Genomic DNA, 55,438 nt, shown 5'->3' with positions numbered 1-55,438 from the left:
CGCCGGGCGCCCCAACGAGGCGTGGGTCAGCGACGTGACCGAGTTCCGCCTGCCCGACGACGGCCGCAAGGTGTACCTGTCGCCCGTCGTCGACCTGTTCGACGGCAAGCCCGTCGGCTGGGCCGTCGGCACCAGCCCCGACGCGCGCCTCACCGAGTCGTCCCTCGAGATGGCGTGCGCGACGCTCGGGGAGGGGGAGGCGCCCGTCGCGCACACCGACCGCGGCTGCCACTACCGCTGGCCCGGGTGGAAGGCCATATGCGGGCGCCACGGGCTGGCCAGGTCGATGTCGCGCAAGGGCACCAGCCCCGACAACGCCGCCTGCGAGGGGTTCTTCGGCAACCTGAAGAACGAGTTCTTCCACGGGCGGGACTGGTCGGGATGGACGGCGGAGGCCTTCATGGAGCTGCTGGACGGGTGGATGGCCGCCTACTCGACCGTCCGTCTAAAGGCCTTCCGGGAGGGCGGCAGGACCGTCTACGATACGATAGACAACCGCAGGAGGCGGTTGGGGCTGGCGGCGTAGGCCGCTGTCCAAGTAACTGTCCGCACCCCCTGAAGCGCTCCAAATCGCTCTTAATTCAACGGAATCTTGAACAAATGCCCGCACTGCACCGACTCAAGGGCATCTGAACTATGATTTTTGGCCAGGACAAGACTCATAACTCGATTTTTTGACCAAGTTTTTAGAAATCTTTGTCGAAAGGACCCATCATGCTGACCATTGGCTGCCATCTCTCGAAGCGCCGCGGCTATCTGGAGATGGCCAAAGAGGCGGCGTCCATCAACGCAAACACGTTCCAGTACTTCACGCGCAGCCCGCGCGGCAGCGAGCAGGCGGCCCTCGACGAGAAGGACGTCGCCGCCTATCTTGCCTTCGCGAAGGAGCATGGCATCCACGACGCGCTGGCCTACGCCCCCTACGATGCCGACCCGGCCACGGACAAGATGAACGAGCGTGACTTCGCCCTCATGGTGTACTCAGAGGATCTGGCGCGCCTGGCTGAGGTGGACGGCTCGCTGTACCTCATCCGCCCGGGCAGCCGTCTGAACATCAGCGTGGAAGAGGGGCTGGCCGACGTGGCCGACGCCCTGAACAAGATCATCACGCCATCCATGAAGACCTGCGTGCTGCTGGACACCATGGCCGGCGAGGGCACGCAAGTGGGTACGAGCTTCGAGCAGCTGGCCGCGATCATCGCCCAGGTGGAGCACCCAGAGCACGTGGGCGTGTGCTTCGATTGCGCCGGCGTGTGGGCCGAAGGCTACGACATCGTGGGCGACCTCGATGGCGTGCTGGAAGAGTTCGACCGTACCATCGGCCTGAACAAGCTGAAGGCCGTGCACCTGAACGACGCCACCCATGAGCGCGGCAGCCACGTCGATCGCCACGCGCGCATCGGCGAAGGCAAGATCGGCTTCGATGCTCTGGCGGCCCTCGTGAACCATCCCAAGCTGGCCGGCGTGCCGTTCTATCTGGAAGAGCCCGATTCAACGCTCGTCATCTACGAGCGCGACGTCGCTCGATTCCAGGAGGCCTACAAGGGGTAGAAGCCCAGCACGTCAGCTGCATCACGAAAAGGCCAGCGCCGAAAGCATCCTCGGCGCTGGCCTTTTGAGTTTGGGAAAGTGGCGCAGCGGGAAGACCGCTAGCGCGCGTGGCGGGCGCGAGCGCCGGAAGGCGCACCATAAGCCGGCTGCACCGGCGCGAAGCCCTGGGCCTGGGCGGGAACGCCCGCAGCAGGACGGCCGGCTGCGGCGGGGTGCGCAGAAGCTGCTGCCGCGCGGGCCGGGGTCGACCCGAAAGAGCGCTGGGCCGCGGCGGCCTCCTGGGCGCGACGGGCCTGGCGAGCCTCCAGTTCGGCAGCCGCGCGGGCCGCGAATGCGCGCTCCGCCTCGCGGCGGGCCTTGCGTGACATCTTGCGATCGGGCACCACAATGGGTTGCTGCACGGCCGGACCACCTTGCACCCAGGCGTCCACCTCCGACTGCGCCGGCATCGGGATGCTGCTGGGCGTCCAGCCGCTGCCGGCCGGGGCGGGCCGGGGCGCACGGCCTCGAGGCGCTGCGCCCGAAGGAACGGCCGCGGAGGCCGGAACGGCGTTTCGCGGAGGCACGGAGGCGCCAGCGGGGGTGCCCATTGGCATCGGAGCCGCCGCCCCTCGCGGCGGCATGGGCGCACCAGCCGAAGCGGCAGCGACGGCCGACGCCGGAGCCGGGGCCGGAGCAGGAGCCGGCGCTGCCGCCCTCCCCCGGTTACCGTAGCTGCGGGCCGCGTTGGCGCGGCGCCCGATGACCATCTGCAGCTCGGCCACCTTGCGGCGCTCGGTTTCCAAGCCATCGGCCATGCCACGCATGCGGCGGTCGAGGGTCGTGATCCACAGACAGAGGGCGAGCACGGCCACCGCCAACACACCGAGGCCTACAGCCACCAGGCCAAACGGCGAAGATAGAAACTCAAACACGGGCGCGCCCTTCCCCATAAAAGATAACAACCAATGAATGGGATGATATACGACTGCGTCCCTATTGTCGATACGAAAATAGGCGATTTACCTGCTGGGATCGGCCTTTATTCCGACACCTGGGCCACAAGCTCGGCCAGCTCGGCCACCGTGGCGTTGTTGCGCGCCGTCTTCTCCGCGCTTTGCGCCGCCCCCTCGGCCGCCGCGGGCGCCCCCGCCGACGCCGATGCCGCCGCGGACGTCGGCGCCTTGGCGCAGCCGGGGCAGCGCAGGGTTACCTGGGTGCCCTCCCCCAGCACGCTCGTGTACACCATCTGCGCATCGGGGCCGAAGAAGCCGATCATGCGGTCATGCACGTTCTTCACGGCAATGCCGAGGCCGGTGGACGACTCCACCTGGGTGATGTTCGCGCAGGTCTCCTCGGACATGCCCACGCCGTCGTCGCTCACCACGATGACCACGTCGTCGCCGTCGGCATCGGCCTTCACCGTGATGGTCAGTTTTCCTTCCGAGGGCATCGCGTGCTTGATGGCGTTCTCCACGAGCGGCTGCACCAGAAACGGCGGCACCATCATGTCCAGCAGCGCGGGGCTCGCGTCCACTTCGAAGGCGAGGCGCGCGTCGCCAAAACGGGCCAGCTCGAAGTTGAAGTAGCGCTGCACCTGGTCAAGCTCGCGGGCGAGCGAGATACGCTCGGTGGAGTCCTCCAAAGTGCGCCGGTAGAACACGGCGAACTCCCGCAGCAGAGTGCGAGCCTTCATGGGGTCGGTGCGGATAAACGAGGCAATGGTGTTGATGGTGTTGAACAAAAAATGGGGGTTGATCTGCGTCTGCAGCATCTTCAACTCCATGGAGGTGGCCAACTTGCGCTGGGTCTCCATTTCCACGGCGGCCATTTGGGTGGCGAGCAACTGGGCGAAGCCGTGGGCGATGGAGCGCTGGGTTTCGGTGATTTTGCGCGGATCGCGGTAGTAGAACTTGAGCGTTCCCTCCACTCGGCCGCCGACGAACAGCGGCTCCACGATGGCGGCCTTGATGCGGCTCTGCTCAACGGGAATAGGCAGGCCGATCTCCTCGGGCGCCAGCAGCACAAGTGTTTTCCCTTGGCGAATGCACTCGTGGGTGGCGCTCGTGCGGATGGCGATGCCCGCCGGGTTGTGGGCCTCCTGGTAGCCCGCGTAGCCGAGCACGTTCTCGCAGTTGGTGAGGGCGACCGCGATGGCCGAGGTGTTCGGCAGCAAAAGCTCGCACACCTCCTGGGACGCCTCCTCGGTGAGCCCGTCGCCCATGGCGTCGATCATGGAAGAGGCCAGCTGCAGCATGGCATCGGATTGCAGGGCGCGCACGGAATCCGGATCCATCATGAGCCGGATGACCATGACGATGGAAACCGTGAACACGGCGCCGGCCGCGATGAGCACGGGCACGGGGAACGCCGGCTGCGAGAACGTCCACACGAGCGTGATGCCCGCCAGGGCGGCAATGGTGGCCGCGAGCATTTCCTGGTTGAACTTGGGCACCCCGATGCCCCGCGTGGAAACCGTGCCCGATTCGCGCTTCGCCATAATCGTACCCCCTGATTGCATCAGCTATTGACGCCAGTATAACAAACTCGAGAATGCCGCGGAAACGACCTAGCCCCAAACCCCCAGCTGGTTGACGACGAGCAGAACGGCGGCCACCACGAGGAAGCCGGCGAACAGAAAGCGCAGCTGGCGCTCGGGCACCTTCGGGATGAGCTTGGCGCCCAAGGCCGCGCCGGGGATGGAACCGCAAGCCACAGCGATACCGGCAACCCAGTTGATGTTGCCGAGAACCGCCTGGGTGATGGTGCCGGGCACGGCGAGGATCATGACGGCGATAAGGGACGTGCCCGAGGTGAGCTTCATGGGAACATGCAGGACGGACATCATGAGCGGCACCATGATGAAGCCGCCGCCCACACCCACATACCCGGAAGCGAGCCCAGCGAACAGGCCGATGGCAGCACCGATGGCGGCCTCACGCCAGCCAATAGCGGGGGCCTCCAAGTGCGCCCGCTCGATGGCGGCGGCGCGATCCTCGACAGCGGCGAGATCCTTCGACTTCGCGCCTGCAGCGCTGCGCTCAGGATGACACGAGGAAAGGGCGCTCGCATCCGGCTGGGACGAAGAGGCGACGGGCTTGGTAGCCTTCGGGGCCTTCAACGCCTTGCGGAACATGGTGACGGAAGAGTAGGCGATGATGAGCGCGGCGGCTCCCATGACGGCCCAGTCCGGCGAGAGGGCGGCAAGCCACACCCCCAAAGGCGACATGCAGGCGCCCCCGAGGCCCGCGGCCACGCCGAGCTTTGGCAGGCAGGTCTTGTTCCGAATATGGGAAACCGCTCCTGAGATAGATGTCGGGATGATGGTGAACAGCGAGGTGGCGGTGCACATGAGGGAGTCCATGGCGTAGCCGAGCTTGAACGCCGGCACGAGCAGCATGCCGCCGCCGATGCCGAGCAGCCCCGCCAAAACGCCGACCACCAGGCCGACGACGAGCGACACGAGAAACAGCGGAATCATGGCTTCCACGACGCTAGTCCTCCATGTCCAAACGAATCTGGGTAGTCATGCCGGGATCGATGTCGGCATGGGGCAACGGAACGGGCGGGGCGGGGATATCCTTCGGCTCCGCGCCTGCGGCGCTGCGCTCAGGGTGACACATGGGGGTAGCGCCGCCTGCAGGGGCGCTCGAGGCGACGGTGGCGGGCGCAGCAGCGACTGGAGCCGGGACGCTCGCGGCAGCCACATCCTGGGCGCGCAGCATGGCCGAGCGCACCAGCGCCTCGGAAAGCAGCTGATCGCTTTCCAAACGATTCATGGCCTCGGGCCAGACGTACTGGAACTCGAAGTACTTCGCGCAGTTGGCCTCGGCGTAGGCGGAAGCGGCGCCCGTGGCGGCCTTGGCGGCCAGGCGGTAGGCCTTCTTGTCGGGGCGTCCGAAGCTGCGCATCCATGCCGTGAGTCGAATGCGGCGCAGAAGACCCGGCTCCAAAAACGGCCCCGGGTAGGGCTCGAGCGAGGCCGGCTTCACCTGCTGAAGGTCGATGAGCGCTCGGGAGTATTCCAGCTTGCGGTACTCGTAGAGCCACCGGAAGATGTCCTGGCGGAAACGCGTGCCCTCGCTTGCGGTGCGCGGGGGCAGGTGACGCAGCACCCACTGGTTGTCGAACCAGATATCCGAGCCGTACATGCGCAGGTCGAGCATGTAGTCCAAATCCTCGCCGCGGGTGATCCACGGGTCAAAGGCGAGGCGCCGGAACGCCTCCTTGTGGACGGCCAAGCAGCCGCCGCACACATGGTTCGAGCGCGACAAGCGCGGGCCGCGCATGGCCTTGGTGATCCACTCGTTGAAGGCGCGGCCCTGCTGCCAGAAGCGGTTGTACCACTTGTCCTCCCATTTCGAGAGGTAGGAGTCTTGGTCGTTCAAATAGTACCCCGTCTTCGCCACGATGGGCACGCCCTGGCGCGTGAGCTTCCCGAGGCCGTACATGGCCTTTTCCAGGAATTTCGGGTCGTCGACCACCTCGTCGTCGTCCAAGAACACCACGGCGTCGAAGCCGAGCACGTTGGCCACGAGCAGGCCCAAATTGCGGATGGCGCCGTAGCCTTGAAGGCCGATCTCTTTGGAGAGGCGCTCGATGTTCTGCTGGGCCATGCGCTGCTCGATAAGCGCCAGCTCTGCCGCGCCGATGACGAGCGTGGTCACATCCGGATGGCGGTTGGCGATGGCCTGCACCTTCTCGGCCGCCTGCACTTCCAAAGACACGTCGGCGGACACGAGGATGACCACGAGTCCCAGGCCCTCCACCTTCGCCAGCGACTCCAGGCAGCGGCCGAGCTCCCCTTCTTGGTTGGGGGCGGTGGGGTGGTCGTAGGTGCTCACCACATCGGCCCCTCCGCGGTGGCGGCGGGGGTAGATGAACGTGGGAATGACGATGACGGGGTTCATGGAGGTCCTTTCGAGTTCAGTCGAAGAGTGTTACATCATTTTAGCGCGTTCGCATCCAGCGGCAATCTCGGTAGGCAAAATGTCATGAACGGAACGAGCCGGCACGGCGAAGACCACCCCGCCCATACACGGGGTATTGTCGCAGTCGCGCCCTGTTATCGCCGGCGTCGTCCGCCCTTGGGCGCACCGGCGCGGCGGCGCTTGGTATCGCTCACTTTCTCCTTGTTCATGCGGCGCGCCTCCTCGCGACGATCGCGCATGGCGGCCATCTCCTGTTGAAGGGCCTGGTAGGACGCGTAGCGCTCCGGTGTCAGCTCACTGGATTCCACAGCCGCGCGCACGGCGCAGCCCGGCTCCTCGTGGTGGGTGCAGTCGCGGAAGCGGCACTGCGCGGCCAGCGCCTCCACATCGGGAAAAGCCGCGCCGATGCCCTCTTCGGCGTCCCACAGTCCCAAGCCCCGCACGCCCGGCATATCCACGATGCGGCCGGCGCCGGGCACCTCCACAATCTCGCGGCTCACCGTGGTGTGGCGGCCCTTGCCATCCCCCTCGCGAACTGCGCCGACGCTTAAGACCTCGGCGCCCACCAGCATGTTCACCAGGCTGGACTTCCCCACCCCCGAGCGCCCGATGAGCACCGTGGTGGTGCCCGGCGCCAGAAGCGCGCGCACGGCCTCCACCGATGCCGGGTCGTCCTCGGACACGACGAGCACATCGGCCGCGGGAGCAGCCAGAGCCTGCACGGCCTCCACGGTGGCCCGGGTGGCCGCGTCGTCGGCCAGATCGGCCTTGGTGAGCACGACGGTCACCTCGGCCCCCGTCTCGAAGGCCAGTACCAGCTCGCGCTCGAGGCGCCGCAGGTTCACCTCGCCCACGGGCTGGGCCACGATGACCCGCTCGAAGTTGGCGGCGAGCACCTGGGGCACGGCGCGCTCGGTGGGATCCTTGCGCACGAACTCGCGGGTGCGCGGCGCTATGGCCTCGATGACGCCCTTATCGTGCGCCGGGGGCACCGCCACTTCCACGACGTCCCCGATAACGGCCCGTCGGCGCTCCCCCTTCACCAGGGCCGTCGCGTGCTCGCAGCGCAGAAGCTCGCCGTCTTCCAAACGCACGAGCGGGTACCCCCGGTCCAGCTTCACCACTTCGCCGCGATAGCGCGCCTCGGCCATCAGCGCTGCCCCTCCCTCATCTGGTGGAACACGATGAGCATGATGAAACCGATGGCGACCAGCATAAGCCCCGGCAGAAACGCGCCGATGTCAAAAGGCTGCTCGGTGACCGACCCCTTTTCCACGAAGGTGACCGCGTCGGCGTGCAGGTCGGTTAGCCCCTCGTGCTCCGGGCAGATCAGATGGAAGGTGCCGCGCACCTGCAGCGTCGTGCCCTTGCGGCCGTAGGCTCCGTAGGTATCGATGACCTCGGTGGACTCCGTGTCCATGAACACGGGGATTTCGGAGTGAGCCCTATCGGAGCCCTGCAGGACGATCCAGCTGTACCCGGGATCGAACTCGGCGCGAATGCGGTCTCCAATGACCTCGCCCGTCACCTGCACCGTCTGGTTGTTCAGGTAGGAATCGGCCTCCTGCAAAGCGGAGATGGAGGTATCGTAGATGAAAGAGCTGTCGGGCTTTTGCTGGGGGTTCACGAGGTTATCCTCGCTCACGTCCTCGCCGAAGACTGGGTCGGGAAGCTTCGGACGCGCGGGCTGGACGACGGCCTGGCCGTCCTCGCCATCGGCCCCGTTTTCGCCCTCGGTCGCGCCGCCGCTCGCGCCTTCGCCCTCGGCGCCTCCGCCTTGCACCGCGCCGCCGTCCGCGCCTTCGCTTCCAGCGCCTTCGTTCCCAGCGCCTTCGCCGGCCTCTACGACGCCCGTGTCGTCCGTCGGCACATCCTTGTTGGTCACACCGGCATCAGAGGAAGCCGTCGTGGCGCCGTTGGCAGCCCCCGTCGCCCAAGCCACAGGGCCCGGCGCGGCCAGAACCGCCGCGAGCGCGATCGCCAGAAGCGCGATACCCCGCCGCCTCATGAGCGCTCCTTCGGTCGAGGCCGCGGCACCAGGGAGGCCACCACTTCCACAATAAGGGCGAACAGCGTCATGAACTCCAAGCGTCCGGCCCACATCTGGAAGATATAGAACAGCTCGAGAGTTCCCGCCATGCCGGGCCCCGCCACCGACGTGATGATGCCGCCGTTGGACGTCATGGCCACCGACTCGAAGATTGCGGGAATGGCCTCGAACCCGTGTGCAATGCCCACCAGCGCGCCGATAACGTAGGTGATCACGTACAGGATGAACACCGTCATGGCCTCTTTCACAATTTCCGGCGTCAAGGTGCGCCTGCCCACGTGATTGTAGGAAACGACGACGCGAGCCGAATCCGGTGCCAGCGTCTCCTTCACGTTCGACACGATGGACTTGAAGATGATGCCCATGCGCGAGAACTTGATGCCGCCGGCCGTGGAGCCGGAAGCACCGCCAACGGCCATGATGAACGCCAGGGTGAGGAAAGCGCCATTGCTGAAAGCGGTGGTGATCTGGTTGGTGGTGACCACCTGAAAGCCCGTCGTGGTGAACGCCGAGATGATCATGAACAGGCCGCGGCGCAAGAGGGCGAGCATGTCATCGAAGGGCGACAGGGCAAGGGTGGCCGTGAAGACGAAGGCCATGACCCCGATCCAAAGCACCATCGTCTTCGTCTCGATGTCTCGGAAAAACGGGAGCGGACGCCCCTTCCACACCTCGGCGTGAATGACGAAGCTGATGGAGCCCAAAATCATGAGCACCATGAGAATCGCCTCAAGGGGGAAGGAATGGTAGTACATGATGGAAAGCTGCATGGGCGTGAAACCGCCGGTCACGAACCCGGAGGTAGACACCCACAGCGCGTTCAGGAAGGCGCGAGTGGGCTCCATGCCCATGAACAGGCATAACGCCGTGATGATCACCGTGGCGACAGAAACGATGACCAGGGTAATACGAGCAATGAACTGGGTGGTCTGCACCACGTTGGGCACCACGTGCTCGCTGCGGCCTTCCGACGAAAACAGCGACGCGCCGCCGCCGCGGCCGAAAAGCCCGAAGGACAACGCCACCACGATAAGGCCGAGACCGCCCAGGGCATGCATAGCGAAGCGGAACATGTTGTCGGCGTAGGAGAGGTGATCCAAATCGACGATGAGCGAGGCGCCCGTGGTGGTCAGGCCGGAGACGCCATCGAAGACGGCATCGAGGTAGGTCATGTAATGCCCCGAGAAGTACAGAGGGAACGAGGCGAACAGCGCGAGAACAACCCAGGCGAAACCGGTCACCGCCAGCGCCTGACGGCGATCGAGGCGTCCGGGTTCGATGCGCAGAAAACGCAGACTGCAGCCCGCGACCATGGTGATGCCGATTGCCGCGAGGTAGCGCGCCGCCGGCTCCCATTCCTGAAAGACCAGCGCCGTCGCCAAGGGAAGGGCCATGAGCGCGGCGAAGAACAACAGGAGCGTTCCCAGGTAGTGCCCGATAACGCGCAAGTCGTAGGGGGTGAATCGCTGCCACATAGTCCTTGCCCCTAACCGAGCACGATGCGCGTGAGCGCCATAAGCACCCACAGGCCGATAATGAAGCAGACAATGAACAGCAGCACGAGCACGATGGCCGCCGCCGGCGAGGTGGGCTTGACCTCGGGAACCCTGCGCGCCATGGCCTAGCGCCCCACTTTCGTGCGTGCGGAAGCATCCGCAAGGGCGGCCACTGGGGCGGGTGCGGATGCGAGCCCAAAAGCGGATGCGGATGCGAGCCCGCAAGCGGGTGCGAAGCGCGAGCAACGATGGGCGGAAGCGCTTTGGCGATCGCGCGGATATGTCAGCGATTTCGTCATGGGCGTATTCTAGTACAATGAGCCATGCGGGTCACCAACGGTAACCCGCACGGCATGATAAACGGAGGATACCGGCCCAGAACACACGGGCTTGAAACTCTTTGCCGACCGGAGGTGCGGGACGCCCTGATTCGCTCAGACAGTCCTCGCTCTGCAGAACAGGACATTCAGTCCTGTTCTGTTCGCTGCGGAACTTGCTCGGTCAGGGCATCCCGCACCTCCTCTGCATCCGTAATCCAGCTGAGGAGGAGCAAGCCGTGAACGCCCAGGACTTCGAGAAGAGCCTTCGGGATATCGTCGGTTCGCAGAATGTGCGTCCTGACGAGCCCCTGGCCGAGCATACGACATTTCGCATTGGGGGGCCGGCGCAATGGCTCGTGACGCCGCGCTCCGAAGACGAGGTGGCGGCCGTCGTGTCGACTTGCGAGGCGGGCGGGGTTCCCTGGCGTGTGCTGGGACTCGGCTCCAACGTGCTCGCGCCCGACGAGGGACTTGACGGCGTGACGCTTCTGCTGGCGGATAATTTCGCGGACGTCGAGGTGCTGCCCGGCGGCCTCGTGCGGGCAGCGGCCGGGGCCACGAACGCCGCCGTGGCCGCCGTGGCGCGGGATACCGGGCTTGCAGGCTACGAGTTCGCCAGCGGCATTCCCGGCACCGTCGGAGGCGCGGCCATCATGAACGCCGGCGCCTACGAGGGCCAGTTCTCGGACGTAGCCGTGGAAGTACGCTGCCTGGTGCCCGACGGGAATTCGTGGAGCATCGTGAGCGTGCCGGCAGCGGAAGCCAACTGGGGCTATCGCACCAGCCGCATGATGCGCGAGGGCTGGGTGGTGCTCGGGGCCACGCTGCAGTTGCGCGCCGACTCCCCTGCCGCCATCGCCGCGCGCATGGAAGAGCTGCGCGAGCGCCGCGAGAGCAAGCAACCGCTGGAGATGCCGAGCGCCGGCAGCACCTTCAAGCGCCCCGAGGGCCACTTCGCGGGGGCGCTCATCCAAGAGGCCGGCTGCCAAGGCCTGCGCGTGGGCGGCGCGCAGGTGTCCGAGAAGCACGCCGGCTTCGTCGTGAACACCGGCGACGCCACCGCCGCCGACGTGCTAGCACTCATCGCCGAAGTGCAGCGCCGCGTTCGCCAGACCACCGGCGTGGAACTGGAGCCCGAAGTGAGGCTGTGGCAGTAGCCTGGCAGCAATTCGCAGGGGGCCCGAGAGTATCCACAGAACAACGCGCTCTTTTGCCGTTTTTCAAGCACAGCCCGTAGCCCGAGGTGCCTTTTCGCCACACACCCGAGTACAACTCGCAGCCCGAGGCGCTTTTTTTGTCAGGGCAACTGCGCGCCTTCGTCATTTTTGCGGGTCGGGCTACGGTGTTAGCTCATGTTGACAAATAGATGCTAAGCAATGACCTGCTTTTTTGCTCTATACTACAAAGTTTGCTGCATACAACACCGTAGCCCGGGGCGACTTTTTGCCAGGGGCGTCGTCACTCGTTGACATTTTCGAAGGTCTGGCTGCGGTCTTCGGCGGCGGCTTTGCGGCAGCGGCGGTGCAGAAGGTAGGCCCAGGCGAGAACCCTCAGCCTTCGCAGCCGCGCCACGCCTCCCTGCGGGTCTCGTCGAGCACGTCGGTCACCCACTGCACCACATAGAGCGGATCCACAGCGCACTCGACCCCGGGGCAGTGCCGCGCGACGACCTCGACGATCCATCTGGCGCCGTCGACAAGGAGACCACAACCACAGCCCTACCGCCCGATGAACCGGTATCCATCTTTCTCGGACAAGATCCGCGATATGGCACCTGCCCTCTTCCAGGATCGGAAGTTTGGTACCCCGAATTCGGCCAAAAACCGCAGTTTGGTACCTCGACTCCGAAGAAACACCAGGTCAGAAATTCGTACGTGCAAGTTTTCAGGTACCAAACTTCGCAATTTGACCAAGGCAGGGTACCAAACTGCCAAACTTGGCACCATTCGATGCCAAACTCCGCAAGTTGGCCGCAAAAAGGGCGACACCAGGTACCAAACTTCCGTTCCTGACGTCGCCCTTGTTGTTTTCGGGCATCAAACCCCCGGTCCCACCGACGGGCGGTCGCACGCCACCCTCCCGAGCAGCCACCTCATGCAGCGGCAACTACCTCGCGTGGCAGTAACTACTTCGTGCGGAAGTAGTCGACACCGCCTTCGAAGAGGGGCTGGTAGGTGTTGCCGAAGGTGTTCTTGTACAGGCCCGCGCCGGCGCGTTCCGTGTGACCCATCTTGCCGAGCACGTGGCCGTCGGGGCTCGTGATGCCCTCGATGGCGAGCACCGACCCGTTGGGGTTCACCGCCAAATCCATGGAAGGCTGCCCCGCGGCGTCCACGTACTGAGTGGCAACTTGTCCGTTCGCAATCATGGAATCCAGCAGAGGCTGCGGCGCCACGAAGCGCCCCTCGCCGTGGCTGATGGCCACCGTGTGCATCTCGCCCACTTCCATGCGGCTCATCCAGGGGGACATCGTGCTGGCCACGCGCGTTCGCACGAGCGTGCTCTGGTGACGGCCGATGTTGTTGAAGGTGAGGGTGGCGCAATCGGCGTCCATGGGACGGATGTCGCCGAAGGGCACCAGGCCCAGCTTCACGAGCGCCTGGAAACCGTTGCAGATGCCGAGCATGAGGCCGTCGCGCGCCTGCAGCAAATCGCGCACCGCCTCGGTGACCTCCGGGGCGCGGAAGAAGGCCGTGATGAACTTCGCGGAGCCGTCGGGCTCGTCGCCGCCGGAGAAACCTCCGGGAATCATGACAATCTGGGACGCCCGAATAAGACGCGCCAGCTCGGCGGTGGATTCGGCCACCGCCTTGGGCGTCAGGTTGTTCACCACGTACACGGTGGGCACGGCGCCGGCCCGCTCGAAGGCGGCAGCGGAGTCGTACTCGCAGTTGTTGCCGGGGAACACCGGAATGACCACGCGCGGAGCACCGGAGGCGTCGCCCAGCAGCGCCGGGCCGTGGTAGGCCGGGGCCGCCTCCCCTTCGAAGCTGATGGCGGGCACCGTCTCGGCCGCTGCGCGCTCTTCCGGCGAGGTGCGGTACGGGAACACGCTTTCAATCCCGCTGCCGCGTTCCCACGCCTCCTGAACCACGGCGAGATCGGCCACTTGGCCGTCGCACGCCAGCTCGTAAGCGCTGGTCACCTGACCGAGTGCCACCACATCCACGTTGGCGTCGAGCCCGGCATCTTCCAAACGCGTGACGACGGACTGGGCATCCTCGCCGGCGGCCAGCTCGATCACGAACGTGCCGTAGGCCGGCTCGAACAGCTGGCCCATGTCGATGTCCTCGTCCACGGTGATACCCAGGCCATTGCCCACGGCCGCCTTCACCAGCGTCTCGGCCAAGCCGCCGTAGGCGCCGCTCGCGCAGGCCCGCACGACACCCGCACCGATGAGGTACTCCACCGCGTCGAAGGCGGCGCAGACGCTCGACGCCAGCGCGTCCTCGAAGGAAACCCAGATGAGGTTGTCGCCCGCTTCCTTCAGCTCCGGCGAGGTGACGCGGTCGATGTCACCGATGGCCGTCGCGAAGGACACAAGCGTGGGCGGCACATCCAAGTCCTCGAAGGAGCCGGACATAGAGTCCTTGCCACCGATGGCGCCCACCCCGAAATCGATCTGGGCCATGAGCGCGCCGAGCACCGCCGCCATGGGCTTGCCCCAGCGCTCGGGATCCTGGCGCAGCTTCTCGAAGTACTCTTGGAAGGTGAGGTACATGTTCGCCCGCTCGAAGCCGGTGGCCACGAGCTTCGCCACGGAATCGAGCACGGCCATGTAGGCACCAGCATAGGGGTCGTAGGACGAAAGATACGGGTTGAAGCCCCAGGACAGGCCCGAGACCGTCGTGGTCTTGCCGCCGAGCACCGGCAGCTTCGCCACCATGGCGAGCGCCGGGGTGAGCTGGCGCGCGCCGCCGAAGGGCATGAGCACCGTGGCCGCGCCGATGGTGGAGTCGAAGCGCTCCACAAGGCCCTTGTTCGAGGCGCGGTTGATGTCGCCCATGAGCGCCGCGAGGGACACTTCCAGCGAGTCGGCGTCGCACACGGCGTCCACCACGGGGTCGGTCAGCTCGCTTGTCGCCTCGAAAGCGCGGTCGCAGGCGCTTTCGGCGAAGCTCTCGTCGGCCGGCGCGGGCACGGCCACCGCCGCATGCTTCGGCGCGCCGTTGCTCGCGAGAAACTCGCGGCTCACGTCCACGATGGTGTCGCCGCGCCAATGCATGCGCACGCGCGGTTCTTCCGTGACTACGGCCACCGGCGTGGCCTCCAGATTTTCCTCGTGGGCCAGCGCGATGAAGGCGTCCACGTCCTCAGGCGCCAGCGCCACGGCCATGCGCTCCTGCGACTCGGAAATGGCAAGCTCCGTGCCATCGAGCCCGTCGTACTTCTTGGGCACGGCGTCCAGATTGATGTCCAGACCGTCGGCCAACTCGCCAATAGCCACCGACACGCCGCCGGCGCCGAAGTCGTTGCAGCGCTTGATCATGCGGCAGGCATCCCCGCGGCGGAACAGGCGCTGGATCTTGCGCTCCACCGGCGCGTTGCCCTTCTGCACCTCGGCCCCGCAGCTTTCCAAAGATTCCACGGAATGGGCCTTGGAAGAGCCTGTGGCGCCGCCGATGCCGTCGCGGCCCGTGCGGCCGCCGAGAAGCACCACCACATCCCCCGGCGCCGGCGTCTCGCGACGCACGTGATCGGCCGGCGTAGCGCCCACCACCGCGCCGATTTCCATGCGCTTGGCGGCGTAGCCGGGGTGGTACAGCTCATGCACCTGGCCCGTAGCCAGGCCGATCTGGTTGCCGTAAGAGGAGTAACCGGCCGCCGCCGTGGTCACGAGCTTGCGCTGGGGCAGCTTGCCGGGAATGGTATCGGCCACGGGCACCGTGGGGTCGGCCGCGCCCGTGACGCGCATGGCCTGGTACACGTAGGAGCGGCCCGAGAGGGGGTCGCGGATGGCACCGCCCACGCAGGTGGCCGCGCCGCCGAAGGGCTCGATCTCGGTGGGGTGGTTGTGGGTCTCGTTCTTAAAGAGGTACAGCCAGTCCTGCTCCTCGCCATCGACATCCACCTTGCACTTGATGGTGCAAGCGTTGATCTCCTCGGACTCGTCGAGCCCGGTGAGAATGCCCTCTTTCTTCAGCCACTTCGCGCCGATGGTGCCCATGTCCATGAGGCAGACCGGCTTCTCATCGCGGCCGAGCTCGTGGCGCAGCTCCAGATAGCGGTCGAAGGCGGCCTGCACGTTGGCGTCGGCGATTTCCACGTCATCGAGCACGGTGCCGAAGGTGGTGTGGCGGCAGTGGTCCGACCAGTAGGTGTCGATCATCTTGATCTCAGTGATGGAAGGATCGCGGCCCTCTTCAGCGAAGTAGGCGCGGCAGAACTGGATGTCGGCCAGATCCATGGCCAGGCCGCGCTCGTCGATGAAGCGGGCCAGCTCGTCATCGGAAAAGGCGGTGAAGCCCTCGATGACCTCCACGTCGGCCGGGCGCTCGAAGGCCATGGCCAGGGTGTCGCGAGGCTCAAGCGACGCTTCGCGAGCCTCCACCGGATTGATAACGTAGCGCTTCACGGCTTCCACGTCAGCGTCGGTCAGGTTGCCTTCCAGGTAATACACCACTGCCGAGCGAACATCCGGGCGCTCGCCCTGGCTGATGAGCTGGATGCACTCGCTCGCCGAGTCGGCGCGCTGGTCGAACTGGCCGGGCAGGTACTCCACGGCGAACACGGCCGCGCCGGGGGCATCGGGCAGGTCGTAGGTGGCGGTGTCGGACTGCGGCTCGGAGAACACCGTGGGCACGCAGGCGGCGAACAGCTCCTCGCTCGCGCCTTCCACGTCGTAGCGGTTCACCAGGCGCACGCCGGTCAGCCCCGAAATGCCGACGATGTCGCGCAGCTCGGCTGCCAGGGCGCGAGCCTCGCCATCAAACCCGGGCTTCTTCTCAACATAGACGCGAGATACCATGGATGTGCCTCTCTCTTCAAGGAATGAGCGCTCGAACTTTTCCATAGGGGTGGACCTTAGTTCAACTGACCCCCCCGTACGGGGCGACCTCGGTCGCTCCTCACCAAGTGGAGTCACCTCACTTGAGAAGGGGCGACCGAGGTCGCCCCCTACGGTAGGTGCTACTCGGTTTTTTGAGCTTTTTCGGCCTCTTTGGCGGCCTTCTTCTCGGCTTGCATCTTCTCACGGTTCGACAGATGGAAGCCGCTGCCGAACAGGCCGCGGCGGGCCGGCTTCACCGGAGGCTCGTCGGACTCGCCGGCATCGGCGGCATCGGCATCCCCATCGGCCTCGCCAGCCTTCTTCTGGGCCGCATGGCGGTTCTGGTTCTTCCCCGACCCCTTCGCCTTCACCTGCTTGGCCTGCTGCACGCGGCGCGCCTGCTTCTCGGCCTTGGCGTTCTTCTCCTCAAGCGCCAGCATGCGCTCCTGGTAGGCCACGCGCTCCTTCTTGATCTTCCAAAAATCGAGCACGAAAGCGGCGATGATGAACACGTAGGCCAAGATGAGCGTCACAACCGCCACCTGAGGCGGCAGCGACTGCTGGCCGACGAAGCTCAAGGTCGTGCAGCCGATGGCCGCGATGAGCAGGATCCACCAGATGAGGCGCAGACGCTTGTAGCGCGGCGTGTCGGGCTTGTAGTACTTGCGCTCCACCTCGCGCTGCTTGGCGGCGGCGGCCTTGCGGGCGGCCTTCTCCTCGGCCTTGCGCTGCTCGGGCGTCTTCTTCGCCGATTTCACGGTGACCGAGGCGGCGGCCTTGGCCTTGGGCTTGGCCGAGGCGGCCGACTTGCGCGTTGTGCCGGTGCGCTCCTCGGAGGTGTAGCGTTCGTTCATGGGGTTGCGTTGGGACATCTCTCTCCTTCAGTTCACGTCATCTTGAGCGCAGGCCGAAAGGCCGAAGTCGAAAGATCTCGCGAGATTTTTCGACTCGCTCCGCTCGCTCAGAATGACGGCGGGTTTTGCGGGCGGGCGGCGCTAGAACGTCGCGGGGTCGAACTTCTTGCCGGTGATGGTCTCGTAAGCCTGAATGTACTTCGCGGACGTGGCGTCGATGATCTCCTGGGGAAGGCGCGGCGGGTTCCCGGTCTTGTCCCAATGGGCCGTCAGCCAATCGCGGACGAACTGCTTGTCGAAGCTGGGCTGGTCCTTGCCCTCCTCGTAGGTATCGCCGGGCCAGAAGCGCGAGGAGTCGGGGGTGAGTACCTCGTCGGCCAAGATGATGGTGTCACCGAGACGGCCGAACTCGAACTTCGTGTCGGCGATGATAACCCCGCGCTCGGCCGCGTGGTCGGCGGCGGTGGTGTACACCTTCAACGCCAAGTCGCGCAGGGCCGTGGCATCCTCTTCCCCGAGGATTTCCGTAAGGCGCTCGAAGGAGATGTTCTCGTCGTGGTCGCCAATCTCGGCCTTGGTGGAGGGGGTGAAGATGGGCTCGGGCAGCTTCGAGGAGTTCACGAGGCCTTGGGGCAGCTCTATGCCGCAGACGGTGCCCTCGCGGTTGTACTCCTTCAGGCCGCTGCCAGCCAGATACCCGCGCACGATGCACTCGGCGGGGAACATGTCGGCCTTCTTCACTAGCATGAAGCGACCGCGCAGATAGTCGGCGTAGGGCTGGAACTCCTCGGGCAGGTCGGCCACGTCGGTGGAGATGAGGTGGTTCTCCACGACGCCGTCGAGCAGATCGAACCAGAACTTGGAGAGCTGGGTGAGCACCTGGCCCTTGTAGGGGATCTCGTCTTCCAGAATGTAGTCGAAGGCCGAGATGCGGTCGGTGGCCACGAGCAGCAGCCTGTCGCCCAAATCGTACAGATCGCGCACCTTGCCCTGCGCGTCGGGAGTAATGTCGATTCCCGCCATGAGTGCCCTTTCTCCTTGATGGCCCGGCTGCCGCTCCGCTCGAACACCGCCCAACGGACGCCGTTCGAGCGCAGGTACCCAAGCGCTTTTCGCGTATCGGACATTATGGCACAAATACGGCCCTCGCACCGTCGCTTCACAGAGAACGGCACGATACCCCTTCTGTTCGAAATGGCCAAAAAGTACCCATTAACTGTCAGTCGGCGCACCATTTCTGGCCATTGATTGTCCGGCCAGCAAAAAGCCCTCCATCCGTTTCGCGTTTCGCCTGGTCAGAAGACGCGGCAATCGACGAGAACATGGACGCGCGCGCACCAAATGCAGCTAGCGGTCCTTTTTTGGCCAAAACGGGGCCAGCACAGGGGGCAACTCGCAGCTAGCTACCCGTTTTTGTCCAATACGTGTCCACCGCAGGGCTAGCTCGCAGTTAACGACCCCTTTTCGGCCAAAACGTTACCATCCCAGGGGCTAGCTCGCAGCTAGCTACCCGTTTTTGTCCATCTCGATCGTCAGGCGCCCAGCAATGCCGTAAATCGCGCCATCCGGATCGCCGCGACGTTGCTTCGAGGCCGCAAAACTTGCAGAACGCCGAAGGGCACCTTCTCCTATCGGCTTGCTTTCGCGGGCTTTTTGTGGCCGGTACGCTTCTTGGAGTTGCGGCGGTGCTTGGAGGCGTCTTCGTCGTACAACGGGATATGGATGGTGAAGCAGGCGCCCTTGCCCTTCTCACCTTCCACCTGCACCCAGCCGCCGTGGCGGTCGACGATCTCCTTCACCACGGCCAGGCCCACGCCAAGGCCGCCGCTCTCGCGGTTGCGACCGGCGTCGGCGCGCCAGAAGCGCGAGAACACCATGCGGGCCTCTTCCTTAGTAAGGCCGATGCCGGTGTCGCGCACGGCGATGGAGGCCATGATGTCGCCCTTCTGCACCGACACCGTGATGTGGCCGCCCTCCGGCGTGTAGCGCACGGCATTGGAGATGAGGTTGGCCGTGGCCTGGCGGATCATATCAGCGTCGCCCACTACCATAACGTCGGGCTCGGCGTCGTACTCCAAGGTGAGGCCGGAATCGGACACGAACATCTCGTGGGTGGCGACGATGCCAGAGATGAGCTCGCCGACGTTGACGACCTCCTCCTTCATGGGCTCGCCGCGGTTTTCCAGACGAGACAGCTTCAACAGCGCATTCACCAGCCGCGACAGGCGCTGGATCTCGGAATTCACGGTGACCAGGCGCTCCTCATCGGCCTCGTAGACGCCATCGATCATGGCCTCCACCGTGGCCTGGATGGCCATGAGCGGGGTGCGCAGCTCGTGGGCAACATCGGTGGTGAGGCGCCGCTCCAAATCGCGGTCCTTCTCCACCGACTCGGCCATGACGTCGAAGGTCTCGCCGAGGCGCGCCACCTCGTCCTCGCCGGTCAGCTTGGTGCGAGCCGACAGATCGCCGTCGCCGATGGCCCGGGCCGTCTTCATGATGCGGTTGATCGGTGACACCAGGTTGCGCGCGAAGAGGAAGCCGATGCAGGAAGCAAGCACGATGGCCACACCGCCGGCGATGAACATAGCCTGGTAGGAGTTATCGCGGAACTCCTGGTCGGGCTGGCGCATAAGGGCCTCAGAGCCGTAGACCCACAGGCGCACGGTGCCCACTTTCTCGCCATCGGGAAGCACGATGGAAGCCGTGGCCGCCTGCGAGCGGTCCTGAGGTGCGAAGGACGTGAACACGTCGCCCTGCTGCTCGTCGATGATGACGGAGGAGTCGAAAACGGTGCTCCCCTTCAAGTCGATCACCCGCACGCCCACACCGCTCGTGAGCTCGGTGGCCTGGGCGGCCGGGCGGGTGGTCTCGGGATTCCACAAATCGCCGGTCTCCTCGTAAATGGCCGCGATGCGGTTCGCCGTGGTCTCGCAGAGCGTCTGCATGTTGTCGGCCGTGTAGGTGCGGAAATGCTGCTCCCACACAAAGGAGACCACGCCGATGGCCACAAGGGCGGTCATGGCGGCGATGAGGGCGAAGGCCAAGGTCACGCGGGTCGTATAGGACAGGTTCGACCAACGCAGGTGCTTCTTTTCCTTCTTGCGTTCCGGAGAAGGCGAAGAGGCCGCCGGTGGGGCGACCTCTTCAGCGGTTTCCAGAATGCGCGGTTTTGCTTCCGTCTCGGTCATGGAACTCCTTCGAAGCAGACGGCGGACACCAAAGCCGAGCGGCTCCGGCGGCAAGTACGCGAAATGAACGGGCGATTACTGGCCGTTCTTGGTGGGATCCTCGAAGCGGTAGCCCACGCCGTGCACGGTGTGGAGCCACTTCGGGTTGCGCGGGTTGTCGCCGATCTTGGCGCGCAGGTTCTTCACATGGGAGTCGATGGTGCGCTCGTAGCCCTCGAAGTCGTAGCCGAGCACCTTCTCCACGAGCTCCATGCGGCTGTACACGCGACCGGGGTAGCGGGACAGCGTGGTGAGCAGCTTGAACTCGCTGGCTGTCAGGTCGATCTCCTCGCCGGAGACGAGCACCTTGTGACCGGAGACGTCGATGGTCAGCTCGCCGAACTCCAGCACCTCGCGCTGGGGCTCGGAATCGGCGTGCACGCGGCGCAGCAGGGCGCGGGCGCGGGCCACCAGCTCGCGGGGACTGAAGGGCTTCACGAGGTAGTCGTCGGCGCCCAGCTCCAGACCGATGATGCGGTCCTCCACCTCGCCCTTGGCCGTGAGCATGATGATGGGCACATCCGACGTGTCGCGGATGACGCGGCAGACGCGCTCGCCCGGCACGCGGGGCAGCATGAGGTCCAAAATGACCAGATCGAAATGGTGCTTCTGGAACTCCTCCAGGGCGTCCTGGCCGTCACCGACGGCGGTCACCCAGTAGTTCTCGCGCTCGAGGTAGGCGGTCACCGCATCGCGGATGGCCTTCTCATCTTCAACCAGAAGAATGCGTCGCGTTTCGTTGCTCATGGAATGTGCTCCTTGCATACTCGCTTGCAGTTTCTAGGATGCCCAAGCTTAAATCTGTGTTGACCTGCTATTTTATCTGCAGCTGGCACATATATCAGCCCGGTAGTCGTGTTTGCGTTTATTGTAGCGTTTGGCTCCATACGGTCGCCGAGGTGTATGCGAAATGACACAATAGCCCCATGCCACAGAGAAGATCCGCGCCCACGCGGCGCGTTGCTACAAAACAACCCACATCCCTCTCCCTGCCCGGGGGCCATGAGCTTCTGCTGACGCGCCGTCACTTTCTTTACGGCGTGGCCGGCGTGGCTGCATTGGCCGCCGTGGGCGGCGGGGCCGCTTGGGCTGCCGGTCGCTCCAACGATGACGATGCCCTGAAAACCTTGAAGGTGCCCGAAGGCGCCGTTACGGCCCAGAGCTCCCTGGAAAAGATGGAAAGCTACGAGGACGCCGTCACGCTTGCCGGCTCGGCGAAGCTGCCCTTCGGCACGCTCGTCTGGTGCAGCGACGACGCCGTCGCCGCCTGCTTGCTTCCCACGGAAACCGCCAAGCCCCTGGCCGAGGTGGGGCTGCTCGATCTGGTCTCCGCCGAGTGCACCACTATCCTCGAGCACGCCGTGGGCGAGGCCGAAGGCTTCGAGATTTACGACGTGCGCGCCAATGCCGCCGGCGTCATCTGGACCGAGGCCGACATTTTGGACAGCCTTTGGCGCGTGTACGCGGCGCCGCTTTCCGGCACGACGTTGGGCGAGCCGCAGCTGCTCGACGAGGGCGACGTGAACTGGGAGATGCCCACCTTGGCCGTGGCCGGCGCTTTCGCCTTCTGGCAGCGTCTTCCGCAACTGGACGGCAACGCGCGCGTAGAGGACTCCCTCCTTAAGCGTGCTGCCTTCGGCACGGCCAACGTCCAGATGGTATATGCCTCCCAAGGGCGCATGGCCTGCGCGCCCACCTCCTGCGGCGACAGCCTCACCTTGGCCCCCCGTGCCCGCACGAGCGGCACCTACTACCAGCTCACGCACTTGGACGCCGCCACCGGCGAGGTCACCGACGCCTGCGTTTTGCCCTCATCCATGCGACCCATGGAGTGCAGCTGGGGTAAGACCGGCTTCAGCTTCGCCTTCGACGGCATCTACAACTACGGAGAGGGCATCGCGAATTTGGGCACCTACCTGCCTATGGAAGCTCCCGAGGCGGTCTCGCTCACGGCGGCCAACGCGGAAGAGACGGCTGCGGAGACGGATGAGGCGGACGATGCCGCACCGTACCTTCCCGTCGCCTGCGCCAATCCCGGCACCGAGGCCTACAGCGCGGTACCTTGGTTCCATTTCGCGGCGAACCCGCTTTCCGCACCGTGCTGGTGCGGCGACTGGCTCATGGTGCGCGGCGGCAGCTTCGTGGTGGCCGTCGATTTGGCGGGACGGCGCTATGCGCAACTGCCCCTCGAGGAGGGGTCGGGCGACTACAACGATTTCCTCGCCTCGACGCACGTAGGCACGCGGGCCGTCACTTATTGCAACGTGGACTACACCCCCATCGGCGGCGAGCAGCAGAAGCACTGCCTCGTCCGCATTTGGGAACCGGCGGCGTAAGGGCGCTCTAGCTTGTCCGCGATCGGGACGGGAGGGCTCCCGTGAAGACCTCTGCGCGCCCTCCGAAGAACGCGGCCGTTAAGAAACAGCTTCCACTTCAGCAGCAACGATGCCGGGATAGTACCGGCCTATGTGCGTTCCTTCCGCTGTTTCTTTTGCCGCGTTCGCAGGAGGACAAAGCGCGCAGCGGGCTTCACGGGGGCCCTCCCGTCCCGATCGCTGTTACAACCCGAAGTACTCCTGTTTGGCGGTAAGGATGCGGGTGAGGGACTCGTCGAGGCGCTCTTCAGTCAGCTCGCCCACTTGCACCGCGCTCAACACCCCCTGGTAGGCCTCGTCGAGGCGCTCAGGCATGAGCGGGATGTCGCAGCCGGCCTTAAGTGCCGCGACCGCCGCTTCCGCCGGGGTGTAGTAGTCGGTGATGGCGCCCATGGAAAGCGAGTCGGTGACGATGATGCCCGTGTACCCGAGAGAATCGCGCAGCATGCCCTGAACGACGGCCGAGCTGAGCGGGGCCGGCGTGCTGTCGCCGACGATGTTCGGCAGACTCACGTGTCCCACCATGATCATGGGCACCCCCGCTTCGATGGCCGCGCGGAAGGGCACGAGGTCCACCGTTTCCAACTCCTCGTTGGTCGCCTCGATGGTGATAGCGCCCTCGTGGGAATCACCGGCCGCCGCGCCAATGCCCGGGAAGTGCTTGGCACAGCAGAGCATCTTCTTGTCGCGGAAGCCCTCCACCTCGGCCCGCACCATGTCGGCGGCCACGGCGGCGTCGCTCGAGAACGAACGCAGGCCCATGGTGTCACTGCGCAGGGGATCCACCACATCGGCCACGGGAGCGAAATCCAGGTTGAATCCAAGGGGCATCAGGTAGTCGGCGATCTGCTCGGCGGCGCGCTTGGCCGCCTCGGTGTCGCCGGCGCTGCCGAGGGCCGAGGCGTCGCCCACATCTTGAGCCCCGAAGGCCTCATTGTCGGCGACGCGCACGACGGTGCCGCCCTCTTCATCGACAGCAATGAAGGGTGCCACGTTTCCGGCGTCGGCGTAGAACTGCTTGACGTTCGCGAGCATGGTCGTCGTCTGCTCGGGGTCGAGCAAGTTCTGAGCGAAGTAGACGATGCCGCCCACGGGATGGGCCGTTACTCCCTCGCGAGTCATGTCGCCGGCCTGAGTGACTTGCGACACGCCTTCCACCAGCGCTTCCGGCGTCACGATAAACAGCTGGGCCACCTTCTGCTCGAGCGTCATGGCGCCGATGCGCTCGTCCACAGCAGCACGCGCGGCGACTGCGGCGGCTTCGGGGTTCTGACCGTCACCAGCGCCTTCGCCGCCCGAACCGTCCACCCCGGTCGGTCCGCCCGTCCCGTTCGATCCGTCGCCCGCGCAGCCGCTCAACGCTAGGCTTCCGCCGGCCAAAGCCGCCAGCCAGACAAAACGGCGGCGGGTGATGGAATCAACCAGAACAGTCACACTACTTCCCTTCGAACAACGCGATCCCCTCGAACGACGCAGTCCCTTCGAGCCAACCGCGCACGCACTCGCAATTTCACTTACGCCCACCAGCATAGCGCCAGGAACGCCTTGCGGCAACGGGCCACCGCACGATGCCGAAGCACGTAACGGTCACTTCACTTTCTGTGAAGACGGAGGCACGCCGCTCGCAAATAGGGAATAATGCGAGATATCGCAAAACGGCGATCGAAGCAGGAGGAGGATTTGTGACCTATCTCATCACCTTTCTGGAGGGCATCATCACCTTCGTGTCGCCGTGCCTGCTTCCCATGATTCCCATCTACGTCACCTACTTCGCCGCCGGCGAGGAGGTGCGCACTTCAGTGGTGCTGCGCAACGCCCTCGGCTTTGTGCTCGGCTTCACGTGCGTGTTCATCGCTATGGGAGCTTTGGCTTCGTCGGTGGGCGCGTTCTTCATCGAGTATCAAAGTGCCGTCAACGTGGTGTGCGGCCTGGTGGTCATCGCCTTCGGACTGTACTTTCTCGGCATCATCAAGATCAACCTCTTCCACGGCGCGAAGAACCCGCTGGCGGGACGACAGCTGGGATTCTTCTCCTCGGTGCTGTTCGGCGTCATCTTCTCCATCGGATGGACGCCGTGCGTGGGGGCGTTCCTCGGCTCGGCGCTCATGCTGGCCTCGCAGCAGGCATCGGTGGCGCAGGGCGTTATCCTGCTTCTGTGCTACTCGGCCGGCCTCGGTATTCCGTTCGTGGCGGCTGCCGTGCTCATCGACAAGCTGAAGGGCGCTTTTGCCGTCATCAAGCAACATTACGATATCATTAACAAGGTATGCGGCTGGTTTCTGGTCGCCGTGGGCGTGCTCATGGCGACGGGGCTGCTCGGCGGCTTCTTGCGCCTGCTGAGCTAGCCGGTGGAACCGGGCCCGAAGGAGAAAGGTTCGAACATGAGCGAGAACGAGAAGACGCCGACCGACGCCGGAACTCCGGTTGAGACGGAGATCGCGGCCGACGAGCAGACTCCCGATGCTGGCGGACAAGCAACGACGAAGGGCGCTCCGGCAACGGCAAGCGCGACCCCCGCGGCAACTGAATCTTCGGCAGCCGAGCAGCGAGGCGAGGTCATCGGCGAGCGCTTGGCGGCTTTGGAAGCAGAGGAGAAAGCCAACGCTGCCACCCCCGAAGGAGAGAAGGCCGACCGCAAGAAACACGTCGGCGTCATTGTGGCCGCCGTCGTCTTTGCCGTGCTGCTCATCGGCGCGGGCGTGGCCTACAGCGTCCTGGCGCCGACGGTCGATGACAAGCAGATAGAAGTTACCGGCACCGATGCCGTCCAAGAAACCGAGGTAGATGCCACCGCCGACGCCGACGTTTCCGACGATACCGGTGACGGCAACGGCGCCAACGCAGCCACCACCCCGGCCCCGGACTTCACCATGACCGACGCGGATGGAGCGACCCTCACTCTGGCCGACTTCAAAGGCAAGCCGGTGCTGCTGAACTTCTGGGCCAGCTGGTGCGGCCCCTGCGCCAGCGAGATGCCCGACATCCAGTCTGCCTGGGAAGAACACGGCAACGACGTCGAGTTCGTCATCGTGAACATGACCGACATGAACGGCGAGACCGAGCAGTCCGCCAAGGTCTTCCTCGCCGAGAACAACTACACGTTCCCGTGCTACTTCGACGCCAACAACTCGGCGGCCACGGCCTTCGGAGTGAGCTCTATCCCGCAGACCTACCTGATCAACGCCGAGGGCAACATCATCGGCGCCTACATGGGCGCCATGGATGCCTCAGTAATCGCCCAGGGCATCGACATGCTCGCCGGCGACACCGCTGCCCCCGCTGCGCAGTAGACGCCTCTTTCAGCATTTGTTCGTACAAAGAAGGCCCCTAGCACAATCAGCGCCAGGGGCCTTCCATATAGGTATGCCGATACCCGACTAGAACTCCAGCTCCTGCAGGCGGTCGAAGACCACGTCCTTGCGGGTGAGGAAGTCCCAGGGGTCGAAGACCTCGTCCAGCTTCTCCTGGCTAAGCAGGGCCATGGCCTCGTCGTCAGCTTCCAAGCGCTCGCGGTAGGTGGGGCCGTCCACGGCGTTCTGGATGTCCTCCCACACCTTCATGGCGTTGCGCTGCACGATAACGTAGGCGTCCTCGCGGGAGATGCCCGCGTCCACGAGCGCCAGCAGCACCTTGCTGGAGAAGATGAGGCCCTTCGTGCGCCACAGGTTGTGCTCCATCTTGGCCGGGTAGGTCTGCAGGCCGTCGAGCATCCACTGCATCTTCCCGAACATGTAATCGAGCGCCGTGAAACTGTCGGCCAGCACCACGCGCTCGGCGCCGGAGTGCGAGATGTCGCGCTCGAACCACAGGGCCACATTGTCGAAGGCCACCTGGGCGTTCGCCTTCACCACGCGGGCGAGGCCACAAACGCGCTCGGCCGTGATGGGATTGCGCTTGTGGGGCATGGCCGAGGAGCCCTTCTGCCCCTTGGCGAACGGCTCTTCCGCCTCGATGACGTCGGACTGTTGCAGCAGGCGCACCTGCATGGCGATGGACTCAAGCGTGGAGGCGGTCACGGCCAGCGCGGCCATCACCTGGGCGTGGCGGTCGCGAGCGAGCACCTGGGTGGACAGCGGATCGGGCGTGAGGCCCAGCTTCTCGCACACGTAGGTTTCCACAAAGGGATCGATGGAAGAGTAGGTGCCCACCGCGCCGGAAATAGCGCCGGTGGCGGCCACGGCGCGGGCCTCCTCCATGCGCGTGAGGGCGCGCTTCAAGGCCCAGGCCCAGCTGCCGAACTTCATGCCGAAGGTCATGGGCTCGGCGTGAATGCCGTGGGTGCGACCGACGCACAGGGTGTTCTGAAACTCGAAGGCGCGGCGCTTGCAGGTCTCGCCGAAACGCTTGATGTCGTCGATGATGATGTCGCAAGCCTGCGTGACCTGATAGGACAGGGCCGTGTCGCCCAGGTCGGAGGAGGTCATGCCGTAGTGCACCCAGCGGGAAGGCTTGTCTTCGCCCTCGGGGATGTCGGCGTCGATGTAGCCCGCCATACAGGTGGTGAACGCGATGACGTCGTGATTCGTCACTTTCTCAATCTCGTCGATCTCCTCAACGGTGAAGTCGGCGTGGTCGCGGATCCACTGGGCCTCCTCGCGCGTGATGCCCGCCTGGCCGAGCTCGGCCTGGGCCTCGCAGGCCAGAACCTCGATCTCCTTCCAAATGGCGAATTTGTTCTCAAGTTCCCAGATGCGACCCATTTCCGGACGAGTGTAGCGACCGATCATGCGCGTTTCCTTTCCCTGGCAATGTGCGCGGACGCCCCAGCGGCCTGCGCGTTTTCCTTATTGCGTAGATTACCAAAAACCGCCCGCGCGAACCCCCGACATCCCCAGTTAATCCGTGGGTGAGTTGTGGGTGAGTCGCCAAATTTCGGGGAATTCAATCTCGGTGGGCGATTCGCGAGGCCGTGGCGCCTCCTACCATCTTGCATCGTTCGAGGCAGCGCACGACAACGGCTGCCTACCACGCTAACTTTAGGAGGGTTCAGCATGCGTTCCATCAATCTTTCTCGCCGATCGTTTCTCTCGGGAGCTGCCGCAGCAAGCGCGCTGGGGGTCATGGCCCTGAGCGGATGCGCGCCCCAGGCAGAACCCGCAAAGGAGGTCGCCGAAACAGGAACTGCGCCGAAGGAAGTCGTCGAGACCATCGACACCGACCTCCTCATCGTCGGCCTCGGCGGCTCGGGGCTTGCTTGCGCTGTTCAAGCGGCACTCGACGACACCAACTGCCTGGTCATCGAGAAGAACGCCGAATCAGGCGGAAACGCCCTGGGCGTCGAGGGCATGTTCGCCATCAATTCTTCCATGCAGAAAGCCGCAGGGATCGAAGAGATCACTCCCGCTGAAGTCATTGCCGCTCAGATGGAGATGCTGCAGTACCGGCCCAACGGCGCCGAGTGGGTCGAATTCTGCGAAAGCTCGGCGGCCAACATCGACTGGTGCCTGGAGCAGGGGGTGGAGTACAACGGAACGGTGGATAACTATTACACGGGCCTTCTGCATACCTTCCATTGGTTCAAGGAAGGCAGCTGCTCCAAGGGCTACGTGCCCCAGATGACTAAGCGGGCCGAGGAACTGGGGGTAGAGGTTCGCTACAATACGACAGCGAATGAACTCATACTAGATGATAGCGGCGCGGTTTGCGGCTTGTACGCCATTGGTCAAGATGGTGAAATTCTCATCAATGCGAAAGCCGTCATCTTGGCTACGGGTGGTTTTTGCGGCAACCCCGACATCATCAAGCGCCAAGGGTGGAACACCGACGACATGGTTTGCCTGGGCCTGAATGGAACGGGCGATGGATTCAATATGGCTACTGCGGTTGGGGCAATCGACGACCTTGCCAACGCTTCGCAGAGTATTTGCCCCACTATCCCCGCCTTCCCCGTCACTGATTACAAGGCCGATCCGTACAACCCTATCAACGGGTTGGGCGGTATCGCAACGGGCGGCCCCATTATGTGGGTCAACGAGACCGGTGATCGATTCGTGCGTGAGGACACCACTTCGGTAATGGCTCCCTCCTCGGCCAGTATCGCCACAAAGCGCAATGCGGCGACCTACTGCGTCTTCGACCAGAACATTTACGACACGTTCTTCGGCACGACGCCCGAGGCGCAGGCCATGTTCGAAGAGTCCATAACATCCGACAACGGATACAGCCTCTACTCTTCCAACGATCTGGCCGACCTCGCCCAGCATTTCGACATGGATCCGGAGAACTTCAAAAACGCCGTGGCCCGCTATAACGAAAGCTGCAAGGCGGGAGCCGATAAGGACTTCCTCAAAGATCCCTCCCTCCTGATTCCCGTAGAGCAGCCCCCGTTCTACATCGGCCGCATGAGTTATGTGTTCTACTTCGCCACGGGCGGTTTGAAAGTGGATAAGTTCCAGCGCGTTTGGGACATCGACAAGCAGCCCATCCCCGGCCTGTACGCTATTGGCAACGAGGGCAACAACCACTACGCGAGCGTGTACACCATCAACATTCCGGGTACCGCCTTCGGCCATCAAGTGAACTCCGGACGCGTTGCGGCGCAGCAAGCGGCCAAGTACATCAACAGCTAGCCGCCCGATAAGCACCCGACGGCAAATCGCCCTCCCCTCTCGCCCGCGACCGAGCCCTTCCCTCCCACGGCCTGGTCGCGGGCCTTTACTCTTCGAAAGAAGAGGCCCTTTCGCGAACGAGTTCGATCAGCTCTTCCTTTGAGTGAATACCGAGCTTCGTATAGATGTGACTCACATGAGTTTTCACCGTTTGGTCGGATACGCAAAGCTCGTCAGCGATTTGCTTCCGCTTTTTGCCTTCAGCAAGGCAAAGCGCTATCTCCATCTCCCGCGATGTGAGGCCCGCGTCCAATGCCAGATATTGCACGGCAAATTCCTGGGGCGTGGCCGTACTCGTATCGGTGCTGGGACGAACGACGCCCCAGCCAAACCGTACGTTTCTGATCCCCGAAAGACCGAGAGATCCAATGAGAAGCACAAAGATGGCACAGGCGGCAACATCGCCGATCGGCGCCTCCAGCCAAAGGGATAGCGTCGTTGCCCCAGCACCTATCACCTGGCCCCCTACGAAAAACAACGTCGTCAGCGAAATGACCCACGGCGCCGGCAAATCGAACTGCTTCGAGAGATACGAGCAGACTCCGCACATAATAAGATGGAGGAACGCATAGCCAGCCGCAACAATACCTACGCCCAAAACGGACGCTTCGGCGCAAACGCAAATGAGAAGCATCCCGAAAGCCATGGCAGGAAATGCCCGGTGGTAAATGAGGTGGTTGAAGTCCGTTTGCGCAGCCACCATCATGACGCCTAGGACGACCGCCGCTATTCCGTAGCACACCCCGTTAAAGGCAATGTGCGAGCCTTCGACGCCAAGCGCCGAATAAGCAACGATATAAAACCCGAAAACAGCCCCATGCAGCGCTGATGTTGCTAAAAGCTTGTGCGGCCATGCGGTATTTTTATTAAGCCCGCGCATAAAGACCTGCCTCAGAGGCATCCCTTTGAAAACCAGCAAGTTAACGGGGATCATCGCCAGCGGAACAAAAAGGCGAGCAATGTCTTTGCCCCATACTCCCATAAAGCCCAAGGCAACCATAAGCGTTGCCGCGACAAGCATTCCGGCAACAGAAACAAGCAAAGTGTTTCGCGCACCGATTTGAGCGACAATCGAAGCCGTCATGACCACAATCAGGGTTGTGCCGAGACACATCAGAATCGACCCGACGTAGGCGACCCTGGAAACAGATCCAAAGAAATCGGTGTTCCACGAAGATGCGATATCTATCGTTACACCTGCTGCCATAACAAGGCACACAAGAACGAGGAATCTTCTCCGCAGAAAAAGAGACGCGATTTTGCGGTACCACAGAACGGCAACGAGGTACCCCAGGGCGTAGCAGAAAGCGACAACGATCCAAGGGGCCACGAGGCCGGGTTCAAAAGTCCCGTCGACAGCGAAGTCAGGCACCTGAAAGGTAATCCCCAGCCAGAGAAAGAACAGTGCGACCGAGGCGACAATGGCAGTGTTATCTCGAAGAACCCCCACGTACGTTTTGATGCGATCCCTCATTTGCTCCCTCTTTGCCGTGCACGATACTCTTTCCACGGTTCGACACTGCAGATACTGGCGCATAGTCGGCATTTTGGCTGACCAGACCGCCTTCAGCGGAAACGTCTCGCCCCATTATACTGGCAACAACACAGAGTAAGCTCGATGAGCCTTGAGCGCTTTCACAGCATCGACTCTTTTGAGGCCCTTTCGAAAAGCCGCAAAAGGACGCGCCAATGTGCGCAAACCTGCGCGAACCTGCGCAAATCAGCAGGATTCTTTGAGCAACGAGGAATATTTTCATTGCAGAAACCGGAGCGCTCGGGTAAGATGCATTGTTACGCGGAGGAGTGACCGAGAGGCCGAAGGTGCTCGCCTGCTAAGTGAGTATGCCCCACAAGGGCATCTAGGGTTCGAATCCCTACTCCTCCGCCACTTTGCCTTTTCTCGAACTCCCTACAGGGAGTTTTTTATTTCCCCCATGGCCAGCGACGGCGGGTGGTGGCGGCGAGGCGCTTTTTGCGGTAGTTGGGGTTGTGCTTGAGAAAGCGCCAGTTGGCGATGCGGGTGATGAGGAGGCCGACAAGACCCACGATCATGAAGCTGAGCGAGAGGTCGAGCACCGCCGGAGCATCGTCGAAAAAGGCGTACACCGACACCAGGGCGAAAAAGCCGACGACGACGCCGTTGAACCAGGTGAAGATTTTGATGAGCACCTCTTTGGCGCGAGCCGGAGAATGGCGGTACGTGACCACCACGTAGATGAGCCCCGCCGCCACCGCCATGACGATGAGCAAAGGGACGACGCGGGACAGGCGAGCGAGAAAACCCATGATTACCGCCCTGGAACGACGGCGGCGCGCAAGCCGGAGAGGCTCGTCGGGCGCGCCCACCAGCCGTGAGCCGTGGCAGCCGTGGCGATGCGGCTGGCCCCGGCAAACGTGTCCACCAGCGCGAAAGTGGCCGAACCGCTGCCCGAGAGGAGCACGCTTTCGCTGCCCGCCTGTTCCGCGAGCCATTCGCGAATGGAGGGCAGCTCGGGCAACAGGGCCTCGGCCGCCGGCGCGAGGTTGTTGGCGAGAACCACGTCGTCGGCGCGAGTAGCGGCGAGGTCGCAAACGAGCACGTCTTGGGGCACGGGGCGCGGCGCAGCGTCAAAGCGCTTATAGGCCTCGGCGGTGCAGACGCCCTCTGCTGGTTTCACCAGCACCACGGAGCGCCGCGACGTTTCCAGACGGCGTTGCAAAACCTCGCCCACACCGCCGAGCAAGGCACAACCCCCGTGGAGGAAAAACGCCACGTCAGCCCCAAGCGACCGGGCAACGTCGGCCACGCGCTCGTCATCGGCCGCAAGGCCCCACGCCTTCGCGAGGCCCACGAGCACCGCCGCCGCGTTCGACGAGCCGCCGCCCAAGCCGCCCTGGGCCGGGATGTGCTTTTCGATGCGCAGCTGGATGGCCTCGGGAAGATCGCGGCCCACCGCCCGGGACAGGCGATCAGCAGCTTTGAAGGCGAGGTTGTCGGCCGCCGGCACAGCGAGGTCTTGGCCCGTGCGGTCGGCCAAGTCGATGGTCATGACAAGGTTGTCCGCCGGGCCGCCCACGGCAACGTCCTCGCGGGACGCCCCTTCGGCGGTGCGCTTCGCCAGCTCATCGGCCGAGATATCTTCTGCGCACAGGTACAACGTATCATGCAGCGCGAGCGCGTGCATGATGGTGTCGGCATCGTGGTAGCCGTCCTCGCGGCGCGCCCCAATGGCCAAAAGCAGATTCACCTTCGCCGGCGACACCAGCTTCATCGTGTTCGGCCCCATGAAAGCAGCCGCCGACCACTGGGCCTCCCGGGCCGCCGCCAGCAGGTTCACTTCCGCCTCGCGATTGCGCTGGGCGTTCTCGGTCATTCGCGTTCCTTTCCGTAGTCGGCCGCTTGCCGCTCCCTAGGCGTTCGTCATTCGTTCGTGGGAAAAATTATAGCGAATGGGAAAGCGACGCCTGAGAGAGTCACCAGCGCTCTTTCAAATCTCCGCCAGGAATAGAGACAGGTCAGAAATCCAGTTGATCAAAACTGGAAACCTATGGTCTCAAGCATCCAATGGGCACCACGCAGACACCATCTTCACGACGATAGCCGTACTCGGTGGCGGTGATAACGAGCTTCACGTCGGGAAGACGTAATGGAACTTGCTCCTCCTTTTTGTTGCGCTCGGAAACAAGCCGCTCAATTTCAAGAAGATGCTTTGCGCCTTCATCAATTTCACTTTCGCCCAGCTTGAATTCAACAAGCGCATACCGCCCATCGTCAAGATGGAGCACCGCATCGGCCTCCAATCCGTACCGGTCGCGATAGTACGACAACTCGCCCCCGAGCGCCGAGGAATATGCCTTCAGATCCCTCATGCAGAGCGACTCAAAGAGGAAGCCTAACGTTTTGAAATCCTCGTTGAAATACGCTGGACTCAGTCCAAGCGCGGCGACGGCAACTGACGGGTCTACCATGTTTCGCTTTCTCGAAGCCCGTATTGCCGTTTTGGATCTAATGGCCGGGCACCAGGCAAGAACGTCCTCAACAATGTAGAGTTTTTCGAGCGCTTCAAGATAATCGTAGAACGTCGACTCAGACAGCTCCGTCGTTGCTCGCACGTCGCGGTAGATCGTCTTCGTCTCTGCTAAAGTGCATAGATTGCGTGCGTAGGAGCGCAGAATCGCTTCAGCCCAGCGCGGATTTCTCTTTTGTCCATCTATGTCAGACATATCAACAAAGCATGTTTGGCGAAAGAGATCCTTGGCCACTGCTAGCTGCGAACGCAAGGAGGTGTTGTTGATGGCGTGCGGCCATCCTCCTCGGCATATCGCCACGATCAACTCATCGATGGAAAGCTTCGAGGTGCAGCCGTCATAACTCGTCGAATCATCAAAGAGCGCTTTAAGAGATACGGAGCCCTCTGACTCGCCGCTCTCGAAAAGGCTCATCGGCTGCATCTTCAACGTTGAGATGCGTAAAGTACCCGTATGCGGGGTGTCCACCTCTTGCGACGTCGATCCAGTAAGAATATAGAGCCCGTTCTTTTGCTCATCATCCACCGACTTGCGAACAGCGCCCCATAGTTTCGGCGCATCTTGCCACTCGTCGAAGAGCCTCGGCTTCGGGCCCTCCAGCAGCCGCGAAGGCTGCGTTGCCGCTACAGCAAGGTAATTGTCGCGCTTATCCTCATCTTGCAGCTCCACGACACTGGCGGCTTTCTGCTTCGCTGTGGTAGTTTTACCGCAGCCCTTAGGGCCCACAATAAGCGTTGCACCGAAAGATTCCAGACGAAACTCAAGCTCTCGATCGGCAATGCGATTGCGATACTGCACTGTCGCTTACTCCCTTCTCAGAGCTTATCCGATTTCATTATCTACATCGTATTTTACACTGATTTGCGATATTCTGTTGGAGAGATTTGCGCTCAAATTTTAGATACATTTGCGACGGAGAGATAAATGGGTTGACTCGTAGGCGAGAAAGACCGGCCACACCTCATCCAAGATTTGACATCGGCTTCTTGCGCCGGGCGCGGAAGAAGCCGCGCAGCAGGGCCACGCACTCTTCCTCCCGCACGCCACCGGTCACTTCGAACTGGTGGTTCAGGCGCCCATCGGCGTGAATGTCGTACAGCGTGCCCACCGCACCCGCCTTCTGGTCGGGCGCACCGTACACGCAGCGGGCAATGCGCGCCTGGTGCATGAGACCGGCGCACATGATGCAGGGTTCCAGCGTGACGTAGACGGTGCAATCGGTTAGACGCCAGGCGTCCAGCACGCGGGCCGCCTCCTTCATGGCGAGGAACTCCGCATGCCCCGCCGGGTCGCGGTCGGCCTCGCGGCGATTGCGGCCCCGAGCGATGACGCGCGGTTCGGCCAACGGTCGTCGCGTGCCGCGGTCGATGGGCTCGTACACCACGACAGCCCCGATGGGCACCTCCCCCGCCGCGCCCGCAGCCCGCGCCTCTTCCAAGGCCAGCGCCATATACTGCGCGTCCAGCGCCTGTTGCTCTTCGGGTGTGCGATGTTCGTTCATGGAGGGAATTATAAGCGGTGCCGCGCAAACAACCGCCGCGCGACGCGGCAAAGCAGGCGATTCCCCATAATCGCAGCGGAATGTGGTATCCTGTGCGTCGCGTTCGCCGCACAGCGGCGACAGCCCGATGATGCGGAGGCGTGTCCGAGTGGCTTAAGGAAGCAGTCTTGAAAACTGTCGTGCCGAAAGGTACCGTGGGTTCAAATCCTACCGCCTCCGCCAGAACCTCCAAGGCCCGACTCGCTCGGGCCTTTTTCAAATCTCGACCCTTGTCGGTGACAAAACAAGACCCTCCTGTGCACATTTATGGACTTATATAGACATTCAGAAAGCCTGCTAAGATCCTAGTCAGGAGATGCGGGAATGCCACATTTGCATTTTGCCTGGTCAGACCCATCATGCTTTGCGTGACGAGTTGGCGCGCGCTACGAAACGGAAGACCGATGCCTATATAAATCCAAAAACGCGCACGAAACAGGGATGTTTTGTCACCAGGCTAGCAGTGCTGCCGTGTCCGACCCCCATCACCGCTCGACCGGCGCAAAACCGGGCGTTCTGTCACCGGGTATACCAGCCTTGCCGGCTCCGATCCCTACCGCCGCTCGATCGGGACGTAGGGTTTGGTGCCGCGGATGGTGTTTTTGTAGGCGGGGCGGATGATGCGCTTGCCGGCGGCGATTTCCTCGAAGCGGTGCGCTGCCCAGCCGGCCATGCGGGCGCAGGCGAACAGGGGCGTGAACAGATCTTCCGGAATGCCCATCATGGAGTAGATGAAGCCCGAGTACATGTCCACGTTCGCGCACAGCTCCTTGGTGGAGCCCTTCTCGCGCGCGAACACCTCGGGCGTCAAACGCTCGATGGATTTCAGCAGGTTCAGCTCGGCCTCGTATTCCGTGCCGGCGGCCAGCTGCTCGGCGAAGCGCTTGCCGATGACGGCGCGCGGGTCGGAAAGCGTATATACCGCGTGCCCCATGCCGTAGACGAGCCCCGTGCCGTCATAGGCCTGCTTGTTCACGATCTTCGCCAGGTAGGAGGCCACTTCGTCGTCGTCTTCCCAGTTCTTCACGTTTTCCTTGATCTCCGCCTGCATGGCGCGCACCTGGTGGTTCGCGCCGCCGTGGCGATGGCCCTTCAGCGAGCCGAAGGCCGCCGCATAGGTGGAATAGGGGTCGGTATCCGCCGAGGAGAGCACATGGGTCGTGAACGACGAGTTGTTGCCGCCGCCGTGTTCGGCGTGCAGGCACAGCATGATATCGAGCATGCGGGCCTCTTCCGGCGTGAACGAGCGGTCGGGGCGCAGCATGGAGAGGATGGTCTCGGCCGTGGACTGCCCGGGCACGAAACGGTGCATGATCATGGATTCATGGTTGAAGGCGGCCTGCTTGGCGTAGTAGGCCAGCACCATGATGCGCGGCAGACGGCTGATGAGCGAGAGCGCCGTGTGAATCTCGTGCTCGGGCGAGCGGTCCTCGGCGGACTCGTCGGCCGCGTACAGGCGCAGAATGGAGCGGGCCATCATGTTCATGAGGTCGGGTGAGGTGTCCACCATAAGGGTGCTGGCCGTGAACCCGTCGGGCAGCTCGCGCTGGGAATCGATCACTTCCACGAAGCGGTTGAGACGCTCCTGCGTCGGCAGCTCGCCCATGAGCAGCAGATAGGCCACCTCTTCGAAAGCGAAGCGGCGCGTCGGGTCCAAATCGCCCAGAAGGTCGTAAAGGTCGTAGCCGCGCAGGCGCAGCGAGCCCTCGGCCGGCATCTTCTCGCCGTCGGACATTACGTAGCCGTGCACGTTGGAGATGTTGGTCATGCCCGCGAGCACGCCCGTGCCGTCGGCGTTGCGCAGGCCGCGCTTCACGTCGTGCTGGGCATACAGCGCCGGATCGATGGCGTTCACCTGGTAGAAGTTCTCGTACAGGCGCACGCGGCGAGCCTCGTCGTCGCTGATCTCGATGGGCTCGACCTCGTCGATTTCGGCATGGTTGTCCACGCGGATGACGGCTTCATCTATTTCCATGGCCATGGGGCACCCTCCCGGAAAAATGGTCGCTACACGGGTATCGGACTATTCTAACGCCTGCACAAGGCGGGGCGCGCGGGGGCTTCCACGACCGCCACTCCGCACGGCGAACGGCGCATTTTCAAAAAAGTTGAAAATTCTCGTTGACAAGGCTTTGGGGTCATGGTTAAATAATCGTTGCTGTTCGGAAGTGCGCCGTTACCTCAGCTGGATAGAGGGACTGACTACGAATCAGTACGTCGGGGGTTCGAATCCCTCACGGCGCACCATTTTAGATCGTTCAGAACAGAATAGAAGCCGCCTCGAGCGGTTCTTTTTTTGTCAGGCCAAGGAAAGGAACGTACTTGAAGGTTCGAAAATCGAAACCTCACAGTATGTAGACTTCCGGCTTCTCGCCTCCGCGCGGTCGTCGGAAGGGACGACTGCTGAGCATCACCCATCGCCCTGGGCGTCATCGCGCTTAATCTCGCAGATTCAGCGACTCGCGCACGCCGCCCCATTCCGATGCGCTGATGCCTACCGCACGGAGGAACACGCATGCTCTATCTTTCTCAAATGATCGGCGAGCCCGTGGTCGACGCACAAGGCGAGCGACTCGGCACCATATCCGACCTGGCCATTTCCACCGGCGAGGTCTTTCCGCGCATCACGAGCCTGGCCTTCCAGGGGCCCGGGCGCGTGCCGTTCATGATCTCGTGGCGCAAGTACGTCGACACCTTCGACGACGACGGCATCACGCTGTCGGTGGACGCCCACGACATCCGCTTCAGCTACCTGCAGCCCGACGAGGTGCTGCTGGCCCGCGACCTTATGGATCGTCAGATCGTCGACACCCAGGGCCTTAAGGTCGTGCGCGTGAACGACCTGAAGCTCTCACAGTCCGGCACGCAGCTGCGCCTGCTCGGCGCTGAGGTGGGCGTGCGCGGCATCCTGCGCGGGCTGCATCCGCTGCTGGAAAAGGCCGTCGTGAACGTGGCGAAGCTCTTCCACAAGAAGGTGGACGAGCAGCTCATCGCCTGGAACTACATGGATCTGCTCGACCGCGACCTGTCCGAGGTGCAGCTGTCGGTGACCCATCGCCGCTTGGACGAGCTGCATCCCGCCGACGTGGCCGATATCTTGGAGCAGCTTGATCCCCAGCAGCGCGCCAGCGTGTTCGCGCACCTGGACGACAGCCGCGCCACCGAGGCCATCTCCGAGATGGAAGACGAGTACCAAGCCGAGTTCATCGACGACTTGCCCGACGCCCGGGCCGCCGAGCTCATCGGCAACATGGACCCCGACGACGCCGCCGACATCGTGCGCGACCTTCCCTACGAGAAGGCCGAGACGCTGCTCCGCCTCATGGGCGTGGAAGACGCCGCGGAAATCCGCCGCCTGCTCGGTTACAAGGACGGCACCGCCGGCGGCATGATGACCACCCAGTTCGTCTCCGTGCCGAAGACGGCCACCGTGGCTGACACCATCGAAGTGCTGCGCGCGCTGCCCGAGGATCATCCGACGGTGCACTACGTGTACATCACCGATGAGTACGGCAAGCTGCTCGGCGTGAACTCCCTGCGCACGCTCGTTCTGTATAACGCCGACCGCCTCATGGGCGACATCATGTACGACGACATCATCAGCTGCCTTCCCTCCGAGGAAGAGGAGGACGTGGCCGCCGACATCTTCAAGTACGACATCCCGGCCATGCCCGTGGTGGACGAGCACGGCACCCTGCTCGGCATCGTCACCACCGACGACGCCTGGGACGCCATCGAGGACGATGTGGCGGGCGACAAGACGAAGATGAATGTGCTGTCGATTGCCGGCATTACCGTCGCGTCTCTCATGGGCCTGTTCCTTTACTCGCTGATTTTGCTACAGCTGGCGGGCTCGCTGCATCTCGGCGGCCTGCACTACTAGGAGGCTGCCATGAACGCGAAGGACATGCGCACAACGGCCGCCGGGCGCCTGGGCGCCGAAGAGAGCGCGCGGCACCAGGCAGCCGAGGAGATCGCCGATACGGGCATTCCCGCCGGCGAGCAGATCGGCCCCGCCGCGACGAAAAAGCCGTCGAAGCTGCTGCTGGTGCTGGCGGCCATGGGGCCGGGCATCGTGACCGCCATGGCCGGCAACGATGCCGGCGGCATCTCCACCTATTCCACGGCCGGCGCGAACTTCGGCTTCGGCACCCTGTGGGTCATCCCCATCATGTGCGTGCTGCTCGCCGTCGTGGAGACCACGGCCGGCCGCATGGGCGCCGTCACGGGCAAGGGCTTCGCCGCGCTCATCCGCGAGCGCTTCGGCATCCGCATCGCCGCCTTCGCCATGCTGGCGCTTCTGGTGGGCAACGTGGCCACGACGTTCTCCGAGTTCGCCGGCATCGCCTCGGGCATGGAGATGTTCGGCGTGTCGAAGTACATTTCGGTGCCCGTGGCGGCCCTCGGCGTGTGGCTGCTCGTGGTGGGCGGCTCCTACAAGCGCGTGCAGCGGGTGTTCCTCGGGCTGTCGCTGGTGTTTCTCACCTATGTGGTGGCGGCGTTCCTCGCCCAGCCGAATTGGGGCGAGGCGCTGCATGACACCGTAGTGCCCACCTTTGTCGGCGATGTGAGCTTCATCTCGCTCGTCATCGCCATGATCGGCACCACTATCGCGCCTTGGATGATGTTCTTCTCACAGAGCAACGTGGTAGAGAAGGGCCTCACGCCCAAAGACCTTTTCTCGCAGAAGGCCGACGCCGTCTCCGGCACCATCGCCGCCTGCGTGGTGGCCTGGTTCATCATCGTGACCACAGGTGCGGTGCTCTTCCCCGCCGGCATCACCATTGACTCGGCGGCCGATGCCGCTGCGGCGCTCGCCCCCTTCGCCGGCCCCTACGCCGAGGCGCTCTTCGCCGTGGGGCTCATCGCGGCGTCGTTTCTGGCCGCCTGCGTGCTGCCGCTGACGACCGCATTTGTCATCTGCGAGGCCTTCGGCTGGGAAGCGGGCGTGTCCTTCAAATGGCGCGAGGCCCCCACGTTCAAGTCCATCTTCACCTTCGTGATCGCGTTCTCGGCCATCGTGGTGCTCATTCCCGACGTGAACCTTTTGGGCATGATGCTGACGGCCCAGTTCGTCAATGGCGTGATTCTGCCCATCCTGCTGGCACTCATGGCCATCATCTCGGCGGACAAGTACATCATGGGCGACTACCGAAGCGGACGCGTGTCGAAGGTGCTTCTGTGGGCCACCGTCGGTGTGGTGGCGGCGCTCACCGTGGCGCTGCTCGTGATGCAGGTGCTGGGGCTCGCATAGCCGTCCGTTCCGTCCGCTCCATCCGCCCGCCGCGCCTCTCCTGCCGGCTTCCTTGCGCTCCCCTTCCCCACTTAAACGCTCATCGATTACTGAATTCAACAGGGTGTTTACGTAAGCGAATCGGTGCGCTCATCGTTTGGTACATCCCTTGTATTTGCGTTTTGCGGCTCGCATACTGCTAAGTGCCGGGAACAAAAAGGACCGCTCCCGACACACCTGCGGGTGACGCAACGTCGGCACGGGCCGTTCGTTCGCGTCGATGGAGCGCAAGCTGCAGACCCGTAGGCGTTCACACGTTAGGAGGCTGCAGTGCAATTCAAAGCATCAACAGATTATGGACTGCGCGCCGTCTTGTACCTGGCCGCGCAGGGGCACACCTGCTCGTCGAAGGATATCGCCCAGGACATGTCGATCCCCCGTGACTACCTCATTCAGCTCGCGCAGCTTTTGCGCAATGCCGGCATCATCGAGGCGAGGCCCGGCAAGCACGGCGGCTATCGTTTGGCCAACGACCCCTCGAAGATCACCCTACTGCAAGTGGTGAACGCGCTGGACGACGACGCCAAGGACACGACGCGCACCCGTCGCAAGGATCGCGCCGATGCGTCCATGGTGCAAGGCATCAAGCAAGCGTACGATCTGGTTCTCACCGGCTACGACGCCTACTTCGACAGCATCACGCTTCAGATGCTGCTGGACGCTTCTCAGAACGAGACCATGGGCAAGGAATTTCTGGCCGGACGCCTTATCGCCGAGAGCCAGCGCCTGCTCGCCGAAGCCGCCGCAGCAGCGTAGGCGGCAGCACGGCGGACGGTCTGTCGCATTCCATAGTCAACCAACGAAGAAGGCCCCGGGTTGGGGCCTTCTTTCTGCGTCGTTGCGCAGGGTCAGCAATCCGTTGCTGGCTCGCTTTGAGGGGCGAGACTTACGCCTTCGCCTTCTTCGACGCCTCCATGCGCACGAGCACCAGCACGGCGATCACGATGAGCACCACGCCGAGCGCCAGCGAGATCCAGGGGTTCTTCGTGAAGCCGGCGATGATGTAGCCCACAAAGCACACGATCATGACCAGCGTCGCGTAGGGAATCTGCGTGGCCACGTGGCGCAGATGGTTGCACTTCGCGCCGGCCGAGGACAGGATAGTCGTATCGGAGATGGGCGAGATGTGGTCGCCGTAAACCGCGCCAGCCAGCGCCGCGCCCACGGCCACGAGGAACAGCGGATCCTCGGCCGCGAACACGCCGATGATGATGGGCAGAATGAGCGCGATGGTGCCCCAGCTCGTACCCATGGCAAAACCGATGAAGGCCGCCACTACGAAAATGACGGCCGGCAGAAGGTCGAGACCCACGCCCAGGCCATTCAAGAAGCCGGAAACGAACTCGCCGGTGCCCAAGAGGTAGCGGCAGCACCCGCCGAGCGACCAGGCCAGCACGAGGATCATGATGGCGCCGATCATGGAGCGCACGCCTTCCGACATGGCTTCCACGAAACCGCCCAGGTTCATGAGCTTGCGCGGCAGGAACATGCAGGCGGCCACCACCAGCGCCACGCAGGCGCCGATGCACAGGCCCATGACCGGGTTCTCACCGACCGCCGTGGCGAAATCGACACCGCTGAAGAAGCCGCCCATGTACATCATGCCCAGGATGGAGAACACGATGAGCACCAGGATGGGCACGATAAGATCCCAAATGGTACCGCGCTCGGAGATGTTCAGGCCCTTGTACTCCTCGATGGCCCCGGCGGCGGCATCGTCAATGTCGCCCTCCTCGGTCACCACCGTGGGGATGTTCGGCGCGCCTTCCAAATCGACTTGGGCCTTGTCAGCGATGCGGGCGAGCGAGACCGCCTCAAGCGCCGAGCCCTCGGGGGGAATGCGCCCCTCGGCATCGGCCTGAGCCGCGGCCATGGGACCGAAATCCTTCTGGAGGAACAGCATGAAAAACACGAAGAAAATGGTCAGCAGCGCGTAGAAGTTGTAGGGGATGGAGGCCACGAAAGTGTTGAAGCCGTCCTCACCCATGTAGCCGCCCACGGCCACCGCCCAGGAGGACACCGGCGCGATGATGCAGACCGGGGCCGCCGTGGAGTCGATAATCCAAGCGAGCTTCTCGTGGCTGACGCGGAACTTGTCCGTCACCGGGCGCATGACGGCGCCCACAGTGAGGCAGTTGAAGTAGTCGTCCACGAAGATGATGATGCCGAGCAGCGCCGTGAGAATCGAGGCCGCGCGGGCGTTCTTCACATGGGTGGTGACCCACTCCGCATAGGCGCGGGAGCCGCCCGCCGTGGCGATGACCACGGTAAGCGCTCCCAGAAGCGCAAGGAACAAAAGCAGCGCCCCGTTGCCGGCTATCTGCTCGGCCATCATTTGGGGCACCATGGTGAACGAGGCGACGAGCTGCTCGCCACCGGCGCCGTTCAGCGTGAACTGGTAGATGATCATGCCCGTGAACACACCGATGGTCAGCGACGAATACACCTCCTTGGTGATGAGCGCCAGGACCAGTGCCAGAATCGGCGGCACGATGGACCACAGGCCCGTGGCAATGAGTTCGAACCCTTCCATGACCTTCCTTCCTCAAGAGGCCGAGGGCATGACACCCGCGAACGCGCGACCCCGGAGCGCGATGCGAGCGCTCAGCGCGCGAATGCGCAATGCGAACGTTGCGAGCGCTCTGCACGTGACAACGAAACGCGGCCGTCGCCGGTGCCCTGCCCCCGGCCTTCTGGTGACAGAACAGCATAAGTATATCCGAGTTAGTCAGAGAAAAGTCCCGCGATCACACGGGACTTTCCAGGTTTCTCATCTTCAGTTGTGACGGTTGTGACTTTCCGCACTTACACGTCAGCGGCGGCGCTGGCGGTGGCGCTTTCCAGCTCCTCCTGGGCGAGTTCGCGGTCGTACTCGCGGTCGATGGCGCCTTCAGTGGTCGGCGGCTTAATTTGGAAGGGCACCGCCGGTGTGAACAAGCTTACTACCGGCACGATGACCAGCGAGATGATCATGCACAGCGCACCGCAGTTGATGGGGCTCGCGATGAGCGGCACGCCGCCGGACAGCGCCAAGCCCATGTTCACAGCCGTCAGGCCCACGCCCACGGCGAACGAGCACCACACGCTCGCCTTCGAAATGCGCCCGGAATACAGGCCCCACAGGAAGGGACCGAGGAACGAACCGGCCAGCGCACCCCAAGAGTAGCCCATGAGCTGGGCGATGAACACCACCGAAGAGTGGTACTGGAACAGCGCGATGAGCGCCGAGATGGCAATGAATACCACGAGCAGGCCGCGCATCCAGACAAGCTGCTTCTTCTCGGACATGTTCTTGATGATGTTGCCGTTGATGAAGTCGATGGTCAGGGTAGATGACGACGTGAGCACCAGCGACGAGAGCGTCGACATGGAGGCCGACAGCACGAGCACAATCACCAGGCCGATGAGCACGTCGGGCAAGGTGGACAGCATCGTCGGGATGATGGAGTCGTAGATGGGCGTGCCGTTGGCGGCGTACTCGATCTGGCCCCCGTAGAGGCGACCGAAGCCGCCGAGGAAATAGGAGCCGCCGGCCACCACGAAGGCGAAGATGGTGGAGATGATGGCACCCTGCTTGATGGCCGGGCCGGTCTTGATGGCGTAGAACTTCTGCACCATCTGCGGCAGGCCCCAGGTGCCCAGCGACGTGAGGATGACAACGCCGAGCAGGTTGAACAAATCGGGCCCGAAGAAGCTGACGAAGGGGCCCTGCATGGCCGAACCCTCGGCGGGGATCTGCGACAGCGAGATGATGGCCTCGGAGAAGCCGCCGTTGTTCAAGATGACCGCCACGATGACGGCGATGATGCCGAGCAGCATGACAATGCCCTGAATGAAGTCGTTCATGACCGTGGCCATATACCCGCCAAGCACCACATAGATGCAGGTGACCACCGCCATGCCGATGACGCATACGTCGTAGGGCAGCGCGAAGGCCATGCCAAACAGACGCGACAGACCATTGTAGACGCTCGCGGTGTACGGGATGAGGAACACGAAGATGATGGCCGCCGCCGCGATGCGCAGGGCGCGGGAATCGTAGCGCTTGCCGAAGAACTCCGGCATGGTGGATGCCTGCAGACGATGGGTCATCTCGCGGGTACGGGGGCCTAAGACCCACCAGGCGAGCAGCGAGCCGATAATGGCGTTGCCGATGCCGGCCCACGTGGCCGAGATGCCGTACTTGAAGCCGAACTGGCCCGCATAGCCGACGAACACCACGGCCGAGAAATAGCTCGTGCCATAGGCGAAGGCGCTCATCCACGGACCGACGTTGCGGCCACCCAGGATGAAGCCATCCACGGTGCCCGTGTGCCGACGGCAGTAGATGCCCACCGCCACGGCCACGGCCACGAAGGCGATTACCAAAAGAACTTTCGCGATCATTTCCCTCTTCTTTCCTTCCAGTGTGCGGATACGTCCGATGGCGCACACGACTTTTCGCCCGGGGCTACAAAAAAATAGCCACGGGCGAAAACCCGTGTGCTATTGGTATCGGAACTCAAATTGTGGGAAGACCTCGCGCAGGGACTGCTGGGCTTCATGCTGGCTGGCAACAGCGCGGGCCGCCTCGGCGATACACTGAGCCGCCTTGTGCGCACTGGCCAGCGCACGCTCGACCGCGTCGGTGCAACACTGGGCAGCCTTATGCGCGCTCATGAGGGCGCAGGCCACCGCATCGCGGCAGGTTAGCGCAACCGCTCCGGCCCCCCGAGTCATCGCGCGAGCACCGAAGATAGCCGCGGCCTCGCGGGCACACGACTGCTGGGCGATGTGCTGGCTTGCCACGGCAAGCGCCGCCGCGTCCATGCCGCTTTTATGTCCCTGAACGAAAATCATGGCCGACACTTTAGCACAATAAAGTGTGTTTGTGGGTCATAATTTGGAAAAGGCGGCGAGAAGGTGCTACAGCCACGACTGCCGCGGCCATGGCTTAGAAGATATCAGGAAGCCGTGATGACATTAAGTCCCTTTCGCGACTTCGAGTTCCTTTTTGGCTTGAAAATCACGAAAGATCGGCGAGATCGGAGTAGTAGAGACTTTTTTGTAATACGCCACCTGGGAAAACGAGCGCTTTTGTATTACTGAGAGGCCTTTTTGGCGCTCTTCGCCCGATCTTTCGTGATTTCTAAGCCAAAAAGGCCGCGGGAAGGTCTCTTTTAGGCCCCGTATCCGATCTTTCGTGATTTTGAAGCCACATTTCGCGCCAAGGCATCTCCATCAAGAACATCTTCAGCGAGAACGCCTTCAACGGTTCCCGCAAAATTGGAAGAGGCTTCGAGGTGCGCGTTGTGGCCAGCATCGGGGACGAGCTCTGTGGGAAGGCCGGCAGCGCGGACGCGGGCGGCTACCGCGGAGTACTTCTCATCAAGGACGCCGGCAATGTAGAGCACCGAAACGCCGCGGTTGGCCAGGTCGGCAAGGACGCCAAGCGTAACCGTTTCGGCAGCTTGATGGTGAGCACCCCAGGCTTCCAGAGAGCGGGCCAAAGGCTCTGCATCGCGGGAGGTGCGCTCGGCTCGGATGGCGGCGTGCGCCTCCGCGGGAAGCGCACGCTGGCTGGCGAACAACGGCAGCGTCTCCCACCAGTCCATGAAGGCCGCAACGCCCTCATCGCGAAGCCGCTGAGCCCAGGCGCCATTGCGCTCGGCTAAGGCGGCCCGAGCGGCTTCGTCGGCAGGCCCGAGCCCCGCGCTTTCTAAAACAAGCCCGGCCAGCGGCAGATTGGGATAGCGCACCACGGTTTCAGCGGCGATGCGGCCGCCCATGGAATAGCCAACGAGCACGGGCGCGGCATCGACCTGCGCGACCAAACGCACAATGCCCGCCACCCGATCACACGCCGCATCGAGGGAGGTCAGCGGGTCGCGCACCGCCCCGGAGACGTTTTTGGCATTCGCGTCGCCTTCCACGCCCTCCCCGTCTTCCCCGTCTTCCCCGTCTTCCCCCACCTCCGTACCTTCCAAAACTTCCTCAACGCTTGGCAGCTTGAGGTCGCCCTTGCACTCGTACAAGTCGGGTGCATAGGTGCGGTGACCGGCCGCCTGCAGCCGCTGCGCTACCGCATCCCACGACGCAGGCGTTTGAGCGAACCCGTGCAGAAGGATGCAGGGGGCCATCCCTTCGCCGGCAGATCTCACCACGGTTCCACCGCGTCCCTCCGTAATCGCCCCGCCATCGCGCAACTCACTCGAACCCATAAGCGTTAGCGCTGGTAAGGGGCGTAGCGGTCGCGGACGCCGCGTAGGGGCAGGGCGACCTCGATGAGGCTTATGCCCGGCGTGCCGAGGAACTGCTCGTAGGCGCTGCGGAAGGCGCCGACCGTGTGCACGCTGGCCGAGGGGATGCCGAAGGCGGCGGCGGCTTCGGTGAAGCGCACGTCCTGGGGCGCGAGGAACAGCCGCTCGAAGTACGGGTCGGCGGAGGCCTGGGGCAGCATGTCGAAGATGGCGCCGCCGTTGTTGTTCAGAAGAACGATGACCAGCGACGGCGTCTCTGCGGATCCGCGGCGCTGGAGCAGCATCTCGCGCTGGAGCGCCAAACCGGAAAGGTCGTGCAGCAGCGTGAAGTCGCCGGTGAGAAACGTCGTCTGGGCGAAGTGCTGCGCCGCGCCTACCGCCGTGGAAACCACGCCATCGATGCCGTTCTGCCCACGATTGGCCATCACAGCCAGGGGCTTTCCGTCCTTTACGTAGAAGGTGTCCACGGCACGGATGCTCATGGAATTCGCCGAAAAGAGGCACGAGCCTTCCGGCGCCAGCTCGAGAAGCGAGCGCACGTAGGCGCCTTCCGTGGCCTCGGAATCGTGGGTGGCCACGCCGTCCCATTCCACGGCGAGAATGCGCAGGCGCGCCTCGTCGTTGAGGGCGACCCAGGCATCAGCGAAGCGGTGCTGAGCCTTGCGGCCCTCGGCGCGCCATCCGCTGCGCACGAACCCGAGGGGTGTCGTACCCACGAACACGTCCGTCGCCGCGTTGAAATCGCGCGTCTCGGCGACATCGACGGTCAGGGAGACGGGGCGCGCGCGCTCGAACAGGGCGGTTGCGCTTTTCGAGACAGGGTAGCGACCGAAGCGGATGACCACCTCGGGCACGGGGCAGTCGGCGCGAGCGCAGAGATTGTCGTAGTTGTCGATGATGAGCGGGTCGTCGATGGAGCGCAGACCCGACAGCGGATCGGCAAGCACCGGCAGCGACAGCTTGCGGGCCCAAGCGAGAATCTCCTCGGCTTCCGCCACGGTCTCGCAGGAGCCCTCGCCGGCGAGCACGAGACACGGCCGCTTCCACAGAAGGCGCTCGATGGACTCGATGCTGGCCTGGGGCAATGTGCCGGCAGGGCCAACAAGCGGGCCCAGATCGAGAAGGGCACCATCCTTCGCGGCGATACTGGCGTTGCGAGCGCCCAGAGCGAAGCAGTCGTGGGCGGCACGCTGCATGGCCTGCAAATCGGCGCCGGCGAAATCGGGCTTGAGCGGGGCATCGAAGGGGAAGTTCACGTGCACGGGGCCGGCCAGGTGCATGCAGGCACGGGAAGCCACCTGCAGGTTTGGATCGTAGTTCACGATGTCGCCGGCCTCGTTGTAGAAGACAGGCTGGAAAGAATCGGCCTCTTCAACGGCTGCGGCCGCAAAGTCGCCAGCAGTATCCCACGCAGGAGCATCGGCGGGAGCGTCATCGATCGCAGAATTCGCCGGCATCGCGACGGTAGCAGCAGGGTCCATCGGCAGCGCGATGGTGGCAGCAGGGTCCTTCGGCAGCGCGGCGGCCCCGGAGCCAGCTGAAACAGCAGCATGCTTGCCGAGGGAAGCCGCCGCGACCGCAGAATCCGTCCCTTCATGCACGCCGGTCGCCACGGGCTCGCGCAACCCCTCCTTCACCGGCGCCGGCTCTCGGTAGGGAGCCAGCGTAGCCGTCGGGCCAAGCGCGGCGAGCACCGCCTCGCGAGCCGCCTGGCGGGCGAAGGCGATGTCGCGGTCGCGGCCGCGCGGCGTGGGCATGGCGCGGAAGGAGCGCACGTGACTGCCATAGGCCTTCAGCTGATCGGTGGTCTGCGGCGCGCCGAGGCCCTGCAGCTGCGGGGGCCGGTCGCCAGACAGAACGATGAGCGGCACCCGGGACGTTTCCGCCTCGATAACCGCCGGGTAGTAGTTCGCCAAGGCCGTGCCCGAGGTGCACACGAGCGCCACGGGGCGACCGCTCGCCTTCGCAAGACCCAGGCCGAGAAAAGCAGCCCCGCGCTCGTCGATATCCACGTAAACTCGCAGATCCTGGGGTCGGCGCTGCTCCAGCTCGTAGGCCGCCATGGCCAAGGCCGTCGACCGCGAGCCGGGGCTCACCACCACCTCGCGCACGCCCCAGCGCACCATCTCGTCGAAAAACGCCGCCACGAACAGCGCGGTATCCTGCTGATGAGTCGTCGTTATGGGCATCGCCACTTCCTTTCGCGAATTTCGTCCGTCCATGATAGCGCACGAAACGCCCCCGGAGAGCCGCGCGACAAGAGGCTACGCGCCGAAAGCAGAGAGGATGGTGCGCAGCTTCAGGTCGATTTCCTCGTATTCGGCGTCGGCATCGCTTTCGCCAACGATACCGCAGCCGCCGTAGACGTAGCCCATCTCGCCGTCGAAGACCCCGGTGCGCAAGGCCACGGAGAACTCGCCGTCGCCGGCACCGTCCACAAAGCCGCAGGCCCCGGCGTAGAAGCCGCGGCTGTAAGGTTCGATGGCCCGCAGCAGCATCTTCGCCTCGCCCACCGGCGTGCCGGCCACGGCAGGCGTGGGATGCAGGTCTTCCATCAGATCGGTCAGGGTGACGCCGGCGAGCACACGGGCGCGGGCCGGCGTGTACAGGTGCTGCACATGGGCAAGTCGCATGATCTCGGGCACTGCGGGCACATCCACGTCGTAGCAGACACGGTCGAGCACGCTGCGGATGAGCTGCACCACATAATCGTGCTCGGCGCGGTTCTTCCCGTCAGCCATGAGCGCCTCCGCCAGCGCATCCGATTCCGCCGAGGCGGCCCCCGTCGGGCACGTTCCCGCAAGGCACATCGACGCCACAGCATCGCCGCGTTTGCGCACGAGCAGCTCCGGCGTGCAGCCGCAGAAGAAGACGTCGGCGTAGCGGTACAGAAGCACCGTGCCCCGGGCGTCGCCGTCGATGAGGTTCACGAGCAGATCCTTCGACGAGAAAGGATGCTCAGCCACAAGGCGCAACCGACGCGAGAGCACCACCTTCGACACCCGGCCCTCCCCAATGGCCGCAAGCGCCGCACCCATGGCCTCGTCCCAGGCCTCGCGAGAATCGGGCTCGAGAGAAAATGGAATGACCGCGCGTTGGCGGGGCGGTGCAGCGGCCACCATGCGCGTGAAGCGAGCCACGCGACCGGGATACACCGGACCGAGCGAGTTTACCTGGAGAAACCGCCCGCGTTCGTTCTCGATGAGCACGATTTCCGGCAGCATGAACCGCAGCCGCGGGAAGGAGGCCATCAACTCGTCGGCCGGCGCGGGATTGGTGGCGTCGAAGCGGTTGAACGAGAAGAACACCGGCGGCTGCTCGGCGGCATCCTCGCCAGCTGCGACCTCGTGCAGCGGGCTGCCCTCGCCGTACTCGTATTCCACATCGCGCAAACTGGGCAGCGCGATGCAGCGGCCGAGTCCCATATAGCGGCAGGCACGCTGCTTATCGTAGTAAACGAACTGGTCGGTGAACCCTTTCTGCAGCCAGCAGAACGCATCCACCAGATCCGCCTCAATGGGCACATTGCATGTGTAAATTCGGGTCATCTTCCGTCCCTATTTGCCTTCGATTACGCATATTTGTGGAAAACATTCTACCATCTGCAGTTCCGGAGGATACGAAACGTGGCTGGAGGAGAAAACGTCTCGCCAAGAGGGCGACGCACGTTTCAGCGCCCTCTCTTCCGGCTTCCTTCAGCGTCAGTTTTGGAAATTGTGAAATAATGGACAAAATCGGGTACGTGCAAAAATCGGCGATACAGAAAAACACATTTTCCAAGTAATCGCTTCCAAAATAGCACATTTTCCAAATCGCTCAGAAGCAAAGCTCGGGATGCAACTCGCTGACCTGGCATTTCTCGGTAATCAAATAGACGACCGAGCAAAAACCGGTACGACGTCTTGGAAAATGTGCTTTTTTGTTCTGAGCGCGTGGGCTTTAGCGACGCCTCAAGCGCTGGCGATGGACATCGGCAACGATCAAGAAGGCGCGCAGCAGGAATTTCGGGCGGCGGCACAGTCGCGGCGCAATCGCCCGTCGACACGCATCCGTAGCGGCAATTCTTCCTCAGCGCGGGCCGAGCGCATGCGGGATCGAAGCGGCGTTCTAAATCTCGTACATCGCTTGGAAGACGTCCTCGCGTTGGATGAGAACCTGCATGGACAGGCGCTCGCCGTCGGCGGCCAGGCGCTCCTGCACGGTGTTGAAGTCGGCGACGGCAGGATCCAGCGTCACCATCATGGTCATGGAGAACATGCGACCCTCGCCGAGGATCGTCTGGGAGATGTCGTCGATGTTGGCGCCGCAGTCGGCCAGCGTCGTGGCGATGGCAGCCACCACGCCGGAGCGGTCCTTGCCGAGGACGGAGATGACGCACTTCATGGGAAACCTTCTTTCTAGTGGGGACGGAATCCTTCAACTCGCTTGCGCCCGCTTAGGCTGGCGCGGGCAGATGCTTCATGCTCGCCCGCAGCGAAACGGGCATCGCTTTAGTGGCGGAAAATCAGCGACAGCGCCTCGGAGCGCGCGTCGGCATCGGTTTCGAAGCAGCCGCGCACGGCCCGCGTGGTCGTTTTTGCGCCCGGCTTCTTCACGCCGCGCATGGACATGCACATATGCTCGGCCTCCAGCACCACGATGACGCCGGCGGGATGCAGCGCTTCCACCAGCGTGTCGGCGATCTGCCCGGTCAGGCGCTCCTGCACCTGGGGGCGCTTGGCGAAGCCGTCCACAAGCCGTGCCAGCTTCGAGATGCCGCAGATGCGCCCGTCCGCGCCAGGGATGTAGGCCACGTGCGCCTTCCCGAAAAACGGCGCCAGATGATGCTCGCACATGCTGAAGAAGGGGATGTCGCCCACGAGCACGATTTCCTCGTGGCCCTCGTCGAAGGTCACATCGAAATGCCGCGACGGATCCTCTTCCAAGCCGCCCAGCACTTCCTCGTACATGCGGGCCACGCGCGCCGGCGTCTCCCGCAGCCCCTCGCGCTCGGGGTCTTCCCCGACGCCTTCCAAAATCAGGCGGACGCCTGCTTCGATTTTCGCTGTATCCACGGTTGTCGTAACTCCTTGTAAACGGTTGGCGCCATGTTATCACGACGCTATGGACACACGGCAAAAGAGCGGCATAATACCTTGGCAGAAGGTTTCACGCAAGAAGGGATCGACCATGAAAAGCCTCCTGGCCGAGTTCAAAGAGTTCATCAACCGCGGCAACGTGATCGACATGGCCGTCGGCATCATCATCGGCGCGGCGTTCACCGCCATCGTCACGTCGCTGACCGACGACATCATCAACCCGCTCATCAAACTCATCACCGGGGGCAACGGCACCGATGTCGCGGGCCTCACCATCCCCGTTGCGGGCACCGAAAACGGCATCGACTTCGGCGCGTTCATCAGCGCCATCATCAACTTCCTCATTGTGGCGTGGGTCGTGTTCATGATCGTGAAGGCCTTCAACAAGATGAAGGACGGCACGGCGAAGCTGCCCTTCTTGAAAAACGCCAAGGGCGAGGAAGTCATCGAGCATGCCCCCACCTGCCCCTTCTGTCTGGAGGAGATCAACGTGGGCGCCACCCGCTGTCCCCACTGCACCGCCGAGCTGCCCGCCCCAGCCGAGGTGACTATCGAAGTCGTGAAGAAGTAGCGACCGGCACGCCAGTCATCGGGCCGGGGACGCCCAACGCTTCGCTAGCAGCAGTCCGACGAGCGCGATAAGGCACGCCTGGCAAACAAAGGGCTCGGCGGCTGCAGCACCGAAAACGGAAAACACCGCTCCATACAGAGCGCTCGCGGAGGCGATGCCGACGTCGATGGCGTTCTGCTGCAGGGCGAGCGCCGTCGCCTGGCGGCCTTCCGCCACCTGGCGAGCAATCATAGCCTGGGCGCACACCATGGCGCCCGCATAGCCATAGCCGATGCAAAGGCCCGAAACGACAAGGGCTGGCAAAGACGATGCCGCCACGGCGAAGAGCGCAACGCCCATCCCCATGAGCAGCCCATGGACGCCGAACAGCCGGCGCGCATCGCGGCGATCGCAGAGGATGCCGGCAACGGGATTGGCCGCAAGGCCCCCGAGCCCAATAAGCGTGAAGCACCATCCCTCGTTTTCGGTCATTCCGGCAGCCGAGATGAAGGTGCCTCCAAAACTGAACAGCAGCCCGTACCCCATGGCAGCGACAAACGTCCCGGTCACCGCCATACCAACAACTCCCGATAGAGAAAGCGAGCCTTCCACACAGGGGGATTTTACCCGAAGCCGCTCGCGTCGACGGCGAGGGAGCCTCATGGCGCCAACGCAAGTCAAGGCAACAGCAGAGCATCCAGCAAGCATCCAGAAGCACGCGGCGAACCCCGCGGCCTTCACGAGCCCGAACGCCACAAGAGGCCCCAGAAGAAGCGAGGCGGAGGTCGTCAGGCGATACAGGCCGAGCCAGCGGCCCCGCGCCTGGGGTGGCGCCGCCTCCGAAACGGTGGCTGTGGCCGACGACCAGAAAGAAGCAAGGCCGACCGCCTGCACGCAGCGCACCAAAAGCATCTGCCAGAACTCGGCACACAGCGGGAACAGAATGCCCCCGAGCACAAACGACGCAAGGCCCACGAGCATGACCGGCTTCGTGCCCCACCGATCCGCCGCCGGGCCGAAGGCGAAGCGCAAGAGGACTGCCGCGGCCAGATACACGCTGTTCTGAAGCCCCGCTTCCGCCAACGTCCCTCCTGCGGCCACCACAAAAGAGGGGGTCAGCGTCATGAAGATATTGTTGTAGCCGTAAGCGAGGAAAGCGGCGAAAAACAGCGGCGCAAGTTGCCGGCCCATAGCCCGCTACTCCTGCTCGAGCTGGGCAATCTCGGCGAGGCGTTGCGCATCGATGATGCGAATGGCACTGCGCTGCTTCTCAATGACCCCCTGGGCCTGCAAGCGCGAGACGACCGAGGTGACCGAGTTGCGACTCACGCCGAGCATGTCGGCGATGTCGTTGTTGCTGTAGGGAAGCACCACCGTTTGCTGCGCCGCGCCTTCGGCAAGACGCTCGGCCGCCAACTTGGCGAGCAGCATGGGCACCCGTTGGGCCGTCACGTAGAACGACTGGTTCAGCATCTCATTGGTCTGCATGGACAAAAGCCCGAACAAATAGCGCACGCAGTATTCGGAGAAATCCGAGCCTCCGCGAAGCAGCTTGAAGAACGATTCCTTGGGAATGGCCAGAATGCGGCTGTCCTCCAAGCACTGCGCCGTCGACATCGTCAGATTGGTGTCACGCAGAATATGGAATCCGAAGAACATGCCGGGACCGTAGCGGTCGATGACTTTCTTGCGCCCAGCGGCATCGACGCCGTACAGCTCCACCGAGCCACTTTCAACATAGTAATGGTTGCCATCCGGCTCGCCGTTCCAGAACACCATGGCACCGGCCGGAATGCGCCGGGACGTATAGGTGGCGCCCGCCTCGTCGAGCATACGCTCTAGCTCGGCGCGGCTGATGACCTCGTCGAGCACCTCGTTCTTTCCCGTCCACGTCATAGTTCCCCTCCCCTCTCGCGTCCGATCCCCCACGTCCGCGATCTCATTGTACCAAAGCGCCTTCCCTCGAAGCGAAGAGGGGCAGCGACGCTCAGTCGCTGCCCCTGCGGGAGGGAGGGCTTACACGTAATAGACCGAAGGCGTCGTGCCGTTCTCTTCCAGATAAGGCACCGCGCCCTTCTCGGCGATGTACTTCGCCACTTCGCTTTCCGGGTCGTTCAGGTCGCCGACAATGCGGGCCTCGGCCGGGCAGGCCTGCACGCACCAGGGACGATGGTCGTTGTCCAAGCGATCGAAGCACATCGTGCACTTCGAGGACACGCCGGCCGCCTCGTCAATCTGCGGCACCCCGTAGGGGCACGAGTTCACGCAGGTGCCGCACCCGATGCACACGTCCTGATCCACTACCACAGCGCCGTTGTCCTCGCGCTTCGCCATGGCGCCGGTGGGGCAGTTGGCCACGCAGGCCGGTTCGGCGCAGTGGTTGCACAGCGTGGGGCGGAAGTTCATCTTCACCTTCGGGAAGGTGCCCGTCGGGCGGTACAGATCGCCCTCGAGTCCTTCCACATGGGCCCAATACAGCTCGCCGGGCACGTCGTTGGATACCTTGCAGGCAACCGCGCAGGTCTGGCAGCCCATGCAGCGAGTCGTGTCGATCACCATTCCATATTGCTTAGCCATGTCGCACCTACGCCTTCTCTACTTCCACCAGCACGTCGTAGAATGCCGTGCAGGTTTGGGAAATGTGCTCTTCTGTGGGGTTCAACGTCAAGTGGGTCAGCGTCTGGTAGTTGCCCTCAATGGTGTAGTCGGGAGTCCAGCCGCTTTGGGTGGCCACCGTACCGGGCACGATGCCCTCGGTGACAAACACCTTCATCTTGCAGGCGCCACGATCGTTTGTGATACTCACCACGTCGCCGTCGGCAATACCGCGGGCCTTGGCATCCACCGGGTTCATCTCCAGCAGAGGCTCGTCCTGAATGCCCGCCAGCGCCGGAATACCGATGTGCTGGGTGTGCACGTTCATGCGGTCGTGGTACTGCAGAAACACGAGCGGGTACTTCTCGCCGAGCGGGCCCTTCGGATCCTCCAACATGGGCTTGTAGCAGGGCACTTCCTCCTCGAATTCCACCAGATCGTCGTTGTAGAACGTGAACTTCGTGGAAGGCGTCTTGAACACGCCGTCGGCGAAGACGATCTGGGAGTCGTAGATGCCGTCGGGACGTCCCCAGATGCCCTCTTCCACGGCCTTGTCGAAATCGAAGCCCTCCCAAGCCGGATGCTCCTCGTTCACGAAGCTGCGCACCCACTCCTCGTCGGTCTTCGACCACAAATCACCCAGGCCCACCTTGGCCGCGAGAAGCGACATGATCTCGACGTCGGACTTGCTCTCGCCAGCCGGCGTCACCGCGGGGCTCTGGAAGAACACCCAGGGCGATCGATCGAGGAAG

General features: G+C 63.5%; 44 protein-coding genes and 3 tRNA genes (1 of these 47 running past the window's edge). 14 read left to right on the top strand and 33 right to left on the bottom strand.

The window, feature by feature from the left end; all coding sequences use genetic code 11:
• A partial coding sequence (locus tag ACW4QM_RS05910) for an IS3 family transposase (RefSeq protein ID WP_455798272.1) occupies positions 1-526 on the top strand: 526 nt, incomplete at its 5' end.
• Between the two features lie 188 nt (positions 527-714).
• The gene (locus ACW4QM_RS05905) at positions 715-1,551 is read left to right on the top strand and encodes a deoxyribonuclease IV (protein ID WP_455798271.1); all 837 of its coding nucleotides are present in this window, start codon (positions 715-717) and stop codon (positions 1,549-1,551) included.
• Between the two features lie 98 nt (positions 1,552-1,649).
• Here ACW4QM_RS05905 and ACW4QM_RS05900 read toward each other — a convergent pair whose 3' ends face one another.
• The 8 genes from ACW4QM_RS05900 to ACW4QM_RS05865 form a co-directional block, all read right to left on the bottom strand.
• Complete coding sequence (locus tag ACW4QM_RS05900; RefSeq protein WP_288220770.1) at positions 1,650-2,465, bottom strand: hypothetical protein; 816 nt, start codon at positions 2,463-2,465, stop codon at positions 1,650-1,652.
• Positions 2,466-2,572: 107 nt separating this feature from the next.
• A complete protein-coding gene (locus ACW4QM_RS05895; protein WP_452039319.1) occupies positions 2,573-4,030 on the bottom strand; it encodes a GAF domain-containing sensor histidine kinase in 1,458 nt (485 codons plus the stop codon).
• A gap of 69 nt (positions 4,031-4,099) precedes the next feature.
• A complete protein-coding gene (locus ACW4QM_RS05890; protein ID WP_117284594.1) occupies positions 4,100-5,011 on the bottom strand; it encodes a sulfite exporter TauE/SafE family protein in 912 nt (303 codons plus the stop codon).
• 13 nt (positions 5,012-5,024) lie between these two features.
• The gene (locus tag ACW4QM_RS05885) at positions 5,025-6,440 is read right to left on the bottom strand and encodes a glycosyltransferase (RefSeq protein WP_455798270.1); all 1,416 of its coding nucleotides are present in this window, start codon (positions 6,438-6,440) and stop codon (positions 5,025-5,027) included.
• 155 nt (positions 6,441-6,595) lie between these two features.
• The gene (rsgA, locus tag ACW4QM_RS05880) at positions 6,596-7,612 is read right to left on the bottom strand and encodes a ribosome small subunit-dependent GTPase A (RefSeq protein ID WP_114540123.1); all 1,017 of its coding nucleotides are present in this window, start codon (positions 7,610-7,612) and stop codon (positions 6,596-6,598) included.
• A complete protein-coding gene (locus ACW4QM_RS05875; RefSeq protein WP_114540122.1) occupies positions 7,612-8,469 on the bottom strand; it encodes a hypothetical protein in 858 nt (285 codons plus the stop codon). The genes rsgA and ACW4QM_RS05875 overlap by 1 nt, the downstream gene beginning before the upstream one ends.
• On the bottom strand, positions 8,466-9,986 hold the full coding sequence (locus ACW4QM_RS05870) for a TrkH family potassium uptake protein (protein ID WP_114548585.1): 1,521 nt from the start codon (positions 9,984-9,986) through the stop codon (positions 8,466-8,468). The genes ACW4QM_RS05875 and ACW4QM_RS05870 overlap by 4 nt, the downstream gene beginning before the upstream one ends.
• An 11-nt stretch (positions 9,987-9,997) precedes the next feature.
• Complete coding sequence (locus ACW4QM_RS05865; protein ID WP_256156164.1) at positions 9,998-10,129, bottom strand: hypothetical protein; 132 nt, start codon at positions 10,127-10,129, stop codon at positions 9,998-10,000.
• A gap of 434 nt (positions 10,130-10,563) precedes the next feature.
• On the opposite strand from ACW4QM_RS05865, the gene murB reads away from it, so the two are divergent.
• A complete protein-coding gene (gene murB, locus ACW4QM_RS05860) occupies positions 10,564-11,484 on the top strand; it encodes a UDP-N-acetylmuramate dehydrogenase (protein WP_114548584.1) in 921 nt (306 codons plus the stop codon).
• 968 nt (positions 11,485-12,452) lie between these two features.
• On the opposite strand, the gene ACW4QM_RS05855 is transcribed toward murB, so the two are convergent.
• The 5 genes from ACW4QM_RS05855 to ACW4QM_RS05835 all read right to left on the bottom strand — a co-directional run bounded on the left by ACW4QM_RS05855 (position 12,453) and on the right by ACW4QM_RS05835 (position 21,147).
• Entirely contained in the window at positions 12,453-16,295 is a 3,843-nt protein-coding gene (locus tag ACW4QM_RS05855) for a phosphoribosylformylglycinamidine synthase (RefSeq protein ID WP_227069468.1), read from the bottom strand.
• A 161-nt stretch (positions 16,296-16,456) separates the two neighbouring features.
• On the bottom strand, positions 16,457-17,188 hold the full coding sequence (locus ACW4QM_RS05850) for a hypothetical protein (RefSeq protein ID WP_455798269.1): 732 nt from the start codon (positions 17,186-17,188) through the stop codon (positions 16,457-16,459).
• A 123-nt stretch (positions 17,189-17,311) separates the two neighbouring features.
• Positions 17,312-18,193: a phosphoribosylaminoimidazolesuccinocarboxamide synthase gene (locus ACW4QM_RS05845; protein ID WP_114548581.1), complete on the bottom strand. Its 882-nt coding sequence runs from the start codon at positions 18,191-18,193 to the stop codon at positions 17,312-17,314.
• 605 nt (positions 18,194-18,798) lie between these two features.
• Complete coding sequence (locus ACW4QM_RS05840) at positions 18,799-20,361, bottom strand: sensor histidine kinase (protein ID WP_114540115.1); 1,563 nt, start codon at positions 20,359-20,361, stop codon at positions 18,799-18,801.
• Between the two features lie 75 nt (positions 20,362-20,436).
• Positions 20,437-21,147 carry a response regulator transcription factor gene (locus ACW4QM_RS05835; protein ID WP_114540114.1) on the bottom strand — a complete coding sequence of 237 codons (711 nt, stop codon included), beginning with the start codon at positions 21,145-21,147 and terminating at the stop codon, positions 20,437-20,439.
• 179 nt (positions 21,148-21,326) lie between these two features.
• Here ACW4QM_RS05835 and ACW4QM_RS05830 point away from each other — a divergent pair, with 179 nt between their 5' ends.
• Entirely contained in the window at positions 21,327-22,736 is a 1,410-nt protein-coding gene (locus tag ACW4QM_RS05830; RefSeq protein WP_114540113.1) for a twin-arginine translocation signal domain-containing protein, read from the top strand.
• Between the two features lie 222 nt (positions 22,737-22,958).
• Here ACW4QM_RS05830 and ACW4QM_RS05825 read toward each other — a convergent pair whose 3' ends face one another.
• Positions 22,959-24,209 (bottom strand): glycoside hydrolase family 3 N-terminal domain-containing protein, encoded by a 1,251-nt coding sequence (locus tag ACW4QM_RS05825; RefSeq protein ID WP_181815520.1) that lies wholly within the window; start codon positions 24,207-24,209, stop codon positions 22,959-22,961.
• 248 nt (positions 24,210-24,457) lie between these two features.
• Between ACW4QM_RS05825 and ACW4QM_RS05820 the strand changes: the two genes are divergently transcribed.
• On the top strand, positions 24,458-25,120 hold the full coding sequence (locus ACW4QM_RS05820; protein WP_114540111.1) for a cytochrome c biogenesis CcdA family protein: 663 nt from the start codon (positions 24,458-24,460) through the stop codon (positions 25,118-25,120).
• 36 nt (positions 25,121-25,156) lie between these two features.
• Entirely contained in the window at positions 25,157-26,065 is a 909-nt protein-coding gene (locus tag ACW4QM_RS05815) for a TlpA family protein disulfide reductase (protein ID WP_418914684.1), read from the top strand.
• Between the two features lie 87 nt (positions 26,066-26,152).
• On the opposite strand, the gene purB is transcribed toward ACW4QM_RS05815, so the two are convergent.
• A complete protein-coding gene (gene purB, locus ACW4QM_RS05810) occupies positions 26,153-27,502 on the bottom strand; it encodes an adenylosuccinate lyase (protein WP_455798268.1) in 1,350 nt (449 codons plus the stop codon).
• A 264-nt stretch (positions 27,503-27,766) separates the two neighbouring features.
• On the opposite strand from purB, the gene ACW4QM_RS05805 reads away from it, so the two are divergent.
• Positions 27,767-29,344 (top strand): FAD-dependent oxidoreductase, encoded by a 1,578-nt coding sequence (locus ACW4QM_RS05805; RefSeq protein ID WP_114548579.1) that lies wholly within the window; start codon positions 27,767-27,769, stop codon positions 29,342-29,344.
• A gap of 85 nt (positions 29,345-29,429) precedes the next feature.
• On the opposite strand, the gene ACW4QM_RS05800 is transcribed toward ACW4QM_RS05805, so the two are convergent.
• Complete coding sequence (locus ACW4QM_RS05800) at positions 29,430-30,857, bottom strand: response regulator transcription factor (protein ID WP_173114679.1); 1,428 nt, start codon at positions 30,855-30,857, stop codon at positions 29,430-29,432.
• A gap of 323 nt (positions 30,858-31,180) precedes the next feature.
• Between ACW4QM_RS05800 and ACW4QM_RS05795 the strand changes: the two genes are divergently transcribed.
• Positions 31,181-31,271 (top strand) — tRNA-Ser (locus ACW4QM_RS05795).
• Between the two features lie 35 nt (positions 31,272-31,306).
• Here ACW4QM_RS05795 and ACW4QM_RS05790 read toward each other — a convergent pair.
• The 4 genes from ACW4QM_RS05790 to ACW4QM_RS05775 all read right to left on the bottom strand — a co-directional run bounded on the left by ACW4QM_RS05790 (position 31,307) and on the right by ACW4QM_RS05775 (position 34,892).
• Positions 31,307-31,669: a guanylate cyclase gene (locus tag ACW4QM_RS05790; protein ID WP_114540106.1), complete on the bottom strand. Its 363-nt coding sequence runs from the start codon at positions 31,667-31,669 to the stop codon at positions 31,307-31,309.
• A 2-nt stretch (positions 31,670-31,671) separates the two neighbouring features.
• Entirely contained in the window at positions 31,672-32,736 is a 1,065-nt protein-coding gene (locus ACW4QM_RS05785) for a 4-(cytidine 5'-diphospho)-2-C-methyl-D-erythritol kinase (RefSeq protein WP_114540105.1), read from the bottom strand.
• Positions 32,737-32,908: 172 nt separating this feature from the next.
• Positions 32,909-34,189, bottom strand: a complete 1,281-nt coding sequence (locus ACW4QM_RS05780) for an ATP-binding protein (RefSeq protein ID WP_114540104.1) — start codon at positions 34,187-34,189, stop codon at positions 32,909-32,911.
• Between the two features lie 163 nt (positions 34,190-34,352).
• The gene (locus ACW4QM_RS05775) at positions 34,353-34,892 is read right to left on the bottom strand and encodes a nucleoside deaminase (RefSeq protein ID WP_114540103.1); all 540 of its coding nucleotides are present in this window, start codon (positions 34,890-34,892) and stop codon (positions 34,353-34,355) included.
• A gap of 134 nt (positions 34,893-35,026) precedes the next feature.
• Between ACW4QM_RS05775 and ACW4QM_RS05770 the strand changes: the two genes are divergently transcribed.
• Positions 35,027-35,114: transfer RNA gene (locus ACW4QM_RS05770), tRNA-Ser, on the top strand.
• A 370-nt stretch (positions 35,115-35,484) separates the two neighbouring features.
• Here the strand turns inward: ACW4QM_RS05770 and ACW4QM_RS05765 are convergent.
• Positions 35,485-36,912: a citrate synthase gene (locus ACW4QM_RS05765; protein WP_302568263.1), complete on the bottom strand. Its 1,428-nt coding sequence runs from the start codon at positions 36,910-36,912 to the stop codon at positions 35,485-35,487.
• 189 nt (positions 36,913-37,101) lie between these two features.
• Between ACW4QM_RS05765 and ACW4QM_RS05760 the strand changes: the two genes are divergently transcribed.
• The 4 genes from ACW4QM_RS05760 (at position 37,102) to ACW4QM_RS05745 (ending at position 40,980) form a co-directional block, all read left to right on the top strand.
• Positions 37,102-37,178: transfer RNA gene (locus ACW4QM_RS05760), tRNA-Arg, on the top strand.
• 268 nt (positions 37,179-37,446) lie between these two features.
• The gene (locus ACW4QM_RS05755) at positions 37,447-38,814 is read left to right on the top strand and encodes a magnesium transporter (RefSeq protein ID WP_114540102.1); all 1,368 of its coding nucleotides are present in this window, start codon (positions 37,447-37,449) and stop codon (positions 38,812-38,814) included.
• Positions 38,815-38,823: 9 nt separating this feature from the next.
• A complete protein-coding gene (locus ACW4QM_RS05750) occupies positions 38,824-40,185 on the top strand; it encodes an NRAMP family divalent metal transporter (RefSeq protein WP_288221027.1) in 1,362 nt (453 codons plus the stop codon).
• A 309-nt stretch (positions 40,186-40,494) separates the two neighbouring features.
• Positions 40,495-40,980, top strand: a complete 486-nt coding sequence (locus ACW4QM_RS05745) for an Rrf2 family transcriptional regulator (RefSeq protein WP_288221028.1) — start codon at positions 40,495-40,497, stop codon at positions 40,978-40,980.
• 130 nt (positions 40,981-41,110) lie between these two features.
• Here the strand turns inward: ACW4QM_RS05745 and ACW4QM_RS05740 are convergent, their stop codons facing one another.
• From ACW4QM_RS05740 to folE, 8 genes are all read right to left on the bottom strand, one after another.
• The gene (locus ACW4QM_RS05740) at positions 41,111-42,757 is read right to left on the bottom strand and encodes a Na+/H+ antiporter NhaC family protein (RefSeq protein ID WP_302233508.1); all 1,647 of its coding nucleotides are present in this window, start codon (positions 42,755-42,757) and stop codon (positions 41,111-41,113) included.
• A 272-nt stretch (positions 42,758-43,029) separates the two neighbouring features.
• A complete protein-coding gene (locus ACW4QM_RS05735; protein ID WP_455798267.1) occupies positions 43,030-44,610 on the bottom strand; it encodes a sodium:solute symporter family protein in 1,581 nt (526 codons plus the stop codon).
• Positions 44,611-44,709: 99 nt separating this feature from the next.
• Entirely contained in the window at positions 44,710-45,063 is a 354-nt protein-coding gene (locus tag ACW4QM_RS05730) for a hypothetical protein (RefSeq protein WP_455798266.1), read from the bottom strand.
• Between the two features lie 320 nt (positions 45,064-45,383).
• Entirely contained in the window at positions 45,384-46,367 is a 984-nt protein-coding gene (locus ACW4QM_RS05725) for an alpha/beta fold hydrolase (protein ID WP_455798265.1), read from the bottom strand.
• A 62-nt stretch (positions 46,368-46,429) separates the two neighbouring features.
• Positions 46,430-48,652, bottom strand: a complete 2,223-nt coding sequence (gene menD / locus ACW4QM_RS05720; protein ID WP_455798264.1) for a 2-succinyl-5-enolpyruvyl-6-hydroxy-3-cyclohexene-1-carboxylate synthase — start codon at positions 48,650-48,652, stop codon at positions 46,430-46,432.
• A gap of 75 nt (positions 48,653-48,727) precedes the next feature.
• Entirely contained in the window at positions 48,728-50,011 is a 1,284-nt protein-coding gene (locus tag ACW4QM_RS05715) for an isochorismate synthase (RefSeq protein ID WP_455798263.1), read from the bottom strand.
• Positions 50,012-50,570: 559 nt separating this feature from the next.
• The gene (locus tag ACW4QM_RS05710; RefSeq protein WP_022741206.1) at positions 50,571-50,846 is read right to left on the bottom strand and encodes an ACT domain-containing protein; all 276 of its coding nucleotides are present in this window, start codon (positions 50,844-50,846) and stop codon (positions 50,571-50,573) included.
• Between the two features lie 107 nt (positions 50,847-50,953).
• Positions 50,954-51,517, bottom strand: coding sequence for a GTP cyclohydrolase I FolE (gene folE, locus ACW4QM_RS05705; RefSeq protein ID WP_279056252.1), 564 nt, complete (start codon positions 51,515-51,517; stop codon positions 50,954-50,956).
• 115 nt (positions 51,518-51,632) lie between these two features.
• Here folE and mscL point away from each other — a divergent pair, with 115 nt between their 5' ends.
• Entirely contained in the window at positions 51,633-52,112 is a 480-nt protein-coding gene (gene mscL, locus ACW4QM_RS05700; RefSeq protein WP_418133677.1) for a large conductance mechanosensitive channel protein MscL, read from the top strand.
• A gap of 15 nt (positions 52,113-52,127) precedes the next feature.
• On the opposite strand, the gene ACW4QM_RS05695 is transcribed toward mscL, so the two are convergent.
• From ACW4QM_RS05695 to ACW4QM_RS05680, 4 genes are all read right to left on the bottom strand, one after another.
• Complete coding sequence (locus ACW4QM_RS05695) at positions 52,128-53,282, bottom strand: MFS transporter (RefSeq protein WP_114540088.1); 1,155 nt, start codon at positions 53,280-53,282, stop codon at positions 52,128-52,130.
• Positions 53,283-53,288: 6 nt separating this feature from the next.
• Positions 53,289-53,987, bottom strand: a complete 699-nt coding sequence (locus ACW4QM_RS05690) for a Crp/Fnr family transcriptional regulator (RefSeq protein ID WP_455798262.1) — start codon at positions 53,985-53,987, stop codon at positions 53,289-53,291.
• Positions 53,988-54,107: 120 nt separating this feature from the next.
• Complete coding sequence (locus tag ACW4QM_RS05685) at positions 54,108-54,668, bottom strand: 4Fe-4S dicluster domain-containing protein (protein ID WP_455798261.1); 561 nt, start codon at positions 54,666-54,668, stop codon at positions 54,108-54,110.
• Between the two features lie 7 nt (positions 54,669-54,675).
• Positions 54,676-55,438, bottom strand: partial view of a molybdopterin-dependent oxidoreductase gene (locus ACW4QM_RS05680; protein ID WP_455798260.1) — the final stretch only. The gene runs 1,700 nt beyond the window's last position; 763 of the gene's 2,463 nt are visible here — the last part of the coding sequence; the start codon falls outside the window, past its right edge; the stop codon is at positions 54,676-54,678.

This window comes from Adlercreutzia sp. CNCM I-6207 (genome assembly GCF_977072305.1).
Note: the sequence above shows the minus strand (reverse complement) of the source record. Positions and strands in the feature narration are given on the sequence as shown.

What these genes read in the sequence shown, in the direction of transcription:
- ACW4QM_RS05905 (WP_455798271.1), top strand. Translation starts at nt 715, where the DNA reads ATGCTGACCATTGGCTGCCATCTCTCGAAGCGCCGCGGCTATCTGGAG.
- ACW4QM_RS05895 (WP_452039319.1), bottom strand. Translation starts at nt 4,030, where the DNA reads ATGGCGAAGCGCGAATCGGGCACGGTTTCCACGCGGGGCATCGGGGTG.
- ACW4QM_RS05890 (WP_117284594.1), bottom strand. Translation starts at nt 5,011, where the DNA reads ATGATTCCGCTGTTTCTCGTGTCGCTCGTCGTCGGCCTGGTGGTCGGC.
- ACW4QM_RS05885 (WP_455798270.1), bottom strand. Translation starts at nt 6,440, where the DNA reads ATGAACCCCGTCATCGTCATTCCCACGTTCATCTACCCCCGCCGCCAC.
- rsgA (WP_114540123.1), bottom strand. Translation starts at nt 7,612, where the DNA reads ATGGCCGAGGCGCGCTATCGCGGCGAAGTGGTGAAGCTGGACCGGGGG.
- ACW4QM_RS05875 (WP_114540122.1), bottom strand. Translation starts at nt 8,469, where the DNA reads ATGAGGCGGCGGGGTATCGCGCTTCTGGCGATCGCGCTCGCGGCGGTT.
- ACW4QM_RS05870 (WP_114548585.1), bottom strand. Translation starts at nt 9,986, where the DNA reads ATGTGGCAGCGATTCACCCCCTACGACTTGCGCGTTATCGGGCACTAC.
- ACW4QM_RS05865 (WP_256156164.1), bottom strand. Translation starts at nt 10,129, where the DNA reads ATGGCGCGCAGGGTTCCCGAGGTCAAGCCCACCTCGCCGGCGGCGGCC.
- ACW4QM_RS05855 (WP_227069468.1), bottom strand. Translation starts at nt 16,295, where the DNA reads ATGGTATCTCGCGTCTATGTTGAGAAGAAGCCCGGGTTTGATGGCGAG.
- ACW4QM_RS05850 (WP_455798269.1), bottom strand. Translation starts at nt 17,188, where the DNA reads ATGTCCCAACGCAACCCCATGAACGAACGCTACACCTCCGAGGAGCGC.
- ACW4QM_RS05845 (WP_114548581.1), bottom strand. Translation starts at nt 18,193, where the DNA reads ATGGCGGGAATCGACATTACTCCCGACGCGCAGGGCAAGGTGCGCGAT.
- ACW4QM_RS05840 (WP_114540115.1), bottom strand. Translation starts at nt 20,361, where the DNA reads ATGACCGAGACGGAAGCAAAACCGCGCATTCTGGAAACCGCTGAAGAG.
- ACW4QM_RS05835 (WP_114540114.1), bottom strand. Translation starts at nt 21,147, where the DNA reads ATGAGCAACGAAACGCGACGCATTCTTCTGGTTGAAGATGAGAAGGCC.
- ACW4QM_RS05830 (WP_114540113.1), top strand. Translation starts at nt 21,327, where the DNA reads ATGCCACAGAGAAGATCCGCGCCCACGCGGCGCGTTGCTACAAAACAA.
- ACW4QM_RS05815 (WP_418914684.1), top strand. Translation starts at nt 25,157, where the DNA reads ATGAGCGAGAACGAGAAGACGCCGACCGACGCCGGAACTCCGGTTGAG.
- purB (WP_455798268.1), bottom strand. Translation starts at nt 27,502, where the DNA reads ATGATCGGTCGCTACACTCGTCCGGAAATGGGTCGCATCTGGGAACTT.
- ACW4QM_RS05805 (WP_114548579.1), top strand. Translation starts at nt 27,767, where the DNA reads ATGCGTTCCATCAATCTTTCTCGCCGATCGTTTCTCTCGGGAGCTGCC.
- ACW4QM_RS05800 (WP_173114679.1), bottom strand. Translation starts at nt 30,857, where the DNA reads ATGAGGGATCGCATCAAAACGTACGTGGGGGTTCTTCGAGATAACACT.
- ACW4QM_RS05790 (WP_114540106.1), bottom strand. Translation starts at nt 31,669, where the DNA reads ATGGGTTTTCTCGCTCGCCTGTCCCGCGTCGTCCCTTTGCTCATCGTC.
- ACW4QM_RS05785 (WP_114540105.1), bottom strand. Translation starts at nt 32,736, where the DNA reads ATGACCGAGAACGCCCAGCGCAATCGCGAGGCGGAAGTGAACCTGCTG.
- ACW4QM_RS05775 (WP_114540103.1), bottom strand. Translation starts at nt 34,892, where the DNA reads ATGAACGAACATCGCACACCCGAAGAGCAACAGGCGCTGGACGCGCAG.
- ACW4QM_RS05765 (WP_302568263.1), bottom strand. Translation starts at nt 36,912, where the DNA reads ATGGCCATGGAAATAGATGAAGCCGTCATCCGCGTGGACAACCATGCC.
- ACW4QM_RS05755 (WP_114540102.1), top strand. Translation starts at nt 37,447, where the DNA reads ATGCTCTATCTTTCTCAAATGATCGGCGAGCCCGTGGTCGACGCACAA.
- ACW4QM_RS05750 (WP_288221027.1), top strand. Translation starts at nt 38,824, where the DNA reads ATGAACGCGAAGGACATGCGCACAACGGCCGCCGGGCGCCTGGGCGCC.
- ACW4QM_RS05740 (WP_302233508.1), bottom strand. Translation starts at nt 42,757, where the DNA reads ATGGAAGGGTTCGAACTCATTGCCACGGGCCTGTGGTCCATCGTGCCG.
- ACW4QM_RS05735 (WP_455798267.1), bottom strand. Translation starts at nt 44,610, where the DNA reads ATGATCGCGAAAGTTCTTTTGGTAATCGCCTTCGTGGCCGTGGCCGTG.
- ACW4QM_RS05730 (WP_455798266.1), bottom strand. Translation starts at nt 45,063, where the DNA reads ATGATTTTCGTTCAGGGACATAAAAGCGGCATGGACGCGGCGGCGCTT.
- menD (WP_455798264.1), bottom strand. Translation starts at nt 48,652, where the DNA reads ATGCCCATAACGACGACTCATCAGCAGGATACCGCGCTGTTCGTGGCG.
- ACW4QM_RS05715 (WP_455798263.1), bottom strand. Translation starts at nt 50,011, where the DNA reads ATGACCCGAATTTACACATGCAATGTGCCCATTGAGGCGGATCTGGTG.
- ACW4QM_RS05710 (WP_022741206.1), bottom strand. Translation starts at nt 50,846, where the DNA reads ATGAAGTGCGTCATCTCCGTCCTCGGCAAGGACCGCTCCGGCGTGGTG.
- mscL (WP_418133677.1), top strand. Translation starts at nt 51,633, where the DNA reads ATGAAAAGCCTCCTGGCCGAGTTCAAAGAGTTCATCAACCGCGGCAAC.
- ACW4QM_RS05695 (WP_114540088.1), bottom strand. Translation starts at nt 53,282, where the DNA reads ATGGGCCGGCAACTTGCGCCGCTGTTTTTCGCCGCTTTCCTCGCTTAC.
- ACW4QM_RS05690 (WP_455798262.1), bottom strand. Translation starts at nt 53,987, where the DNA reads ATGACGTGGACGGGAAAGAACGAGGTGCTCGACGAGGTCATCAGCCGC.
- ACW4QM_RS05685 (WP_455798261.1), bottom strand. Translation starts at nt 54,668, where the DNA reads ATGGCTAAGCAATATGGAATGGTGATCGACACGACTCGCTGCATGGGC.